Origin of the sequence: Shewanella decolorationis S12, from assembly GCF_000485795.1 — a bacterium.
Taxonomy (GTDB): domain Bacteria; phylum Pseudomonadota; class Gammaproteobacteria; order Enterobacterales; family Shewanellaceae; genus Shewanella; species Shewanella decolorationis.
This window is the reverse complement of sequence record NZ_AXZL01000071.1, coordinates 57,672-115,342: the sequence shown is the minus strand read 5'-3', so window position 1 is coordinate 115,342 and position 57,671 is coordinate 57,672. Positions and strand designations below refer to the sequence as shown.

Sequence of the window (57,671 nt, the reverse complement as noted above, 5' to 3'; positions counted from 1 at the left end):
TGATTTATATTATGCCGCCCTATGTGATAAGTTCGGCTCAGCTGACCAAACTCACCCAAGCGATGAAGCAAGTGGCGGCCACCATCACACCGCCCAAGCATAACCTAGATGAGTTATCCGCAAGTCAAGACATCACCATCAGCCACGGCTAGCGAATCTCGGCATCGTAGTGGTGAAAGCCACAGCGATGCCTTGATTGTGAACATCAATAGACTCTTTCCCGCCTATCACCGCCTCACATCATTTAATTAAATTCTTAATTAAGATCTTTTTATTTAAGACATTTTTTAATATGTTAACTGGAAATTTTGTCAAAGATGGCAATGCTTATATCGCTTAAACAAACAAAATATTCCCATTAGCATAGATAAATACCTGAACTGAGGAACAGCCTAGGGTGCGCGATAAAATAAGGAGATTATATGTTCAAACTCGCTGATATCTCTGTGAGTCGAAAACTGATTCTGCAAGTCATTACAGCTCTCATCGGGGCGTTAATTCTACTAACGCTTTCAGTCACTACCTTAAAGCATAATTTAGTCACAGAACGCGAAGCCCGGCTAAACGCAGTGCTGAGTCTCGCCCTCAGTCGAATTCAATCTTTAGAGCAAACCTTACCCACTGAACAAGCCCAACAAGCTGCGAAAGACATGCTCAACAATATGCGCTTCGATGGCGACAATTACCTGTTTGTGATTGATGAATCTCGCCATGTTGTAGTGCATCCCATCAAACAAGAACTCGTTGGCCAACAAATGGGTAATAACGGCAGCGAGCAATACTGGTTTGATATGGTCAAACTCGGTCGTGATGGTCAGCAGGGAATGCTCCAATATCCATGGGTAACCAACTCAGGTAAGAAAGCGCAAAAAATGTCCTTAGTCGTGGGATTTAAACCTTGGGGCTGGATTATCGGCTCTGGTATGTTGCTACAAGACATCGAAAATACGATTTGGCATGAATATTTGCTGATGGGAAGCACCACATTGGGATTGATTTTAATCATGGCCTTACTGGGATATGTTATCAGTCATTCCATCACTCGGCCCTTAGATCAAGTCAATAAGGCAATGAAGACTATTTCCAAAGGGGATCTCACGACTCGTTTAAGTGTGGAGGGTAAAGACGAGCTTGGGAGTTTGGCCCACAATATTAACCAAAGTATGGCAGCTATCCGCGCAGCGCTAACAGAGGCCAGTGCGGGAGCAGATAATGTCGCCCAAGCGGCTTCACGCATCGCATCAACCGCCGAAGAAACCAATCAAGCGGTAAACAATCAGCGGGACCAACTCGCCCAATTAGCGACGGCAATGAATGAGATGAGTGCCACCATTGCCGATGTGGCCAATAATGCCGAAAGTACCGCTAAAGATACCAAAGAAGCCACATGGGAGGCCGGACTTGGCGATAAGGACGTGCACGCCAGTGTCGATGGTATTCATGCGCTTGCCAAAGAAGTGGAACAAGCCACGCAGCAAGTGAACAAATTAAAAGAAGAAGTGATGCAGATCAGTGAAGTGACGGCGGTGATCAGTGCCATTTCGGATCAAACCAATTTATTGGCATTAAATGCCGCGATTGAAGCAGCTCGCGCTGGTGAGCAAGGTCGAGGGTTTGCTGTAGTGGCCGACGAGGTGCGGCAATTAGCCAGCAGAACGAGGCAATCCACGGAAGAAATCCAAAATACGATTTCGCTACTCCAACAACGCGCAGTCAGTGCCGCTAATGCGATGGATACCAGCCGTAATCTTGCCGAAAAAAGCGTTGGCCAGTCTGCAAAAGCGGGAAATGACTTATCGCTTATCGTGGCCCATATTAAACATGTAAGCGATATGGCAACCCAAATCGCAACCGCGGCCGAAGAGCAAAGTGCCGTGGCAGAAGAAATGAACCGTAACGTCTGCGGGATTAATAGTTCAGCGCTTGAAGTATCTGAATCAGCCACTTATCTTGCTCAAGAAAGCGAAAGCCTCGCTGAGTTATCGCTTAATCTCAATACCAAACTGGCGGCGTTTAAGCTCTAAGTTCGATGCAATTCATTAACAGGCCAACATCCTTATGCTGGCCTATTATTTAACGACTCGCCTTGACTAGGCTCGAAATCAATGCCCGCAGCGCCGCGGGTTTAATCATTTTCGCCATATAGTGATAACCACGGCGCTGCACATCTTCCACCAGCTCTTTGCGAGTATTCGCCGTGATTAAAATGCCCGGTAACTCTTTTCCATAGAGCGCACGGATCCCATCCATCGCATCGACACCATTTTGGCCATCGTCCAAGTGGAAATCCGCTAAAACAATATCCGGCGCCACCCCTTTTAGGCCTAACTTTATGCGTGCATCGGCTAAATCCTTTGCACAAATCACCTCACACTGCCAGCGGCTGAGTAGACTCTCAAGCCCCGCCAGAATGGCCTCTTCATTGTCGATACATAGCACTTTAATGCCAGACAAAGGTTGTAATAGCGATGGTAAGGCCTTCACCTGTGGCTGACGCACGGTTTCCCCTAAAGGCACACTAATAGAGAACACCGAACCACGCCCAAGTTGTGAGGACACTTCAATACTGTGATTGAGTACCCGGCTGATCCTATCGGCAATCGCCAGACCTAAGCCAAGACCACTCACACTTTTACTACGCGGATTATTTAAGCGTTTAAACTCTTTGAAGATTTCACGGGTTTCGTGTTCATCAATACCACAACCCGTATCGACCACTTGGATCTCTAACTCACTACCGCGATGGCGACAACCAAACAGCACCCGCCCGCCTCGGGCATAACGGTAAGCATTGGTTAAGAAGTTTTGCAGTACGCGCCGGAGTAACGAAGGGTCAGAGTTAACCGTCGCGCTACAGGGGATCATCTTAAAACGAATTTGATTATCCGCCGCCATCGCCTCAAATTCGACCGATAACCCATTGAGCAGCTCGGATATCGCAAAGTCGCGGCGATTGACCTCCACCATGCCGGAATCGAGCTTCGAAATATCCAATAAGTCGGTGAGTAACTCGCCCGCGGTTTTGAGCGAGCTATTCACATGGGATAAGGTCGTACGCGCCTCGCGGTCCAAATTAGGGTATTGGGACAAAGAAGCAGTAAACAATCTCGCCGCATTTAAGGGTTGCATTAAATCGTGCCCTACCGCCGCTAAGAATCGACTCTTAGAAGCGTTCGCCATTTCTTCCTGCGCTTTGGCCTCAAGTAACTCACTGTTTAGCATGGCTAATTCGTAGGTACGCTCTTTAACACGTGTCTCAAGGGTTTCATTCGCTTCGAGTAGAGCGCGTTCCTGCTCGCGGTATTGGGTAATGTCGGTAAAGGTCATCACAAAGCCGCCATCAGGCATTGGATTGCCTTGAATTTTTATCACTTTGCCGTCTTTGCGTTGCCGCTCTGAAGTATGCGGCGTGCCATTACGCATATGCTGCACGCGTTTTTCAACCTGCGACTCAATATCGCCCTCGCCGCAATATCCCCGCGCCGCATTAAAGCGGATGACTTCACTGATGGGCATTCCTTGCTGCAAAAAGCCTTCAGGATATTGATATAACTCGACATATTTGTAGTTCCATGCCACCAAGTTGAGATCACTGTCGATAACACTCATCCCTTCGTAGGCATGTTCGATAGCACCACGCAGCATATCTTGGCTGAGCATAATTTTGGACGAAGCTTCATCCACTAGACTAAAGACTTCATCCAAGGCCAAGTCGCGCCCCTGTAAAACCGAGTCCATTACCAAGGAGGCACTCGAAGCGCCAAGTACCCCAGCGAGTAAACGCTCGGTATGGGCAATAAGTTCTGGCGTCGCGGCCTTATGCCAACTGTCACTTTTAACGGCTTCAGTAGAGAATCGACTAAAGCTTTCATAGGCGCGGGTTGGACTAACAAAGCGACTGGCTAAGATCAATAAATCCTGCTGGGAGATAGGGCCATTTTTTTTATTAGCATTATTTTTAAGCTTACCGGGGCTAACAAAGGCGCTGGCTTGAATACGCTCGGCTACCCCCGCCCTAAACCAAATCGAGCCCAACATATAACAGGCAATATTGGCAAACAAGGCCGTAAGCGCATCGCGCACATTAGGCGTAATCGCATCTAACAGGTCGATATTGCCCGACACTAAACTTGTCGCGCTTTGGCTATTTGTCATGCCACTGAGCATGATGTAAAACCACAAGCTAAAACCGACAGTTAAGCCTAAAAATACCCCAGCACGATTACCGTGTTTCCAGTAAAGTCCGCCAACAAGCGCTGGCGCTAATTGGGCAAAGGCGCCAAAGGATAACATCCCAAGGTGTGATAGCGAATCGCTGTCAGCCAGTGCCAGATAACTACCGTAACCCAACCCAAGGATGATGACGATGGCTAGGCGGCGCGCATTTAACAGCATCTGCGAAAATTGACTGAAGTTTTTCTCACGGATATTACCCGTGCGTAGCATAACAGGCACCAACCACTCGTTACTCACCATCACGCTTATAGTCACTACCGCCACAATCACCATCCCCGTCGCGGCAGATAACGTACCTAACAGCGCAATCACGGCGAGCAGAGGGTGATCCAACGCAAGCGGTAAATTGATCACATAAGTATCAGCAGCAACGCTATCGCCGAGGATCAATTTACCCGCTAAGGCCAATGGCCCAACGAATAAGCCAAACAAAGCTAAATACAGCGGGAATAACCAGCGTCCCTTGGACAACACAGATTCATCGGCACACTCCACCACCATCACATGGAATTGCCGTGGCATACATAAAAACGCCGCCATGCCGACGAGTAGCTCAGGCATTAAGGCTTCGATTCGAGGATTTGGGTAATTAATTAAGGCTTTTTCGCTCGCCTGCTGCCAGATATCACCAAAACCGTCGAACACCCCAAAGCTAATCACAATCCCAACCAGCAAAAACGCCGCGAGTTTGACTAAAGACTCGAAAGCAATCGCTAACATCATGCCGGGATTATGCTCGGTGGCGTCGAGCTTACGCGTTCCAAATAGAATGGCAAAAATCGCCAGCAATGCAGTGATAAGCAAAGGGATAGTAATGCCGTTTAAAGGATCGTCTGCGGGCTGAAACAGGTTAAGGCTAAACACCATCGCCTTAAGTTGCAGGGCAATGTAGGGCATGATGCCAAATAACGCGATGAGGGTAACAATGGCCGCTAAGGTTTGTGACTTACCGTAACGGGCGGCGATAAAGTCGGCGACCGAGGTAATATTTTGCGCCTTGGACACGAGGACCATCTTGCGCAGCATACCAAAACCTAAGGTGAAAATAATGATAGGACCGATAAAAATCGGGATGAAGGACCAAAAATCCTTAGCCGACTGTCCAACCGTACCTAAAAAACTCCAGGAAGAGCAATAAACCGCCAGACTTAAGCCATAAATGCCGACCTGCAGCTTCTTGGTCACGCCGCTAAACCAACGCTCCGCGCCCCAGGCTAAAAGGAATAAAAGTGAGACATAACAAATAGCAATAACGGCGACGACTAAGGTTAGATTCATATTTTTGCTCTTTTTTCCATTATTGTGCGATAAATAATGGCTGAAATCTAGCCAGATTTTCGAATGCAACAGACTAAATATAAAGGAGATTTTAAAACTAGACCAAGGTCTAATGGAGTTGCCAGCCCCTTGCATACCATACTCAGACTACGCAATTTTTAGAAAGGGAAGCCCTATGAGCTCGCAGTCTCTCTACAAAGTCTCCGGCAATATCGCTGCCAATGCACTTGTAAATAACGATCAATATAAAAAAATGTACCAAGAGTCGATTGTCAATCCAGAGGGTTTCTGGAGAGAGCACGGCAAACGGATCGATTGGATAAAGCCATACACTAAAATCAAAAAAACCACTTTTGACGATCATAATTTATCGATTAACTGGTTCTACGACGGCACCCTTAACGCCTCAGCCAACTGCTTAGATCGCCATCTAGCAGAATACAGCGACCGTGTTGCCATCATTTGGGAAGGCGATAACGCCAGCGAACAACGTAAAATCACCTACGGTGAGCTGCACACACAAGTGTGTAAGTTTGCCAACGCCCTTCGCAGCCAAGGCGTGCGTCGTGGGGATATTGTGACCATTTATATGCCAATGGTGCCAGAAGCAGCAGTCGCTATGCTCGCTTGTGCCCGCATCGGTGCCGTGCATTCGGTGGTCTTTGGTGGCTTTTCACCCGACTCCATCGCTTCACGGGTCATAGACGGTAAATCTAAGGTCGTCATCACCGCCGATGAAGGTATGCGTGGTGGCCGCGCGATCCCACTCAAACGCAACATCGACGATGCGCTGAAACATCCCGATGTCACCAGCGTTGAGAAAGTGATTGTACTTAAACGTATAGGCGGCAAGGTTGACTGGGTCGAAGGCCGCGATGTGTGGTGGCATTCTTTGGTTGAAACCGCATCCGAGCACTGCGCCATTGAAGAAATGGGCGCTGAAGATCCGCTCTTCTTACTTTATACCTCAGGTTCTACTGGCAATCCCAAGGGCGTATTGCACACCACCGGTGGTTATATGGTGTATGCCTCTATGACCCACGAGTATGTGTTCGATTACAAACCCGGTGAAATTTACTGGTGTACTGCCGACGTGGGTTGGATCACGGGCCATTCCTACATGGTGTACGGCCCACTCGCTAACGGTGCAACCGTGCTTATCCACGAAGGGATCCCTAATTACCCAAGCCCAGCACGTTTAGGTGAGATGATTGACCGTCACAAGGTGAATATTCTCTATACGGCACCGACACTTATCCGTGCACTGATGGCCGAAGGTAAACAGCATTTCGACCAGTATGATGGCAGCTCGCTGCGCATCATGGGCTCTGTGGGTGAACCTATCAACCCTGAAGCTTGGCGCTGGTACCACGAAGTTATCGGCCATGAACATTGCCCGATTGTCGATACTTGGTGGCAAACCGAAACCGGCGGCATTTTGATTACGCCATTACCAGGCGCAACCGATACCAAACCTGGCTCAGCGACTCGCCCCTTCTTTGGTGTACAACCGGCGCTCGTGGACAACATGGGTAACATTTTAGAAGGTGCAACCGAAGGTAACTTAGTGCTGCTCGACTCATGGCCAGGCCAAATGCGTACCGTATATGGCGACCATGAACGATTCGTGCTGACCTACTTCAAAACCTTCCGTGGCATGTACTTTACCGGTGACGGCGCGCGCCGCGATGAAGACGGTTACTACTGGATCACTGGCCGTGTAGACGATGTGATTAACGTCTCTGGTCACAGATTAGGTACCGCAGAGGTAGAAAGTGCACTAGTGTCACATGAACTGGTCGCTGAAGCCGCCGTTGTGGGTTATCCCCATGATATTAAAGGCCAAGGTATTTATGCCTATGTCACCTTAACCCGCGGCACGGAAGAGAGTGAAGAACTTCGCCAAGAGCTGCGCCAATGGGTTCGCAAAGAAATTGGTGCCCTAGCCACACCGGATCTTATCCAGTGGGCAACAGGATTACCTAAAACCCGTTCAGGCAAAATCATGCGCCGTTTCCTGCGTAAGATTGCCGCGAACGAAGTGACTAACTTAGGTGATGCATCAACACTGGCCGATCCAGCCGTGATTGAGACCTTGATTGAAACTCGCTTGAATCGTAACGAGTAATCGTTATCCCGCGCTTAATCGTGACTTATCATGGTTAAGCGCAGCTTTAGCTCCTGTACGTTTGAACCTTGCTCCGTCGAGTACAGGTTCCTTTAAATGAAGCAAACCCTGTTGAGAAAGTGCCTGATTGCCCCTTTCTCTTAGTTGCCCCTCCAACCAAGGGGCATTTTTTTGGTTCTGTGTTAAGCTTGGCGCCAAACTCAATCGACCAAGAATATCTAACAGCGTGTCAGTTAATTCCAGCCCAAGCGTTACCCTCAGGGATTACCAGCAACAAGCCGTCGATGCCGCCATCGCGCATTTTAAAAAAAGCACCGATTCCGCCGTGTTAGTCCTGCCAACAGGAGCCGGGAAAAGTATCGTTATTGCCGAGCTTGCCCGTATCGCCAGAGGACGAGTGCTGGTTTTAACCCATGTGAAGGAACTGGTTGCCCAAAACGCGCAAAAGGTGGGGTTACTGACGACCGACGCCAGCATTTACTCCGCAGGGTTAAATCAAAAATCGACTGATGGCAAAACCGTCGTGGCCAGTATCCAATCCGCCGCGCGCTCATTAAATCAATTCGATGACCCCTTCTCGCTAGTGATTATCGATGAGTGCCACAGAGTCAGCCTCGAAAAAACCAGCCAATATCAGCAGATCTTAAGCCATTTACAGCAGCGTAATCCCAAGCTGAGGTTATTAGGCCTCACGGCCACTCCCTATCGGCTCGGGACGGGTTGGATTTACAAACGCCACTACCACGGTAAAGTTGGCTCGCCTGAACTTGGGATCTTCGAGCAGTGTATTTTCGAGCTCCCTATCCGTCCGCTGATTAAACAAGGTTATTTAACCGCGCCCACCTTGTTCGATGGTTTAAGTGCCCAATATGACTTCAGCCAAATCAAGCCCAATGACAATGGCGAATATCCCGAGGCCCAAGTCAATGCGCTGCTGAATCACGCCGGACGCGCGACAACGGCGATTGTGAAGCAACTGATTGAACTGAGTCACCACCGCCAGGGGATCATTATTTTTGCGGCGACGGTGCGCCATGCTGAAGAAATTGTCAGCCAGCTGAACAAGAAACACAGCGAGCAAACGGCAATCGTCACGGCGCAAACGCCAGATAATGAACGTGATGAGCTTATCGAGCGCTTTAAAGCGAGGGAGCTTAAGTTCCTCGTCAACGTGGCGGTATTGACCACGGGATTCGATGCGCCCCATGTGGATTTGATTGCCATTTTACGCCCCACCGCATCGGTGAGTTTATTTCAGCAAATGATTGGCCGTGGTCTTAGGATCTGTGAAGGTAAAAAAGATTGTTTAGTCATTGATTACGCAGCCAATGGCTATGATTTGTATTTTCCAGAAGTCGGCCAAGCTAAGCCCAATAGCAAATCGGTTCCAGTACAAGTGCACTGCCCTGTCTGCCAGTTTGCCAATATCTTTTGGGGATTAACCGACAATGATGGCGATATTATCGAACACTTTGGCCGTCGCTGTCAGGGCATAGTCGAGCATCATGGACAAAAGCAGCAATGTGACTTTCGATTTAGATCTAAATCCTGTCCCGATTGCGGACAAGAGAACGACATTGCGGCGCGTATTTGTCAGCATTGCCAGTCGACCTTAATCGACCCAGACAAACGCCTTAAGCAAGTATTGAACAAGCAGCACCATCATCTGTTCCGCTGTCAGCATATGACGTTAATGGATGATGCGGGCGATCTTAAGGTGCAATATCTGGACATTGAAGGAAACGAGTTTAATCGACGCTTTAAGCTGCAAACGCCCGCCCAATGGCGTGCCTTGTATGCGTTGTTTATTTTCCCCCATAGCCGCACGCCGGGTCTTAAACCTAAGCAATACAAAAACGTGTCTGAGCTGATTGCCGATAGCGCCGCCTTTCGAATGCCGGATCTGTTACTGCTGAAAAAGCACAAAAAAGGCTGGGATCTGCTCGAAAGCTATTTCGACTACCAAGGGCGCTATCAAACTGAAAATAAACACATCTGACATTATCAATTCGCTTAGCGCTATGGTATAAAACGCTTAAAGTAATCCTAAGGAGCTATTATGTACGTTGTTATTTTTGGCCGTCCTGGCTGTCCTTATTGCGTGCGAGCAGTACAATTGTCAGAGCAACTCGTTGAAAAACGTGATGACTTTAAATTTAGATACGTGGATATCCACGCCGAAGGGATTTCTAAAGCGGATCTCGAGAAGACTGTCGGCAAGCCAGTCGAAACTGTGCCACAGATTTTCGTTGATGAAAAACACGTAGGTGGTTGCACCGATTTCGAACAATATGTTCGCGATAACAATCTGTTAGGTTAATCCTAATATGATGTAAAAGGAGACCTGAGGTCTCCTTTTTTATCTATATTATATGTTAGAGTACGTATTTAGCCGAGAAGATGATCCGGCTTAAATCACCATCATCACCATTCTCTTTGCTGTTCTGGGCGTACATATATTCCACACCAAAGGTCAATGGTTTACTAGGGGAATATAACAGGTTGATATAGCCAGAATAGGCATCCTTATTCACCCCTGTGCCCGTTAAAGCCACATCATTATCCGCCTGCATGCCAGAAAGTGTCACACTGGTGCGCCACTGTTCGTTCCACCAATGACGGTAAGACACAAAGCCGCCGAAGGTACGAATGGATTCAATATCGCCGTTAGCATCTAACACACCCGCATTAATGTAGTTAAGCGCCATATAACGCCCTAAACCGTCACCATAGGTTGCGGTAAAGCGCAGATCATCTTTCCCAATAGGGATAATCCCCGCCACACTGGCACCGTAGCCAAAGCTTGAACTATCGATTTGGGTCGCACCGATTTTGGTTTCTAAATTGAGTTGACGAGCAATACCTGCAAACGAGAATGAGGCGCCGCCGTCCGTCTTGAGATTGTATCGCGCCACCACATCAGGCACGACACCATTACCACTGGTGATGCGTGCGCCACCTTGATTCGGAGTTACCGTTGTTTCAGGGTTTTCTATCGCAAATTGGAAGTTGCCATGGGTATAACGCAGTAACGATTGACGAGCAAAGGGCGTACCATCTGCAGCACCCACAAAGTCGAGGTTTTCGGGCAAGGCCGCAGGGTTTTGGAAAGTGGTCCAGGTTTGACCTACGGTCCAATTATCATAGGATACATAGGCATGGCGGATACGTGGTGAATAGCTGTTAGACACCCGTTCATTGCCATCGGTGTGGGTCATAAAATCCAATTCAATAAAGCCCGACAAGCTATGGCCATCAAGGTCCGTTGCCGCCTTAAAATTGAATCGCGTTTCACGGGCTTGGAAATCCACCACTTGGTTACCGTTGCCTTCTTTACCGTAAATGGTACCCGGTACATAAAACTGACGGGATAAATCCCCCGAATCGGGTGCCCCATTGCCATAATCGCTTAACATTACGTCCGCCTTAATATAGCCACCAAATTCAACGTCAGTATTTTTTAAAGAAGCCGCATTGGCAGAGCCCATAAATGCCAATAAGGTTGCAGAGTAAAGCAAGCTAAGTTTTGCTTGTTTCATTTTATGTTTCCCCAGTTGTTATTATTTGTCCGCAGCCAATATGGACAATTTAACAAGCGAGCAACATTGGCAATAAGTCTATGAGACAAAAGTAGAAAATGCTGAAAAAGCAAAAATGATTTGTGATTGAAACTGAAGAGGAGTTTACTAGGGGATTTTAGAGTGGTGGGTCGTGAAGGATTCGAACCTTCGACCAATTGGTTAAAAGCCAACTGCTCTACCGACTGAGCTAACGACCCATCTAAGGACTCTGAATTTTACACTCTCAGAAAAGTGGGGAATCGTGAAGGATTTAAACCATTCGACTGATTGGTTAAAAGCCAACTGCCCTAGCTTTATAAATTAAGCGACTGAGCTAAGGACCCATCTATTGGACTCTGAATTTTACACTCTCAGAAAAGTGGTGGGTCGTGAAGGATTCGAACCTTCGACCAATTGGTTAAAAGCCAACTGCTCTACCGACTGAGCTAACGACCCATCTATTGGACTCTGAATTTTACACTTCCAGAAAAGTGGTGGGTCGTGAAGGATTCGAACCTTCGACCAATTGGTTAAAAGCCAACTGCTCTACCGACTGAGCTAACGACCCATCTTATTTATAACACTTCAAATACCGCTAACTTATTCTATTTCCTAGAGTAAGTGGTGGGTCGTGAAGGATTCGAACCTTCGACCAATTGGTTAAAAGCCAACTGCTCTACCGACTGAGCTAACGACCCATTTACTGGTATTTTGCGCCCCGAACGACCTCGCCGTTCCGAGGGCGCCTATAATACCTTTTTCATTTTCCCATGCAAGCGTAAATTCCCAATTTTTTGTCGTTTGCATGAAAAACAGACTAAGAGTATGTTTTTTAGTTAATTATGCTTTAATTGCAGCCAATTGTTGTTGGGCAATGCGTGCTGCAGCACTGTTGGCGTAGTCTTTTACCACTTGTTGGTAGTATTGAGTCGCGCCGGCCTTATCACCGGTTTTCTCTGCGATCATGCCAAGCTTCACTAAACTGTCACCACGTTTGTTGGAGTCACTAAAACGGGTCACGACGGTATTGAAGGCTTGTTTAGCTTCAGCAAATTCACTCTTGTTAAACAGTAACTGTCCTAACCAATAGTTGGCATTGGCAGCATAGACTGAATCTGGATACTGTTTAATGAAGGCGCGAAACGCTGGGATAGCATCATCATACTTGCGCTCTTTCAGCACTAAGTTCACCGCACTTTCATAGCTGGCCGTTTCACTTAAGCTACTGGCGGCGGCATTGGCACTTGCTGCCACAGCAGCGGGCGTTGCAGGAGTAGAAGCAGCTGGCGCGGCAGCGGCTTTGGAGGATAAATTGGCAATTTCATCGTAAAGCTGACGCTGACGTTGTTGCATCTGCTCTATTTGATAATTCTGTTGTTCAGTCAAACCACGTAAGTCGAGAACTTCTTGCTGCAAAGTATCCAGACGGCGCTGCATATCAATTTCGCTTTGTTGTCTCGATTTTACAATGCGCTCTAAACGAGCAAGTCTGTCATCACCTGAACCACCAGCAATATCTTCAACAGGAGCAGGAGCTGCAACTGCAGCTCCTGCGCCGAAGAACATTGCCGTAATTAAGACGGCACGTTTCATCTCGTTACTCTCCGTAATTCAATCTTAGTAAACTAAAACTGCACGACGGTTTTTAGCAAAACCTTCATCGGTACGAGTGAAGTCAAGTGGCTTCTCTTCGCCATAGCTTACGATGCTCATTTGGCTAGGTTGTACACCCATGCCTTGTAAGTATTTAGCAACAGCTTTAGCACGACGCTCACCTAGTGCGATGTTGTATTCTGGCGTGCCACGCTCATCGGCATGACCTTCAATCAATACGCGTACGCTTGGGTGTTCAACTAAATAGGTACCGTGGGCTTCGAGTACGGCGGCATATTCAGTTTGAACTTCACTGCGGTCGAAGTCGAAGTAAATGATGTGTTCTTTTCTCAACTGCTCAAGTTGCTGACGTTGTTGCTCTTCAGGTGTTAACATTCCACCAATACCGCCAGTTTGAACGCCGCCACCATTCAGTTCGCTACCCGAACCGTTTGTAGAGCCCATTGCATCAGTTTCTGATTCAGAAGTTGAGCTACACGCACTAATAGCCATAATTGGAAGTGCTACCAACATAGCTTTTAACAACTTGTTCAGATCCATTATCTGTTCCTTATAAAATTAAATGTGAATAAATCGAGCTAATACATTAGAGAAACGGAGACCAAGAAGGTGATTTCACCTCGCCCTGACCTACCGGTAATCTCGCTTTAAAGCGTCCGTCCGTAGAAACAGCTGCTAAAACTTGCTTGCCTTGATACGTAGTGCCATAAATCACCATAGTACCATTAGGGGCCACACTTGGAGATTCATCCAAACGTGTCGATGTCAGCACCTGCATAAAGCGCGTACTTAAATCCATACGTGCAATATTAAATTTACCGTTTGTGCGATTCACAAAAATCATGCTGCGACCATCAGGGGTAATTGAACCACCTAAATTCCATTCACCTTCAAAGGTTTCACGGGTCACTTTGCCTGAATTTAAATCTACACGATATAACTGTGGTCTACCACCGCGCTCGGAGGTAAACAACAATGACTTACCATCGGGATACCAAGAAGGCTCAGTATCGATGGAATAGTGGTTGGTAATACGTTTAATCGCTTTTGTGGCGATATCGATAACATAAATCTCGGGTTGACCATCCTTAGAGAGGGTCACTGCCAATGATTTACCATCGGGAGAAAAAGAAGGGGCACCGTTAATGCCAGGGAAGCTACTTACCTTAGTACGAACTTGAGTGTAAAGATCCTGAACAAAAATCTCAGCCTTTTTGTTTTCAAAGCTTACATAGGCTAAACGACGACCATCAGGTGACCAAGCGGGCGACATTAAAGGCTCTGGAGAGCGCAGTAACATTTGCTCGTTATAACCGTCATAGTCGGCGATCATCAGCGAATAAGCCGCTTTCTGGCTGTGATTCACCACCACGTAGGAAATACGGGTCAAGAAGGCACCACGAATGCCCGTGAGCTTCTCATAGACGATATCGCTAATCCTGTGGCCATATTGACGGAACTGCGCCGCAGAAATCACCGTTTGGCGGCTGTCCATCAAAAATTCCGTTGCACTGGTTGGCCCTTTTAGCGCTTGGTTTTGCGCTTTAACCAAATCGATAAGGTCAAAACTCACCAAAAACTGATCTGTGCCATAGGGTTTTACCGACCCAACAACAACGGCTTCGGCACCTACATTGGCCCAAGCACTTGCATCAAACTGAGCTAAAGCACCGATACCACGTTGTGGTAACCCTAATTCATCTAATGGTTTAAAGGTACCGCTACGAATCAAGTCAGACATCACCACATCGGCGATCGCCTGAGGTGGTGCACCCGCACCTTGCCATTGGAATGGCATCACTGCGATTGGACGCGCCGCATCCACACCCTCAGTGATCACAATATCCAGCGCCGCTTTTGCCGGCATAGTGCAAAGCAGAACCGCCAATGCTAACCATTTTGCCAAAATTTTCATGGGACTCCTTTAATTAAACGTTGGTTCAACGATTAAGTTAATTTCTTTCATCAAGTTATAAACCGCAGGATCCGGAGACACTGGTAACTTGCCCGCTTTTAAGATCGCCGCTTTTGCTGCACGGCACACATTAGGATCACCACCCTGCGCCTGGCTGCTGATCACAAAACCATCATTGGCTAAACGCACGGCAACAGTACAGGTTTTACCACGCATCGATTCGTCAACCACTAGGTTACGTTGAATTGTCGATTTAATCATCGCGGTGTACTTGCCCACTTCCGTTTGCATTTGCTTATTCATGGTCTGCGATAATGCAGCCTGCTCGGCGGCTAACGCATCGGCCATTTCCTGCTCTTGCTGGGCACGTGCTTTGGCTTCTGCATCCGCTTTTGCCTTAGCTTCGGCTTTTGCTTTCGCTTCTGCATCGGCCTTGGCTTTTGCCTCCGCTTTGGCTTTAGCTTCTGCCTCAGCTTTGGCCTTGGCTTCAGCTTCCTTCTGCTTACGGTCGGCCTCGGCTTTTGCGGCTGCGGCCTCTTCTACTTTGCGCTTTTCCGCCGCTTTTTGGGCTGCATCTTCAGCAAGTTTACGTTCCTGCTCCTTCTGCTTGCGTTCGGCTTCAGCTTTCTGCGCTTTTTCCTTTTCCTGTTGCTGTTTTAACTGGGCGGCTTTCGCAGCATCATTGGCCTTTTGGGTCTCAATCTCCTGCTGCTTACGTTCTTCCGCCAGTTTCTTCAGCTGTGCTTGTTCACGCTCACGGGCTTGCTTTGCTTCCTGTGCTTTGCGTTCAAGTTCGGCTTGGCGCTCACGTTCGCGGCGCTCAGCATCGCGCTTTTCCTGCTTAAGCTTTTCAACTTGATTAGCCACTTTTTGCTGATCAACCATAACAGCTTTTACTGCAGGGGCGCTAACTTGTTGCACAGGTTCAGGTTTATGGGTGAAATCTATGCCAATGGCCAGAATAATTATCACGCCAATATGAATACCTGCTGAAATCGACAGAGGTAATGCAACATTTGAATTATCCGCCACCTATTTCTCCTTGGGTGAATCCGTCATCAAACCGACTGAGGGAACACCTGCCTGCTGCAGGGTCACCATCAATTGGATCACGTTATCGTAAGGAATATTTCTATCGGCTTTCACCACCACTGGGCGCTCAGGCTCAGTCACCATGATCGCCGCGACAGCGGTGGCTAGTTCATCCAATTCCATCTCTTCGTTATTGGAACCGCCCTGATTGAGGAAATAAGCACCGTCGGCATCGATAGACGCTACCACTGGTGGCTTACTGTCTGCTGGCAGAACTTCCGCCGCACCTTGAGGCAGCTCCACTTTCACCCCTTGGGTCACAATCGGCGCTGTTACCATGAAAATAATCAGCAGCACGAGCATGACGTCGATATAAGGCACCACGTTGATTTCGGCAACGGGGCGACGACGTTTACGCTGATAACCGACTTGCATTATACGCCTTCCTTCTCACTGTACGCTTGGCGATGCAGGATGCTAGAAAACTCTTCCATAAAGTTAGCGTAACCGATTTCCAGCTTTTCAACTTGGGTGGCAAAACGGTTATAAGCGATAACAGCAGGGATTGCCGCAAACAGACCCATTGCGGTTGCGATCAGTGCTTCTGCAATACCTGGCGCCACCATGGCAAGCGTCGCGTTTTCCATTGAGCCGATAGCGATAAATGAATTCATAATACCCCATACCGTACCAAACAAACCGATATAAGGGCTAGTCGAACCAATGGTTGCCAATAAAGGTAAGTTGGCCTCTAACTTTTCTAATTCACGGGATAAGGTGACGCGCATGGCACGTGAAGTACCATCCATCACTGCATCGGGCACTTTGCTATTTAATTTATTTAGACGTGAATATTCTTTAAAACCCGTCACAAATAATGACTCTAAGCCAGTATTATCTGGACGAGCCGATAATTCTTTATACAGACGATTTAAATCAACGCCTGACCAAAATTTATCTTCAAATTTTGCCGATTTACTTTTTGCAGATGTCAATAAGCTACGGCGTTGTAAAATCACCGTCCAAGACATTACAGACAAGCAAAGTAAAGTGAACATCACAAATTTCACTAATAAACTGGCTTGTAAAAATAACCCGACAATCGACATATCAGCTTGCACTGTCAAACTCCTGCACAATATTTAAGGGGATAGCTCGGGGCCGCATTCGTGATAAGGCAACACAGGCTACTAGCACTGTGCCTTCACAATAACAGTCTCCCTGATGATCAACCAAACGTTGATGAAATACCAACGAGGCCTTTTTCAACTCTATGACCTTAGTTTCTACAATAAGGTTCTGTTCAAAACGCGCGGCTTTTTTAAAATCCAATTCCGCCCGCTTTACCACAAACGCCGTATCATCGGCTAACAGTGCAGTCTGGCTTACGCCTAAGGCTCTTAACCACTCGGTTCGCGCCCGCTCAAAAAAATTGAGATAGTTCGAATGATAGACAACGCCGCCTGCGTCGGTGTCTTCGTAATAGACTGAAATGGGCCAATTAAACGTCATTTGAAATCAGCAAATTTTGGTTGAAAAATTGACGCTTACTATACCTAGGGAAACAAGACTTGTGAATGACCCGACGAAGATATAGATAGGGATAGCGCGGGTTTCAGCGCAATTGAGGAATTTGTAAATAACAATGGGGTCAAACGACCCCATTTCATTAACATAGTTCGCTATTTTGCGAGAGTTTGCGGCAATGTCAGCCCGAAGCTTTGCCACAGGAAGCTGTAAATGTCGGCAAACTCGTCGATCTTCATCGCCGTCGGTTTGCCCGCACCGTGCCCTGCATTGGACTCAATGCGCATAATGACGGGTTTATCGCCCTGCTGCTTCTCTTGCATCATGGCAGCAAACTTAAAGCTGTGTAGCGGAACTACGCGATCGTCATGGTCAGCCGTCATCACCATAGTCGCAGGATAGGCCTGCGCTTTAACGTTATGGTAAGGCGAGTAAGCCAATAACGCAGGGAATTGCTCAGCGTTGTCGGCACTACCGTATTCACTGGTCCAAGCCCAACCAATGGTGAACTTGTGAAAGCGCAGCATATCCAGCACACCCACGGCCGGTAACACGGCGGCAAACAGTTCTGGACGTTGGGTGACAGCAGCGCCCATCAACAAACCACCGTTACTGCGACCATAAGCACCTAACTTAGTGCTGTTGGTGTATTTTTCGTTGATTAGGTATTCGGCCGCCGCAAAATAGTCATCAAACACATTTTGCTTTTTATCGAACATCCCAGCTTGGTGCCAGCTTTCACCGTAATCGGCGCCGCCACGTAAGCTTGGTACGGCGTAAATGCCACCCATATCTAACCAAGCGATGTTGGCAGGACTAAAACGCGGTGTCATTGAAATCGCAAAACCACCATAGGCATAGAGTAGCGTTGGGTTTTGACCATTCTTCACTAGCCCCTTCTTGTAGGACACCATCATAGGGACGCGAGTACCGTCCTTACTGGTGTAGAACACTTGTTCAGACACATAGTCATCGGGATTGAATGAAACCTGCGGCTTAGCGACCACTGTCGACTCTGCCGTTTTAAAATCGAACTTATAGGTAGTTTCGGGTTGAATATAGCTGTTAAAGACATAGTAGAAATAGTCTTTACTCGCCTTGCCGAAAGGTCCGGCGACATTACCTTTACCAGGTAAAGTAACATCCTGACGCTTTTGTCCGCCCATGCTGAAAATCGATAACTGCCCTAATACATCGTGCAAATAACTCACGACTAAGTGGTCATTAATAATGGCCACTTTATTAATAGGATCTTTCGATTCTGGAATAATGGTTTGCCACTGGGATTTATCACTATTACGGGTATCGATGGCAATCACTTTACCGTTTGGCGCATCTAAATCGGTCTTGAAATAAAATACGGCGCCATCATTACCTAAAAACTCATATTCCGCTTCGAGGTTAAGGATTAATTCCACCACCTGCGCTTTAGGTTCAAACAGTGATTTATAGAAGAAACGATTACGTTTGTCTGTGCCTTGGGAAATTGACAACAGTAAATATTCGCCCTGCTCAGACACATCGATACCGAAGCCCCAATCTTTATTTTGTGGGCGTTCGTAAATCAATAAATCTTGTCGCTGATCTGTGCCTAACTTGTGGTAATACACTTTTTGATTAAAATTCACATCGGCCAGTAAATCACCGCCTGCGGGCGCATCGTAACGGGCATAGAAAACACCTTGGTTTTCCTTATCCCACACTGCGCTGGAGAATTTAATCCAGTTGAGCTCATCTTTAAGCTTTTTACCCGTGGCAATATCGATAAACTGCCACTGCTGCCAGTCAGAGCCCGACTTAGACACACCATAGGCTAAAATCTTGCCGTCATTACTAACAGAAACACCGGAAAGCGCTACAGTTCCATCGGCTGAAAAACTATTTGGATCCAGTACAGGTTTCTCAACGCCGTCTTTGCCTTTTACATAGAGCACCGATTGCGCTTGTAAACCATCGTTACGGTAATAAAACTGGTTATCGCCATTCTCGAAAGGAGCTGAGATTTTCTCGTAGTTCCACAGCTCTGTGATACGGTCAACCACGGCTTGTTTATTGGGGATCTTCGCCAAGTATGCTTGACCAAAGGCCTGTTGTTCTTTTACCCAACTTTCGGTTTCTGGCGTGTTTTCTTCAAGGTGACGGTAAGGATCCGCCACTGCCACACAGTGAATTGTCTCGACTAAGCTGTCTTTTCGAGTTTCTGGGTAAACCAATTTGTTGGCGCTGACCTGCTGTGCAGCCTCTTCTGGCGTATTGCCACTCTGGCAGGCGGCCAACGCCATGCCCAATGTGGCCACTAATAAACCTTGCTGGGCAAGGCGAAATCTTAATGCCATCTTTTATCGTCCTTTTGGTGATGTCCGGCTTAACGCTCTTTTGCAGCAAGTACTATACAAGCAAAATTTTTCATGGCAATGCCGCAGCAAAAGATGAGCTTTTGTAGCGAAGAGGCAAGATTTAACAAAGTGGTAGCAATGATGAGTTTATTGAAGTGTATTTTTATGCATTAATTCTGACTGACAAGTTGTTAATCAAGCTAAATAGTGACTTAAGTGAGCCAGATCACTTAATTAATCATTAGTTTTGCTAATGCGTCTGGGCAATTTTTCTCGTTTGCTTGAGCCCTTGGGACGCACTAGAATGTGCTTGTTTTCAGGAGATATCCGCTAGCGGATATGGAAAACAAAGAACTTTTAAGCTGGTGTCTTTTTAAGATGTCAGTTCATCCCTGGTTCTTATGCTTGACTTCCTTCCTTCAATTTGTTGATTGCAAATGCATTTTTTGCGGCCCGCTTAGATTAAGCGGGCTTTTTTTTTATTTCGATTCAAACATACCGTGAAAATCTAGCGATTTTCAGTCGTCTTTTGTTACATAAAAATCTAATCCTCTTCCCTAAAAACGCAGCAATGACCTCATGCCTTAGCGTCACTCTTAGCATTGCAGCACTTAAATGACTTAGATTGGAATAGCATTCATGCGTTTACGAGATGCACACTTCAGAAATGACAATGCCAAGTCCGAAGACTTGGCATTGCTGTTTGTAACGTATTAGAACTAGGTGTAACACTATCTTATAAGCGATAAGTTACGGCCATTAACTTTTAAAGACGATAACTCACATCAGTGGCTTACTGATCCGGATAACGACGCGGCGGTTGAGTGCTCGCTCCTCAATATCATCATTCGACGCCACATGACGGCGCTCACCATGGCCGACGGTCACAATTCTATCCTGAGGAATACCGCTGGCGACAAAGAAATCTTTTACCGATTCTGCGCGCTTATCCGAGACTTTTTGGTTAACGGAGCGGCCACCGTAACTGTCGGTATAGGCATCGACTAACACCAGTTCTACATCAGGATCGTAGGATAGATATTCCTGAATGCGCGAAAGCTGCTGCTGTGAGAAACGGGTTAAATTGGTCCCACCTTCTTCGTAATTCAGTACGGTAAAGGCAATATCTTCGAAGCTGTAGGGCAATAAGTGCGATAGGCATGACTTAAACTCAGCATATTTACGGCCAAAGTTCGCCGCCGACAGCCCTACGGCAATTTTATTCGATTCGTTATACCAATCGGCATAATAAAAAGTGGGTTCCATACCACGGCTCAACTCAGTCAACATTGACCAAGCGGCGCGCTTAGGCACTTCACCATTAAAATACTTTTGGTAACGTAGTGAAGTGATTTCTTTCGATACCACACCAGGACGCCACTGGGGGGCGCGACTCATCAAGGTCGCCTGTGTAACTTGGTCCGGTTTCACCCACATGTCCAAGGTAAAGTTAAGGTTTAACTGTTTACCCGCTTCGCTGGTGAAAATCGCCTTACCATAAGATGGAATATCATGCTCAAGACGGCATACGATGGGGCTGTTTTGACTGACTCGCCATTGGGATTCCCCCAAAGAGGCCACATAGTGGCGCAACTCTGCCATTGCAGTTGCTGGAACGCATAAAATTGATACTAATATCAGTTTTCGCCACATAGCCCTTACTCGTGTTTATTCGGTTACGAAGTTTTATCGGCAAACTTTTTAGTTCCTTTAGCTCATAATATCACCAATCAAACATGACACATCCTAGTACATTTAGCATAATAGCGCCCTGTGATTTTTCTTGGGTACTTTAATGAGTGATATTAGCGACGCAAACAAATTGAAACACCGATTTCGAGGCTACTTTCCTGTAGTGATAGATGTCGAAACCGCGGGCTTCAACTCTCAAACCGATGCGTTGCTGGAAATAGCCGTCACGCTGTTAAAAATGGATGATGAAGGCTTGCTCGGGATTGATAAAACCCTGCATTTCAATATTGAGCCTTTTGAAGGCGCCAACTTAGAACCCGAGGCACTGGCCTTTAATGGTATTGATCCCACCAATCCATTACGCGGCGCAGTAAGCGAAAAAGAAGCCTTCTTGGAGATTTTTAAAGCCGTTAAAAAGGCGCAGAAGGCCTCGGATTGTCACCGCAGTATTATCGTGGCGCACAATGCTGCCTTCGATCATGGCTTTGTGAGTAAAGCGATTGAGCGCTGTGACTTAAAACGCTCACCCTTCCACCCTTTTGCTACCTTTGATACTGCGACACTCGCGGGCTTAGCGATTGGCCATACCGTGCTGGCCAAAGCCTGTATCATGGCGGGGATCCCCTTCGATAATAAGGAAGCTCATTCAGCTCTCTACGATACCGAGCGCACCGCTGAACTCTTTTGTTATATCGTCAACCGCTGGAAATCTTTAGGTGGCTGGCCACTCTTAGCCACCAACGAACCTGATGATTCGGTTAGCGAAGCATAGCTTTACCAACAATTGCCTAAAACAAGAAAGCTGCCATTTGGCAGCTTTCTTTTTACCTAACTAAAGGTTTGCAAATTACAGAGAGCTTGCGTTTTCTGCTAAGTAAGCCGCAACACCTTCAGTGCTTGCGTTCATACCTTTGTCGCCTTTTTCCCAACCCGCAGGGCATACATCACCGTGCTCTTCGTGGAATTGCAGAGCGTCGATCATACGCAGCATTTCGTCAACGTTACGGCCTAATGGCAGATCGTTAACCACTTGGTGACGTACCATACCTTCTTTGTCGATCAGGAATGAACCACGGAAAGCCACGCCAGCTTCTGGGTGCTCAACATCGTATGCTTTACAGATGTCGTGTTTAACGTCAGCCACTAAAGTGTATTTCACTTGGCCAATACCACCTTTTTCAACTGGGGTGTTGCGCCATGCGTTGTGAGTGAATTGAGAATCGATAGACACACCGATCACTTCAACACCACGCTTAGTGAACTCTTCCATGCGGTGATCGAAAGCGATCAACTCTGATGGACAAACGAAAGTGAAGTCAAGTGGATAGAAAAATACAACCGCTGGCTTACCTTTGATGGCCGCAGTTAAGTTAAAGCTATCTACGATTTCGCCAGAACCTAATACAGCTGCAGCAGTAAAATCAGGAGCCGGACGGCCTACTAATACGCTCATTTTATATCTCCATCTATGAGTTGAACTAACTATTAAAGTAAAACATCCCCTAAACACGCTTGCACCGATTTGCGCAAGTGTCTTTGAGGGAGCTTACCAATCAAATCTTTAGGCATTATAAGTCGTGCGTTTTGCCTTACAACCTATTTAAGACCAATATCACATTTTTCAAGGGCATTTTGACACTACTGCTTAAGGATAGAGCAATCTAGACGAGTGGTAGGCGTTCGAGAACACATTCGTCTAACAGTAAAAACCCACCCAATTCACATTTTCAGATATTTTTCAGATTAAGCCGCCGTAAACTGGACAGACACGGCCTTTGCAGTCAAAAATAGTTCCTTTGGTTTACAGAATTAAGATATTGTCTATGAATGCAGTCGTTATTGCAGTGTGTTTAATGTTAGCCCTCAGTTTAGCGAGGGTGAATGTGGTGATTGCACTCACTATCAGTGCCCTCGTTGCTGGTTTAGTGGGGGGAATGGATCTGCATCAAACGATTGATGCCTTCAATACGGGATTAGGTGGCGGCGCACAAATCGCCCTCAGCTATGCCTTACTCGGGGCGTTTGCCGTAGCACTATCCCATTCGGGCTTAACGACCTTGATCTCCAACTCCATCATTAAAAGCCTTGGCAAAGATCCAAATGCCACCAACACCAACTGGGTCCGCTGGTTATTGTTGTTATCTTTGCTCGTGATGTCGATGGCATCGCAAAATATCCTGCCGATCCATATTGCCTTTATTCCGATATTGGTACCGCCGCTACTGCATGTGATGACCAAGCTGAATATCGACCGCCGTCTGGTAGCCTGCGTGCTGACCTTCGGTCTTGTCACTACTTATATGATTTTACCCGTGGGCTTTGGCGGGATTTTCTTGAATGATATTTTACTCTCTAACCTTACGGGCAATGGATTGGTTGCTGTACGCGATCAAATTCCCCCCGCTATGCTGATCCCCGCCGCAGGTATGGTGGTCGGCCTACTGATCGCGGTATTTTTCAGTTACCGCAAACCTAGGGTTTACGATGAAACTAAGGTACTCACAGCTGAGCCAGAAGAGGGCCTCAATAAACGCAATATCGCTATCGCTGCGTTTGCGATTCTGGCGACCCTGTTTGTACAACTTGAAACCGATTCGATGATCTTCGGCGCCTTAGTCGGCTTTATGATCTTCAGTTTTTCAGGCGCGCTTAAGCACGTTGCCGACCAAGATATTTTCACCCAAGGCGTGCGTATGATGGCCAATATCGGCTTTATCATGATCTCCGCCGCAGGTTTTGCTGCGGTAGTCAAAGCAACCGGCGAAGTCGGCACGCTTGTCTCGTCATTAAGTTCATTAATTGGCGACAATAAAGCCCTTGCTGCCTTTTTGATGTTAGTTGTTGGGCTATTAATAACTATGGGGATTGGGTCATCCTTCTCGACCATTCCGATTATCGCGACCATTTATGTGCCACTAGCCTTAAGCTTTGGTTTTTCTGTGCCCGCAACTATCGCGTTAGTCGGCACCGCTGCGGCATTGGGTGATGCGGGCTCACCAGCGTCTGACTCTACACTGGGTCCAACCTCGGGTTTAAATGCCGATGGTCAGCACGACCATATTCGCGACAGCGTTATTCCAACCTTTATCCATTACAATATCCCCTTACTGGTCTTTGGTTGGATTGCCGCCATGGTACTCTAGGGCAGATAGCAATAGAAAAGCGTGGCAATGCCACGCTTTGTTTAATGTAAGGTGTCTAGTTGCATTTTCCAGCTTTAACGCTGAGTATCCTCACAACCTTCACTTTTGTGCTTTTTATCCGCATAAAGCGCCTTATCAGCAGCCTGCAGTGTCGCATCAAAGGATGGATAATCCATCGAATCTGCCACGCCACATGATACTGTTAGCATGTTTAAAAAATGTCGCTGTGCCACATTTTCTCTTAGTTTTTTGGCAAGTTCTAAAGCTTTCTCATAGGGACAACTCGCTAAAATCACCACAAACTCATCACCACCAGTGCGGATAATAATGTCGTTTTCCCGAAAAACGGCTCGCATCGCTTCGACAATTTGCATTATCGCCAAATCACCTAATTGATGCCCATGGGTGTCGTTAATCGTTTTTATTTTATCGCCATCAATACAAATCACAGCATATTGAGACGCAGTTGCAGCCTTAAAAATAAGTGTTTCATAGATTTTTTTATTGTAGGTCTTCGTAAATGGATCCAACAGCATAGCTTCAGAAAATTGCTGACGCTCAGTACGTAACTGCTTGAGACGCATAAATTTAAGTTGGAAAATAATTGTTAAGCCCGACAGCAATAACCAAAGAGGCAAATATTGCATAAAAAACCTTAACGTACTGGTTTTATATGTTAAAACACTCTGATTATCTAAGTGATGACTCATAGCATAAAACAGAAAGTTGGGCGTGATCCGTGTCCAAAAACTATCTCCGCTAATAACAATCTCTGTACCATAAGCAGTGTACTGAGTTTCAAACACTTTTCTTTGCATAAAATCCGTTGCCATAAATGATGTATCAGCAATCACATCCCCCCAAAGATGCTCAGGCGCATGTGAGGATGAAATGGGCGCCGCCATAGAAAGAATAATCTTTCCCGTTACTTCATCACGATAAGGGACAGACAGCACAATATCATCAACTAAGGAGTCAGCAGAGGCATCCTTACTGCAATAATGCAGCCGTTGGCAAAACTCATTGGTGAAAGAATTTTCGTGTATTAAGCGACTTTTCACCTCATCAGGAATCGTGGAGGCAAAATATAGCGCATTACTTTTGTATAGACCGATATATATAAACTCACTTCTGACAGGATTTTTATTATTTGAATATAAATAGTCAAAATAGCGCAGGATCAACTCTTCTTCTGGTGATAAGGCTCCGCCTGAAGGCAATAATAAGCGGGAGGAATCAAGCTTAAATGGTGTCAGTAGCGCACTATTAAAATCAATAATATCGTGTAAAGACAAGCTCTTACCAAGCAACTCTAAATAACTTGGCGCCACGTGTTTCGCCCGTACAAATTTGGTAAATGCCCTGTGTTCTTTCTCTATTCGCAGGGGTAAAAGGATCAGCAGTAACACAACAAATATCAAGGTAGCTAATAAACAAGATTGGCGAACAAGTGACCAACTTAGTTTTGAAACCATCATAATCTCCGATCATGAACTGAGTTAAATTGATTTATTGCAAACCTACTGCGCCGCGCAAAACGCATTATGTCAAAATTAATCTTATCGTTAACTGTAGAACGAGTCGGCAAAAATGGAATCATAAAAAACAAAAAGGGAGCCTAAGCCCCCTTGTCAAATCGAGATAGCATTTAAGCCATCAGAACATTATTTAGTCCCAAAAATCTTATCGCCCGCATCACCTAAACCAGGCAGGATATAGCCCTTCTCGTTTAAGCATCTGTCGATTGCGGCAGTATACAGCTCAACATCCGGGTGAGCCGCTTCAAGGGCTTTGAGCCCTTCGGGCGCGGCAACTAACACTAAGGCTTTAATTGAGGTACAACCGCGTTTTTTCAGCAGGTCGATAGTCGCAATCATTGAGCCACCAGTTGCCAGCATAGGGTCAACAATCAGTGCAATACGCTCGTTCATGTCGCTGGCCAGCTTTTCAAAATATGGCACAGGCTCTAAGGTTTCTTCGTCGCGGTAAATACCTACAACCGAAATACGCGCACTTGGAATATGCTCAAGCACGCCGTCCATCATGCCTAAACCCGCACGCAGGATCGGCACAACAGTCACTTTTTTGCCCTTGATCTGATCCACATCAACTGGACCATTCCAGCCTTCAATCGTAACAGTTTCGGTTTCGAAATCTGCGGTAGCTTCATAGGTTAACAAGCTGCCCACTTCGGCGGCTAGCTCACGGAAACGTTTAGTGCTAATGTCACCTTCACGCATCAGGCCGATTTTGTGACGCACTAACGGGTGTTTAACCTCGACAACTTTCATTTTTCTCTCCTACTATTGTTCGCGAATTATCTTAGGCAAATTTTTCAGATTCTAGATGATTTGTTTATTGGGTAAAACATAAAGTTTTGCCATTCGAGCTAATCGTGAGCAATATCCCAAGAATTATTGCCAATCGCTTAAGATACGCCCATTCGTATACTATTTTATGACCAATCGCAGAATAGAAAATGTGAAATATCCCCCTGTGAAGCTAAAAATACTCCCCACAAGCTGATAAATCCAAATCATGACTTTCGACCCCTAGCACAAGCTGATAGAATACCGCCGCATAAAAATCCAATAACGATGTACCCGAGAGGATCCTCCGTGAGCACTCCTACCCCACTGAGCTATAAAGACGCTGGCGTTGATATTGATGCTGGTAATGCACTGGTAAATAACATTAAAGCGGCTGTTAAACGTACCCGTCGTCCAGAGGTAATGGGCAACTTAGGTGGTTTTGGCGCACTGTGTGAATTACCCACTAAATACAAGCAACCTGTTTTAGTGTCAGGCACCGATGGTGTTGGTACTAAATTGCGTTTAGCTATCGATTACAAAAAACACGACACAGTCGGTATCGACTTAGTGGCCATGTGTGTGAACGACTTGATCGTTCAAGGCGCTGAGCCATTGTTTTTCCTCGATTACTACGCAACAGGCAAGCTCGATGTAGAAACAGCAACCTCGGTTGTTAACGGCATCGGCGAAGGTTGTTTCCAATCTGGTTGTGCGTTAATCGGCGGCGAAACCGCTGAAATGCCAGGCATGTATGAAGGCGAAGATTACGACCTCGCAGGTTTCTGTGTGGGCGTGGTTGAAAAGGCCGACATCATTGACGGGAGTAAAGTGGCTGCGGGTGATGCACTGATCGCTTTAGCCTCAAGCGGTCCACATTCAAATGGCTATTCATTAATCCGTAAAGTATTAGAAGTCAGCCAAGCGGATCCTCAACAGGATCTCAATGGCAAGCCATTGATCCAACATCTGTTAGAACCAACCAAAATTTACGTTAAATCATTGCTTAAGCTGATCGAAGCATCGGACGTGCACGCAATGGCGCACATCACTGGCGGCGGTTTCTGGGAAAACATCCCCCGCGTACTGCCTGAAAACTGCAAAGCCGTTATCCAAGGTGATTCATGGCAATGGCCTGCTGTTTTCAATTGGTTAATGGAAAACGGTAACATTGCAGAATATGAAATGTACCGCACCTTTAACTGTGGTGTCGGCATGATCGTTGCGCTGCCAGCCGATAAAGTCGATGCCGCACTGGCACTGCTCGCCGCCGAAGGCGAACAAGCTTGGCTAATCGGTGCTATCGCTGCTCGCGAAGGCAATGAAGAGCAAGTGGAGATCCTGTAATGCCCCAAAGCTGTCGTGTAGTTGTATTAATTTCCGGAAATGGCAGTAACCTGCAAGCCGTTATCGACGGTTGTGACGATAATCTGCAGGCCGAAGTTGTCGGAGTGATCAGTAATAAACCCGATGCCTACGGTTTAATTCGCGCCCATCATAGTGAAATTGATACCAGCTGCGTGATTGCTCATTCAGGTGAATCTCGCTCTGATTACGATGCACGGTTAATGGCAACGATTGAAAAGTACCAACCCGATTTGATCGTGTTGGCTGGATTTATGCGTATTCTGACCAACGATTTTGTGAATCGTTACTTAGGACGCATGATCAATATTCACCCTTCATTGCTGCCTAAATATACCGGATTAAACACCCACCAGCGCGCCATCGATGCCAAAGACACTGAACATGGCGCCAGTGTGCATTTTGTCACGCCAGAGCTGGATGCAGGCCCGGTGATTTTACAGGCAAAAGTCCCTGTTTATGAGGATGATACTGCTGAGATGCTCGCCGCTCGTGTCCATGAGCAAGAGCATGCGATTTATCCTTTAGTGGTGAAATGGTTCAGCCATCAGCGCCTCAAAATGCAGGACGGCCAAGCCTATCTCGATGGCACCTTAATCGGACCTAACGGCTACGCCCCCGATTAAACACTGCCTCGCGAAAAAAGAGACCCTAAGGGTCTCTTTTTTTTCGTCTTGTCATACAAAATCATTGTTTTCTCGCCTAATGTGGCATTAGATAAGCTAACGAAAAGTGATTTTGTTCGGCATACAAGAGACTATTAGATGAAAAATATTATCTGCGATATCGATGGTGTACTCCTGCACGACAATAAGCTGATCCCCGGCAGTGATAAATTTATCCACCGCGTTCTCGACCAAGGCAATCCCCTCGTTATTCTGACCAATTACCCAGTACAAACGGGTAAGGATCTGCAAAACCGCCTCAGCGCCGCCGGGATAGACGTACCAGAAGAATGTTTTTACACCTCTGCCATGGCCACCGCCGACTTTTTAAAGCATCAAGAAGGCAGTAAAGCCTTTGTGATTGGCGAAGGCGCCCTCACCCATGAGCTCTACAAGGCTGGTTTTACCATTACCGACATTAACCCTGACTTCGTGATTGTCGGTGAAACCCGCTCCTATAACTGGGATATGATCCATAAGGCCGCCGGATTCGTCGCCCGTGGTGCCCGTTTTATCGCCACCAACCCCGACACTCACGGCCCCGCTTACAGTCCAGCCTGCGGCGCCCTGTGTTCACCGATAGAGCGGATTACAGGCAAAAAACCCTTCTACGTAGGCAAACCGAGTTCGTGGATTATCCGCTCCGCGCTCAACCATATCGACGGCCATTCCGAAAATACCGTGATCATTGGCGACAATATGCGCACCGATATTCTGGCGGGTTTTCAAGCAGGGCTTGAGACTATTCTGGTCACCAGCGGCGTGAGTAAGCTTGAAGATATCGATAAAGAACCTTTCCGCCCCAATCATGTATTCGCCTGTGCCGGCGATATTGATGTGGTTTAATCCTTAAATCGCCCGATTCTCAGCACCTTAGCGTGCTGAGAACAACAACAGACTCGATACGGTAAAGCAACATTAAGTAACATTTTTCCCCTTGGCTCTCCCTTGTCCGCCAATAGCGCTTGCTTCATGATAAGGCGCGACATACCCCTTTGATATATGCGTGAAATACGCCCTAAAAACAACAGTAGGATTAACCTATGCGACGTTTGTATCCTGTCTGCGCGCTAGCCATGCTCAGCGCCTGCAGCCCTAATTCGGCCCAGCCCGATGCCAACAGCAGTGCAGCACTGAAACCCGTGCAAATGAATGAAGCACGCTTTAGAAACGACATTAAAAACCTTTCCTCCGATGAGTTTGAAGGCCGCGCCCCCACCACCCACGGTGAAAAGCTCACCTTAGATTATCTGTCTAAGGCCTTTGCCGAGATGGGACTCAAAGGCGCCTATCAAGGCAGTTTTTTACAACCTGTACCTATGGTGAGTTATACCGCCTACGATGCGCAGCAAATCAGCTTGGCGGGACTTCCATTAACCTATCGCAAAGATATCGTCTTAAATAGTCGCCACGATAATGGCGGCGTCAATATCGAAAACGCGCCCTTAGTGTTTGTTGGCTACGGTGTAAATGCGCCGGAATATGGCTGGAACGATTACCAAGATGTGGATATGAAAGGCAAAATTGCGGTGATCCTTGTGAACGATCCCGGGTTTGCCCGTCCCGACTCTGGCAAGTTTAACGGTAAAGCCATGACCTACTATGGTCGCTGGAGTTACAAATTTGAAGAAGCCAGCCGTCAAGGCGCACTCGGCGCATTGATCATTCACGATACAGAGCCTGCTTCTTATCCTTGGTCCGTGGTTGAAAACAGCTGGACTGGCGCGCAGCAAGATTTAGTCCTCAGCAAAACCGAGCAAGACAGTCGCGTGCAAGTCGAAGGCTGGTTAACCTTAGATGCTGCAACACAATTATTTGAAAAAGCGGGTTTATCCCTACCAACGCTGATGGCGCGCGCCGCCGATAGTCCGATTAACTTGCCTCTTGAGCAAACGGCTAACATCGCCTTTAAAAACAAAGCCGAATACGCCAACAGCTATAACGTTGTCGCCACCCTTCCCGGCACTCAGCAAGCCGATGAGCAAATCCTGTTCACGGGCCACTGGGACCACATTGGTAAAGATGACAGCAAAGAAGGCGATAAGATTTATAACGGTGCCATGGATAACGCATCGGGCATTGCGGGCATTTTAGAAATCGCCAGACAACTGGCCGATAACGCTAAACAGGGCCACGGCTTAGCGCGCTCGGTGACCTTTATCGCTACCACGGGTGAAGAACAAGGGTTGCTTGGCTCACGTTATTATGCAGCTAATCCTATCTACCCCATTGATAAAACCGTGGCAGTGCTCAACTTAGATAGCACCAATATCTATGGAAAAACGAAGGACTTCACTATCGTCGGTAAAGGTAAGTCCGAGCTTGAGAACTACTTAGTCGATGCTGCCAAACAGCAAAACCGTATTGCTTTGGGTGAAAAGAATCCTGCATCGGGCGGTTTCTTCCGCTCTGATCACTTCAGCTTTGCCAAACTTGGCGTGCCTGCGGTCTTTGCCGGTGGCGGCAGCGAGCCCATAGATGCCGCAACGGCAAGCTATAAAACTCAAATGCAGGCGACCATGAAGGGCTGCTACCACAATGTCTGCGATGAATACCATGAAGACTGGGATCTGAGCGGTGCGATTCAAGATCTCGAAGTTTACTATCAGGTGACTCGCACCTTAGGTAACAGCCAAGATTGGCCAGGCTATTATCAAGGCACAGAGTTTAACAGCCTGCGTCCAGCCAAAACGGAATTTGCCACGACCGCAAAGTAAGCACTTTAAAACGATTCATCGCTGAAACATCCCTATAAGGCACCTTGAGAGGTGCCTTATTATTTTATGAGCCGCCCTACTTTATACCAATCACATTAAATATCTAATCAGTTCAGAGCCTCACAGTTTGACCTTGGCTGTAACAGCACGTGCAATGACCGCCGATAAGCTGCTTATAAAATCAGCAATATTTGCACTTGGATCACTATCTTGCTCACATTTATGATGATTTTTCCAAAAACGGATTTTCTTGAGTCAACATTACGTATTTACCAATATCCCGCTTTGCAACCAAAAAGCAAAAACACTTTATTCATAAAAATACGAAATTAATTAAATAAACATCAATTAAAAGCATTTTTAAAATAAATTAAACACAGCTAAAACACCATAAATAGAACAAATCATCAAAAATAGTATTTGGCAAAATTCCGAATCGCTGGCACATTGATACTCAATTGAGACATCCTCAAATGAAATACAGCGGTTTAGGAGTTGCATTATGTGTTCGATTTTTTCAATTTTAGATATTCAATCCGATGCGAAAGAGCTACGCCAAGTGGCACTGGAAATGTCCAAACTGATGCGCCATCGCGGCCCAGATTGGTCAGGCATTTACGCCAGCGACAAAGCGATTTTGGCCCATGAGCGCTTGGCGATTGTCGATATTGAACACGGTGCGCAGCCACTACTAACCGAAGACGGCAGCCTTATCCTCGCGGTCAACGGTGAGATCTACAACCATAAAGAACTCAAAGCCCAGCTCGGCGATAAATATAGCTATCAAACCAACTCTGACTGCGAAGTCATCTTGGCGCTATACCAAGAATATGGCACTGAATTCCTTGATAAATTAAACGGTATTTTCGCCTTCGTTCTCTACGATAAAGCCAAAGACGCCTACCTTATTGGCCGCGACCATATGGGCATTATCCCGCTCTACACTGGGCGTGATGCGGCGGGTAACTTCTACGTGGCCTCCGAAATGAAAGCACTGATGCCCGTCTGTAAGACCGTGGCCGAATTTCAGCCTGGGCAATATCTGTACTCAAGCATCGGTGAGCCAGTGCAATACTACACTCGCGATTGGCAGAGCTTTGATGCGGTGAAAGATAACGGTGCCAGCCAAGAAGAATTACGTGATGCCCTCGAAGCCGCAGTTAAGCGCCAATTGATGTCCGACGTGCCCTACGGCGTGTTGTTGTCTGGCGGTTTAGATTCCTCGGTGATCTCGGCGATTACCCAAACCTTTGCCAAACGCCGTATCGAAGATGACGATCAAAGTGGCGCTTGGTGGCCACAGCTACACTCCTTTGCCGTAGGGTTAAAAGGTGCGCCGGATTTAGCCGCCGCTAAGAAGGTCGCCGATGCGATTGGTACCATTCACCACGAGATCAACTTTACCTTCCAAGAGGGTTTAGATGCGATTAAAGAAGTCATCTACCACTTAGAAACCTATGATGTGACCACCATTCGTGCCGCGACACCCATGTACCTGATGGCGCGTAAAATCAAGGCGATGGGCATTAAAATGGTGTTATCGGGTGAAGGTGCCGATGAACTCTTTGGCGGTTACTTGTACTTCCACAAGGCACCAAACGCGCAGGCCTTCCACGAGGAACTCGTGCGTAAACTGGATAAACTGCATCTGTTCGACTGTCTACGCGCCAACAAGGCCATGGCGGCGTGGGGACTCGAAGCCCGTGTGCCTTTCCTCGATAAGGAATTTATGGATGTGGCGATGCGTATCAACCCTGAGGCGAAAATGTCTAAGGATGGCCGCATTGAGAAACACATTCTGCGCCAAGCTTTTGAGCATAAATTGCCAAAAGAAGTCGCTTGGCGCCAAAAGGAACAATTTAGCGATGGCGTAGGCTACTCTTGGATTGATGGCTTAAAAGCCCATGCCGCAGAGCAAGTAGACGATTTGCAACTGGCTAACGCGAAGTTCCGCTTCCCGTACAACACGCCAGAAACCAAGGAAGCCTATTTCTACCGTTGTTTCTTTGAAGAGCATTATCCATTACCAAGTGCCGCCGAAACGGTTCCAGGGGGCAAATCGGTCGCCTGCTCTACGCCTGAAGCGCTGGCATGGGATGAAAGCCTACGTGGCATTATCGACCCCTCTGGTCGCGCCGTACGCTCAGTGCATGCCGCCAGCTATTAATCGCTGAGGCATGCCATCAAGATCACAAAGCCACCCTAGGGCTGTCTCTCATACACAAATCCCTGAACAATGCTCAGGGATTTTTTTTGAACTCATTCCCCGCATTGTGAGCAGATCGTCTAGGGCTAAATATTCGAGGCGATTATGATGAAGATGATGGATCCAGAGCAGTGGGCGCAATGTCAATTTGGGCACGCAAACCTCAACGACCCAAGACGTACACAAAGACTTGTTTCACTGGCTACCTCTATTACCCAACAACCCGGAGTTGCCGTGTCCAGACTTCCCTTATCCCCCGCTGAGATGGAAGGGGCCTACCGATTTATCCGCAATGAGAATATTCAAGCCAGTGATATTGCTGAAGCGGGTTTTCAAGCCACCGCGCAGCAAGCTCGAGAGCATGACATCTTGTTAGCACTAGAGGATACCACCTCGCTGACTTACAAGCATGACAGTGTCAGGGAGGAGTTAGGTCATACCAATCAAGGGGATAAAAACCGTGCCATTCTGGCGCATTCAATCTTGCTGTTTTCACCGCAAAGCCAGCAAGTCGTTGGGCTGATTGAGCAACAGCGTTGGACGCGGGATATCACTAAGCGCGGGCAACGCCGCCAACATGCTACTCGCCCTTACGAGGAAAAAGAGAGCTACAAATGGGAACAAGCCTCCGCCAATATGTCTGCCCGTTTAGGCGAGCATATCAACAAGGTGATTTCCGTCTGTGACCGTGAGGCTGATTTGTTTGAATATCTGACCTATAAAACCCAGCACCAACAGTGCTTTGTCGTCCGCTCGATGCAGAGCCGATGCATTCAAGAGCATGCACACAAACTCTATGACTACTCGAATACATTAACGAAATCTCTCCTCATTCCTCAGAAAGGCGGAAGGAAAGCCCGAGCGGTGACGCTGGAAATGAGATATGCCCGAGTGACCCTCAAAGCTCCAGCCAACAAACGCACTCAGGCAGACATCACTCTGTATTACGTCAGTGTCGTAGAGCAAAGTCATCGTGAAGAAAAACTGGCATGGCACTTACTCACCTCCGAACCTATCACATGCTCGAAGGAGGCACTGGAGGTTGTCGGCTATTACGAGCGCCGTTGGTTGATTGAAGATTACCACAAGGTATGGAAAAGCAGTGGCACCGCGGTGGAAGAGCTGAGAATGCAGTGCCGTGAGAACCTGGAGCGTATGAGTGTGATACTGGCTTTTATCGCCACACGCTTACTCCAGCTTCGCTTTATGAAGGTATCCAAAGCGGAAGTGGCAGCACAATGTTGTGAAACGCTATTGGCTCAGAAAGCGTGGAAATTACTTTGGCTGAAAATGGAGGGACGTCCGTTACCTCAACAGGCACCCGATATGCAGTGGGCGTACGAGCGTCTGGCCAGATTAGGGGGTTGGAAAGATACCAAGCGGACAGGTCGAGCTTGTGTAGAGGTATTGTGGGAAGGATGGTTTAGGTTACAAACCATCCTTGAGGGTTACGAATTGGCCATGTCTCTCAATCACGAAGACTTGTGATCAAGAGACAGGCCCTAGGGTGGCTTTGTGCTGTTTAACTATCTGACTCTTTAAGACTTGGATTTAACTTGGCCACACGGCGCCAAGCATAAATACGGCTTTGGAAAATCACCTTGAATGATTCAAGTAAGATCGAACTAATAACCTAGGCCGATATCGCCAGCGGTGCAACGGGCGTCACATCGTTAGCCTTAGAAGTTTGCCAAGAAGACTTAGCAAGAAACGCCTTACCCGCCTTTATCCCTTGCTGGTAATCAATGCGTAAATCCGCATCTGTGCTGCCTAACAACTTGCTCTGTAATGGCGCCTTCGCAAAAATCTGCACAATTTCAACATCATCAGGAGGATTGGCAATAAAGTCTAGCTCGGCCTGATAGGCCTCTTCATGCTGCACTAAGTAATCAATGGTCTTAGGACAAAAACCAGAAACACAGATCCACGATTTAAGCTTATGTACCCAAGCCGATTGGGCTTGAAAGTCCTCATTGACTGTTCTCACTACCACAATTTTGCGGGCCCCCCGTTTATACGCCTCACGCACGGGCAGCGGCGCCGCTAAGCCACCATCGAGGTAATAGTCTTGCTCGGGTTCGAGTGTCGCATCGCTATGATTAGCAGATCCAATCCCTAACCAAGGCGTTAACTTGACCCCCTGTTTATATAAAAAAGGCAAGGCGCTAGAGGCTTTGAGTAGTTCACGCCAGTGCTCATGACTGGTTGGACTCAAGAAATATCCTTGGCGATCAGAGACTCGTGTGGTGGTTATAAGGAGTTCTCGCCCATTAAGGGATTGACTCGCCGCCGCTAAATCCAGCTTAAAACTGCCACGCTGAGTCTGCTCGAAATACCAGTCGAGATCGATAACATTGGCGCCGATCAGACCGCGGCCTAGTTGATAGAAGCGTTTATGGCGTGTTAGCCCTCGGATGAGTTTTTTGGCGTCCCCCTTTTGTCTGGCTAAAAAACTGGTCAAGTTTTGCGAGCCTGCTGAGGTACCAATCAATAAATCGAAGGGGTCGAACTCCGCCTCGAGCCAAGCATCGAGTACGCCTGCGGTAAAAATGCCGCGCTGGCCACCGCCTTCTGCAATTAACGCTACTTTCGGCGCAGTAACAGATTGAGAGGCAGAAGATAAATGGCTAATCGGCGGCATAACTGACCTTATCGCAACAAAGACGCAATGGAGAATAGATAAGCTCAGTCTAAACAAAGATAGTCACAGTAAAAAACGGATAGAATCTATCGTTGTAATCGATAAATAAAATATGAGAAGCGTTTTACGCGGATCATGGCATGGTTAGCAGCAATGCTAAAACACTCATGCACATTAAAAGGTATAGTTAAATTTATCTTTAGATACAATATCTTGATAAGAAATCTATGCCCACGAATCATCACGCGGGCATAGATGAGACTTGGAAGCTTTACCCTAGAACTTATGGGTCAATTCGAGGGTGACATTACGTGGCTCACCGGGGAAATGGCCATTGCGTTCACTAAACCCGCTGACAGCATATTCCTTATCGAAGATATTCTTCAGATTTACGCGCACTTGGGTTTGGTCCCACTGGGTCGTCCAGCTCATATCAAACACTGTATGGGGTTTCACCGTTTGACCATTAAGGCTAAATTGCTCGCCCACATAATCCATCCCAAAAGCAATCGCCGAATCAATCGCTTGAATATCGTAACGCGTCCATAAACCTGCTTGATGACGCGGCGCATTGGCAAAGTGTTTGCCGTCGCCAAAGGTGTTGGTTAGGCTGTCGTTGGTCACGCCTTTAATCACTTCGGTATCGTTATAGGCATAGTTGGCCGTTACGGTAAGGTTATCCGTAAGATCCCCCACCAGCGTCCATTCCACCCCTTGGCTACGTACTTCGCCAAAATTAACTAAATTCGGAATACCATCGTCATCGCCGGAATCTAGAGGGTTTGCCTGGGCAACATTTTGTTTTTCAATGCGGTAGAGTGCAAGCGTGGTCATAAACTGGCCATCGAGCCACTCGTTTTTCATCCCAAGTTCTATTTGATTACCAGTTTCGGGATCGAGTGCGCCGTCACTTTTAATACTCTCTTGATCCGACAATGCTGCCGGATTGAAACTCTCTGAGTAGTTCAAATAGAAAGACATAGATTCGATTGGACGATAATTCAGCCCAGCCCTTGGGGTAATGGCATTATCGCTAAAGGAGAATCCGGTCTTTTTGTCGTAATCATCAAACTGGCTAAAGCGTAGACCCGCAATTAAAGACCACTGCTCGTTGAAATGCAGATGTTCTTGCAGATACAGGCCAAAACGGTTGGAGCGAGTACCGTCGGTATCCATGTCTTTTAATTGGTAAGTACTCGGATTAGTTTCTCCGTAATTCAGCTCAAAGATATTGAGATTACCCACGCCTTCCTTGCTGGTCGCCAACTTGTAATGGTATTCGGTTTCAACATAGTGATAATCACCACCAAACAGAAACTCATGCTCAAAACCTAAGGCATTAAAGCGATAGACAAAATCGTTGGTTAAACTGATTTCGTCATTGGCACGGGATTGGACACGATATTCACGTTTGATGGTGCCATCTGCGCTGTTTGCTTTACCATCACCGTTCACATCGACCCAACCACGGGATTCGTGATATTGCTGATCGGATTCATTATTCAGGTAACGAATTTGAGTTTTTACCGAAAAATCATCACTAAATTGATGATCGAGAATCGCTTGCAGCACCAAGGCATCCATTTTCTGGAAGTCGCTCTTCTCGTTGGCATTGTAGGAAGGGTCAACGAGGAAATTCCCCGCATCATCCACGGGTACACCACGTAACCGATTACCGCCCAAATCCTGTCTTATCAGATCGAATGTGGTGGTGAGCTTAGTATCGTCACTGATTTCATACAATAAGCCACCTGCTACTTCGGCATTTAAACTATCTGCATTGTTACGGAAGCTATCTTCCTGTTGATAATAGCCTCCCAATCGATAGGCTAAATCCTCGGTTAAGCCGCCGGTGAAATCCAGCGAACCGCCCATCATGTCGTAACTGCCCGTGCTTAAGGTGAGCTCTTTACGCTCGACAAAGGTTGGTTTTTTCGTCACATAGTTAATCATGCCGCCGGGTTCACCGCCGCCATAGAGTGCCGATGCAGGGCCTTTTAATACCTCAACCCGCTGTACGTTGAACAGTTGTGGCACCGAGAATCCCGAATACGGGTCGCCACGCACACCATCGTAAAACACGTTGGCATCGTCGCGAAAGCCACGAAAGGTCACGCCGGAATAGCTAAATTCACTTACACCGGCAATGGAGCGGTATAAGTCAGTAATATTGCGGGCGGCTTGATCGTCAATCAGTTGCTCAGTCAGCACTTGTACTGACTGCGGCAGCTCCATCACATTAATTGCCGTTTTAGTGCCGATTTCTGTCTCTTTATCGACATACATCTGCATGGCGCGACCACGCACAACAATGCGCTCTGGCGCCTTAGTCTCGGCTTGTACTTCGGCCTGTGTATTGGTTTGTATATCGGCTTGTGCCGTTGAAGCACTTTCTTGCTCGGGTTGACGCTCTTGAGCGTTAGGCGCAGCCGCAAAGACCAAATGCGGCATCAGGGCAAGCGTTAGTATTGAATAGGCAAAACGTGATTTCACAAAGTACCCCAACCTTGAGCAAACTGGTGGTTTACCCATGTCATCTAAAATGTGCCGTCATTATAAAGTTTGATTATTAGATGACAATAATTCTCATTTAAATTTACATCGGTCAGGATTTGTAACAATTGTAAAGAGAGTCCATTCGTTAGGTGTGGATATAGCGGCATGGCTCTTAGTGCATAGTTCTTAGTATCTGGGTCTTAGTGCATAGCTCTTACTGAATAACGCAGAATGAAAGCCATCTTAATAAAAAAGCCAGCATCACGCTGCTGGCTTTGACGGGTTGTAACACTTTGAAGGTAAAACTTAAAAAATCGCCTCATCGAGTGTAGTTAGCATCTCACTCGCCTGCTCCAATTGTTTACGCAGGCTGCGGCTCTGCACGGCCCAATACGCCATATAAAAGTCCGCCGTTTTCAGTTTAGCCTGGTAAAAGTCAGCCTCTTGTGTGCCGTTTTCGAACGCAGTCAGGGCAATCTTAGCCGTACGCGCCCACATCCATGCAAGGGCAGTAATGCCAAATAACTCGAGATACGCCATTGATGCCGCGCCGATAATGTCGGGATTACTCGCCGCATGGGTCGCTATATAACCGCTCGCCTTTTGTAAATCGGTGGCGCAATCCATTAGCCCACTGATATAGGGCTGCATTTGCGGATCTCTGCCCTGTGATTGAATAAACTCAGTCACTAGTGCAGACCATTGTTGCATGGCAGCGCCGCGATCACTCAGCAATTTACGCCCAACTAAATCGAGCGCCTGAATACCGTTAGTGCCTTCATAAATCAAGGCGATACGGCTATCACGCACAAATTGCTCCATTCCCCACTCATGGATATAGCCATGGCCACCAAACACTTGTTGGGCATCCACACAGGCGTTAAAACCACGATTTGTGATAAAGCCTTTCACCACTGGCGTAAATAACGCCGCTAACTGGGCAGCCACCTTCGCCTTGGCAGGATCGCTATGGCGCTCTGCTTCATCGAGCCAAAGCGCCTGCTGGCCAACGAGTGCCCGAGCACCTTCATTAAAGGCTTTTTGCGATAACAACATCCGGCGTACATCACCGTGAACCAAAATCGGATCGGCAGCTTTTTCAGGCGCTTTAGCGCCACTAATGGCGCGGCTCTGCAATCTGTCCTTGGCATAGGCCAAGGCATTTTGATAGGCGATTTCGGACACGCCTAATCCCTGCATCCCGACACCCAGGCGTGCTTGGTTCATCATGGTAAACATGGCGCGCAGCCCTTGGTGGGGTTCTCCCACTAACTCACCGAGTGCACCCTCAAATACCATCACACAGGTTGAGTTACCGTGGATGCCCATTTTGTGTTCAAGCCCACTGGCATAGAGGCTGTTCGCCTCACCTAAACTGCCATCACTGTTCACTAACACTTTAGGCACGGCAAACAGCGAAATGCCCTTAACCCCTTCGGGCGCATCGGGCAAGCGTGCTAACACTAAGTGCACTATGTTATCGGTAAATTGATGGTCACCCGAGGAGATAAAAATCTTCTCACCAGTGATCGCAAAGTAGCCGTCCGCCGCAGGCACGGCCTTAGTACGCAATAGTGCTAAGTCGGTTCCGGCATGGGATTCGGTTAGGTTCATGGTGCCAGTCCATTCACCACTCACTAATTTCGCTAGATACTTCTGTTTAAGTGCCTCACTGCCGTGGGCATGAATGGCCGCATAGGCGCCGTGGGTAAGGCCGGGATACATGGCAAAGGCCATGTTGGTCGAGGTTTGCATCTCGGTGGCGAAAATACCGACCACTTCGGGCAGTCCTTGACCACCATAGGCGGGATCGCAGGTCAGTGTTGGCCAGCCATTGTCGACAAACTGCTGATAGGCGTCGGCAAAACCTTCGGGGGTAACCACTTTGCCATCCACGAGTTTGCAGCCCTGCACGTCCCCTACACTATTTAACGGCAACATGACCTCAGTACTGAAATCCGCCATACCCTGTAGGATGGCATCGACCAAATCGGGGTCGATTTCATCGAAGCCTTTTAGGGCATCTTGCTGATAAATATGCAACATTTCATCGAGGATAAATTGATAGTCACGTAGTGGTGCTTGATAGACTGGCATAATCGCTTCCCTTTCATTTTTATGACAATTGACAAAGTGCTCTGACCACTTTAGCTAAATCTGTTGAAAAAGGAAGCATCTGGACCTTGGTACAATGACTTTTGTTTGCACAATCGAACAGCAAAACCGTAAATTGATCGCAACAAAGGCTTATGCTCAAGTGCAAAAGTTTGTAAGCTAAGTGCCTGTATTGCTGATACGTCATCAGGTTGAGGATATTGTTACTATGGGTTCTGTTACCACCAAAAAACACGCAAACGGGCTCGATTATGTCGAAGTGAACACTGCGTTATGCCAAGCAAGGATTTTTTTACAGGGCGCGCAAATCGACCATTTTCAACCCGTAGGTAAGCCCCCCTTGTTATGGGTGTCTTCGGCGGATGACTATCAACCCGGTAATGGGATCCGTGGTGGCGTGCCCGTCTGCTGGCCTTGGTTTGGCATGAGCAATCAGGCAAATTTTCCGCAACATGGTTTTGCCCGTACCCGTATTTGGACACTTGAGTCGGTTGAAATGCGTAATCAACTGGTAGATTTGCGTTTCAGCTTAACGATCAGTGAAGAAGATAAGGTCTTTTGGCCGCACCATACCCAAGTCAACGTCCTCTTTACCTTAGGTGAAACCCTAAGTATCAGCTTAGTTAACACTAACCTCGGCAATGTGCCCGTTACGCTCACTCAAGCACTACACAGCTATTTTCCAATTGAAGATATTCACCAGCTTAAAGCCACTGGCTTTAGTGGCGCTCAATATATTGAGTTTGCCGAAGGGCCTTACCCGCAAACGACAGATGATGTGCTATTCGACCGCGAAACCGACCGCGTTTACACCAACCTAGGCCCGGTACAACACTTACATACGCCCCAAGGTGTGATTGAAGTGAGCCGCGAAAATAGCCACTCGGCCGTACTGTGGAATCCTTGGATTGAAAAATCAACTCGCCTTGCCCGCTTTAATGACGAAGACTATCTAACCATGGTGTGTTTAGAAGCTGCCAATGTGCTTGAAGATAAATTAACGCTGGCTCCCGGCGAGAGTCACAGTTTAGTCACCCATATTCGCTGGGCAGACTAATCCGTCTTTATCCCCCATCAATGCAAAAGCCCAGTGCATGACTGGGCTTTTTATGCCATCAAATTCACGATGGTCATCTGTTTGGCAATCACCGCCTACTTAGTGTTTTTCTCAAAACGCGCTAATAAGCTTGAGGTGTCCCAACGATTACCGCCCATGGCTTGAACTTCAGAATAAAACTGATCCACTAACGCAGTTAACGGTAAGTGCGAACCATTACGGCGAGCCTCTTCTAGGGCAATACCTAAATCCTTACGCATCCAATCGACGGCAAAACCAAAATCATAGTTTTGTGCCCACATGGTTTTGTAGCGATTTTCCATCTGCCAGCTTTGCGCCGCGCCTTTACTGATCACTTCAACCACTTTTTCACCGTCAAGGCCTGCTTTGCGGGCAAATTGCAGCGCTTCGGCAAGGCCTTGAACGACACCAGCGATACAAATTTGGTTGACCATCTTAGTGAGTTGGCCTGCACCCACCTCACCTAAACGCTCGGCGCAGCGCGCAAAGGCGTCAATTACGGGCTTAACACGCTCGAACACGGCTTGATCGCCCCCGACCATCACGGTCAGCACGCCATTTTCAGCGCCAGCTTGGCCACCCGATACCGGCGCATCGAGAAAATCGATGCCTTTTTCGGCCAGCACTTTATGTAATTCACGGGCTACATCAGCAGAAGCCGTCGTATGGTCCACCAATACTGTGCCAGGCGCCATACCATGGATCACGCCATCATTGCCTAATACCACTTCACGCAAGTCGTTATCGTTGCCTACGCAGGTAAACACAATATCTTGGCCGATAGCCGCCTCTTTGGGCGTTGGGCAGCAGCGACCGCCGTAGTTCTCGACCCAAGCTTGTCCCTTAGCAAAAGTGCGGTTATACACAGTAACCTCATGGCCCTTTTTGAGTAAGTGTCTTGCCATGGGGTAACCCATTACGCCTAAACCAATAAATGCGACTTTTGCCATGAGGAATTCCTTTAATTGATAAACAAGATGAAACGTTTTACACCGCACATTTGCCCTGCGTTCATTAACACTACTCAATTGACAACACTGAATTGACAAAATGGACTAACGACACGCAGAACGCGCGCTTATGTTACTCCGAGAAAGACCCGACCTAAACTTAAAAAATGCGAGCAAGTGTTTCAACTTAAAGGATCAATCCGTAATAAAAAACGCTGGCGGCAGTGTAGCACTCGCTTAGGCGAGCGTCAGAGCAATAATGCCCTTAGCAGCAAACGCTGTGTTCGACAGAAACAACAAAGGCGCACATCGGCGCCTTTGTTTTGTATCACAAGCCAAAATCACTTTTGCACGTGGGCTTCCATTTCGGCGCCAATTTTCTTGCGCATCTCCATTAAACGCAGCGCAGAATCACGCAGATGAATATCATGCTCAGTCTGCGGCACCCATTCAGGCACAGGTGTCGGTTGCCCGTTTTCATCCACGGCCACCATGATAACGATACAGTGAGTCGTGAGATGGCGCTCAGAAACCTTAGGATCCCCTGCCCGCACATCAATACCGATATGCATCGAGGTCTTGCCGGTATAAATCACCTTAGCGCTAACTTCGACAATATTGCCAACGAGGATCGGCTGTACAAATCGAATTCCCCCCGCATAGGCAGTTATGCAATATTTACCACTCCAACCCGCAGCGCAGGCATAGGCCGCAAGGTCAATCCATTTCATCACAGCGCCGCCGTGAACCTTACCACCAAAATTCACATCTGCGGGTTCTGACAAAAATCTCAGGGTAATTTGTCTATCGATACCAGCCATATAACCTCAACTTATTCAGCCTCTGTGGCTCAATGATTTTGCAATAAGTTGAGTTTACGATAGAAATGCGCAATAGCGTAAAGATAATTGCGATTGTCCCAGTGAAGAGAACCGATTTAGCCAAAGTAACTTATCAGCCCACAGGAGAGTAATAATCCCGGCAACGCTAGACGATATAACCACAACTGCAATTGGCTGCTAACAAAGCGAGTGCCCTTGCCATAAGTGTAAATACCCAACCCCGCCAAAAACAGCCCAATCACTTCAAATCCCGATGACATATGGTTGCTGCCACCGACACTGATGGCGGTCACCAACAACGCAAACCACACCAGCACATATGCGGCAATGGCAAAAGTGAAGGTCTTCATGCCGATATCCATATTGGGATGCCAAACTTTGGATTCACCACGGATAAGTTCGGTCAAATTTGCGGTTACGGCGCCAACGATTGGCACAAGCGGGATCACCAGAGGGTTTAACATGACAAGCATCCTTTTAAGCGATATATGCCTGTCATTATCGGCGGCAAGCTGGATTAAACAAGCTTGATGAACAAAGGTTAACTATTTGGATATCAGCACGTTAGAAAGTGATATTCGGCACAATTCGGGCATAAAAAATGCGCCAATAGGCGCATTTTTTATCGAGCTAACCGCAGTTTAGACTTTCTTAAACAGCAATGAGCCGTTAGTGCCACCAAATCCGAAGGAGTTACATAGAGCGTACTCTAATTTCACATCGCGAGCAGTGTGCGCAACGAAGTCTAAATCACAGCCTTCGTCTGGATTATCGAGGTTGATGGTCGGTGGTACGGCTTGGTCGCGCAGCGCAAGCAGGGTGAAAATCGCTTCTACTGCACCCGCAGCGCCCAGCAAGTGACCCGTCATAGACTTAGTCGAACTGACCAGCAGGTTGTAGGCATGATCGCCAAACACAGATTTCACTGCTGCCGCTTCGGCTTTATCGCCCGCAGGCGTTGAAGTGCCGTGGGCATTGATATAACCAATTTTTTCAAATGGCAGCTTGGCATCATTCACCGCATTGACCATAGCCGCAGCAGCGCCCGCACCATCGCTTGGTGGCGATGTCATATGGAACGCATCACCGCTCATACCAAAGCCGACGAGTTCGCCATAAATGGTCGCGCCGCGCGCCTTAGCGTGCTCGTATTCTTCCATCACCATCACACCCGCGCCATCGCCGATGACAAAACCATCACGGTCTTTATCCCATGGACGGCTGGCTGCCGTTGGGTCATCGTTACGGGTCGACAGCGCTTTAGCTGCGCCAAAACCACCCACGCCTAATGGACAAGTGACGTCTTCGGCGCCACCAGCAACCATCACGTCGGCATCGCCATAGGCGATAGTACGTGCCGCAAAACCTATGTTGTGCACACCGGTAGTACAAGCGGTCGTGACGGCAAAGTTAGGGCCTGTCATGCCGTACATAATCGATAAATGGCCAGCAATCATATTGATGATGGTGCTTGGCACGAAGAAAGGCGAAATCTTACGGGGGCCACCGCTTAAGAGTGCGCTGTGGTTTTGTTCGATTAACCACATGCCGCCCATGCCCGCACCAATTGCGGTACCGACGCGGCCAGGATTTACTTTGCTCATATCCAGACCCGAGTCTTGGATAGCTTGGATGCCCGCAGCCATACCATATTGAATAAAGAGGTCCATTTTACGGGCGTCTTTCTTGGTTAAGTACTGCTCAACATCAAAATCTTTTACAGAACCACTGAAACGAGTGGTGAATTCGCTGGCATCAAATTTGGTTATAGGTGCAATACCACTCTTACCCGAAAGCAGCGCCTTCCAAGTAGTATCGACAGTATTACCCACGGGAGTTACTAACCCTAAACCGGTTACCACTACACGACGTTTAGACACGGCAGTCACCTTTTAATGCTAAATAGATAAGGTTATGACAGATAACGGTGTTTCTATCATAAAGAGTCTTCGCCAATCTGCGGCGAGCATCTCATGGACAAATGCAACACAGCTTCCAGAGACGATTGAATGGCACTATTGCAGAATTGGGCGGAGCTAAAACAAAAACAGGCGGCATATTTGCCGCCTGTTCTCTAGAATTCAGAATTACTGATTCTTAGAAACGTAATCGATCGCTGCTTGAACAGTAGTGATCTTTTCAGCTTCTTCATCAGGGATCTCGGTATCAAACTCTTCTTCCAGAGCCATAACCAACTCAACAGTGTCCAGAGAATCTGCACCCAGATCGTCAACGAAAGATGCCGCTGGTTTAACGTCTTCTTCTTTAACGCCCAGTTGCTCTACAATGATTTTCTTTACACGTTCTTCGATGTTGCTCATTAGTTTTCTTTCCTATTCAAATTACGCACTTGCGTAAGATTGCGAGTAGTTTATTAGATTTGGCTGACAATGCAAGCTTAGTTTTCGTGGTCTAACCACGAAATTTAGCGACCAATTGATACAGATCACTACTCAGTTGCGACAGTATCCCTGCCATCCGCCCTTAAACCATGTACATTCCGCCATTCACATGCAAGGTCTCGCCTGTGATATAAGCGGCAGAATCCGACGCTAAGAAGAGTACGGCATTAGCAATTTCTTGCGCTTGCCCTAATCGTTCCATCGGAACCTGAGACATGATAGCTTTTTGCTGATCTTCGGTCAGCTCATCAGTCATATCGGTCTGGATAAATCCAGGAGCGATAGCATTAACTGTAATTTGACGAGATGCAACCTCTCTTGCAAGAGATTTTGTAAATCCGATCAAACCAGCTTTTGCTGCCGAGTAGTTAACTTGACCTGCATTGCCCATAGTGCCTACCACTGAACCGATATTGATGATCCGGCCGAAGCGCTTTTTCATCATGGTACGCATCACAGGTTTTGATAGTCTGAATAATGATGTCAGGTTGGTATCGATGATATCGTTCCATTCATCATCTTTCATTCGCATCAGCAAGTTATCACGGGTGATACCCGCGTTGTTGACTAGAATATCAACATCACCCGCTTTTTCTTTGATCGAATCGAATAAATCGGTGACGGATTGACTATCGGTAACATTAAGCACTAAACCAAAACCTTTGTCACCCAGATATTCTTGAATTGCTGCGGCGCCCTTCTCACTTGTGGCAGTTCCAACCACAATCGCACCGGCTTCGACTAAGGTTTCGGCAATCGCGCGGCCAATACCACGACTCGCGCCTGTCACTAAGGCAACTTTGCCCGCTAAACTCAGATTGATACTCATACAAACTCCTTATTCAGTTAACGCGGCAAGGGATGCAACGTCATTAACTGCTTGGGCAGAAAGAGATTTATTAATGCGTTTCGCAAGGCCTGTCAATACTTTACCTGGGCCACACTCAACTAACTGGGTAATGCCTTTTTCGGCCATTAATTCAACGGTTTCGCTCCAGCGCACTGGGCAATACAGTTGACGAACCAGCGCATCTTTTATGTCGGCAACCGCAGTAGGCGATGCCACATCTACGTTATTGATAACAGTGATGCTTGGCGCATTAAACTGCACATCGTTTAACGCAAGGGCTAATTTATCAGCGGCAGGTTTCATTAATGCGCAGTGTGATGGCACGCTGACAGGCAACGCTACCGCCATTTTGGCGCCCGCCGCTTTACAGGCCGCAGCGGCACGTTCAACCGCGTCTTTTTGACCGGCGATAACCACTTGGCCTGGGCTATTGAAGTTAACTGGACTCACTACTTCGCCATGGGCGGCTTCAATACACGCATTAGCAATACCGTCATTATCCAGACCGATAATCGCGTACATGGCGCCAGTACCGGCTGGCACGGCTTGCTGCATCAGTTGACCACGTAGTTCAACCAGTTTGATCGCATCTTTAAAGTCGATGACACCAGCACAAACTAATGCAGAATATTCACCTAGGCTGTGACCCGCTAACATCGCTGGCATGGCCTTACCAGAAGCAACATAGGCACGCCAAATCGCCACACTTGCGGCTAATAAGGCAGGCTGGGTTTTATCGGTTTCATTTAGGGTTTCAACGGGGCCATCTTGCACTAATGCCCACAGATCATACCCTAACACCTCACTCGCTTCGGCAAAGGTTTGTCCCACAATTGGCTGCGCACCAGCCAGCTCGGCTAACATGCCTAGAGCCTGTGAACCTTGGCCTGGGAATACAAAAGCTACATTTTCCATATCAAATTACCTATGGCGAACTTAATTTATTGAACACTAAATCGTTATCTTGGACAGCAAACCAAGATAACGATAGTTAGGAATTTAGTCGTATCCAGATACGGTTAAAAACGGACGAGCGCACTGCCCCACGCAAAACCGGCACCGAAGGCTTCGAGCAGCAATAGCTGACCACGTTGGATCCGGCCATCACGCACGGCTTCGTCTAAGGCAATCGGTACCGACGCCGCCGAGGTATTACCGTGTTTGGCAAGGGTTAACACCACTTTATCTAAGCTCATGTCTAGCTTTTTCGCCGTGGCATTAATAATGCGGAAGTTAGCCTGATGGGGAACCAACCAGTCGATTTCCGACTTGTCGATATTATTCAGGCGTAATGTTTCAGTGACTACATGGGATAACTGAGTCACCGCCACTTTAAAGACGTCATTGCCTTTCATAGTCATAAAGCCAACCGCCTCAGAGGTTTCCCCCTGACGAGGTGGGAAGGCGCACTTAAGCAAGTCACCTTGACGACCATCGGCATAAATATGGGTTGAAATAATCCCGGGCTCATCGGAAGCGCCGATAACCGCCGCCCCTGCACCATCACCAAATAGGATAATAGTAGTGCGATCTTCTGGCTCACACAGACGCGATAATACGTCAGCGCCAATCACGAGGACTTTTTTCGCGGTACCATTTTTAACGAATTGGTCCGCCACGGATAAGGCATACACAAAACCTGAACAAGCCGCCGCAATATCAAAGGCTGGAATGGTATGTACGCCGAGCATGGCTTGAATTTCGCAGGCCGCCGCAGGGAACGCATTTGCCGCACTTGTGGTGCCACAAATGATCATATCTAACTCTGATGCTTCTATGCCGGCCATCTCGAGCGCCCTTAATGCCGCCTGATAGCCCATAGTTGAGACAGTTTCGTCTTGCGCCGCGATGCGACGCTCTGAAATACCTGTACGTTCAACAATCCATTGGTCACTGGTTTCCACCATTTTTTCCAAATCTTGATTGCTACGCACCTGCACTGGCAGATAACTACCAGTTCCGAGAATTTTTGTATGCATAAGGAGGAATCAGTTATTTATATCTAAAAGAATCGACTCCAAACGATCTTTTATCATTTCGGGGAGTCGACGTTGCGCTTCAGTCACTGCCAAACTAATTGCTTGTAAATAGGCAGTTTCATCCGCATTTCCATGGCTCTTTACAACTATGCCGCGCAATCCTATCAGACTTGCACCATTATAGTGGTCGGGGTTCATCTGGCTGAGGACCGCCTGAATGCGTGGGGCGATGAGTTTTGCCAAAAAACGCACGAAGAAACCTTGGGTTAGGCCACGTTTTAACTGATGAACCAATAACTTGGCAATGCCTTCAGAGGTTTTGAGCGTGATGTTACCCACAAAACCGTCACAAACGATCACATCCACATTGCCCGAATAGATTTCATCACCTTCGATAAAGCCGGTGTAATTAATCTGATCGGTGTTTTGTAGTATTTGCGCCGCTTGTTGAACCTGATCGTTGCCTTTGATTTCTTCTGTGCCCACATTAAGGAGTGCAACTTTAGGGCGGGATTTTTTATCCACTGCCTCGCACAACACAGAGCCCATCACGGCAAATTGGAAAAGCGTTTCTGAATCGCAGGAGATATTGGCACCTAAGTCCAATAAATAAACTGGCTTTTGCGTGACCGAGGGTAAACAACTGACCAACGCGGGTCTGTCTACACCGGGCAAGGTCTTCAATAACACCTTGGCCATGGCCATCAAGGCACCAGTATTGCCAGCACTCACACACGCAGCAGCTCGTCCGTCACGCACCAATTCAATCGATAAGCGCATCGAACTATTTTTGCGGGTACGTAAAGCGTGCACGGGTCTATCGGACATGCTCACCACTTCATCGGTGTGAATGACTTCAATACGTGAGAGTAACGGTTGTTCTGCTTGACGCAGATAGACATCAATTTCAGTCTTATCGCCGACTAAAATGATTTTAAGGGAAGAGTGAGATTTTAGTGCCCGCAAGGCTGCAGGCACCGTGACGTGGGGGCCATGATCGCCACCCATCGCATCTAACGCGAGCGTCAGACTCGTCATTAGGAAACCAACAAATTACTTGTTGATTACCTTTTTACCGCGATAGAAACCATCAGCAGTCACGTTGTGACGCATATGGACTTCACCGCTGGTAGCGTCAACAGACAGCTGAGCAGTGCTCAGTGCGTCATGTGAACGGCGCATACCGCGCTTAGAACGAGATTTTTTATTCTGTTGTACAGCCATTGGCCCTGTCTCCTAGATTACTTGCTCTTCAGTTTTTCTAACACTGCAAACGGATTTGGACGCTCCTCTTGAGCGGGTTCGATCTCGCCTACAACTATGTCCATTGACCCGATGTTGCAATCAGTTTCTTCATGCATCGGGATGATAGGCATAGCGACTATCAATTCATCTTCGATCAATTGATGCAGACGTACTTCGCCAATCTCATTGCACTCAATTGGGTCATACGCATCCGGGAGCTCATCGATTTCTGCCTTAGTCCGGCATGGACCGAAGCAAAACTCGACCGTAACCTCAGTGGTAAATAGCGTCATGCAACGTTGACAAACCAGAGTGAGCTCCGTCACAGCCTTCCCTTTCAGGTAGACTATCCCCTGCAAATCTACGCCACATTCAATCGACACTGCCACATCGGAACAGTCGCCGGCACATAACTCATTTAATCTTCTCAATTGCTGCCCAGGCACTATCCCCTCATAGGTAGAACGGCTCGAGGCGGCGCGAAAAGGATCAATTGAAACCGGTATCTTTACTGTTTGCATAAGGCGCGCATATTATAGTTTGAAAACGCTAGAGTCAAAGAAAAATTTCTAACTTAAGTCCCAGTTTGCGACTTAAGTGATTCTCTAGCCCCAACATTGAAATTAACGGAAGCGAAATTTTACCCAAGCACGGGGCGGCGCACAAGCGTAAGCCGGCTAAAATAGCCGCACTCATCGTAAGAATCCCCGATTACCGTCCCAAAGTCATGCAATCTGCCACCACTCGCTTGCATTCAAGCGGCCAGGTTAGCGACAATAAGTCAGGTTTTCTTATGGATTTTTACCAATGACGCCCCAGTTAATCCTCGCTTCCACCTCTGTTTACCGACAAGCACTATTACAAAAGTTAGGCTTAGCCTTTGAGACTTGCAATCCAGATATCGATGAAAGCCCCATGGCAAATGAGTCCGCCCAAGACTTAGTCTTAAGGCTTGCCAAAGCCAAGGCCGAGGCAGGAGCGAGCCATTTTCCACAGGGATTAATTATAGGCTCAGATCAAGTCGCCGTGATTGACGGCAAAATTATTGGTAAACCATTAAATCGAGACAATGCGATCAAGCAGCTCAGCCAGGCCTCGGGCAAAGCAATCACCTTTTATACCGGTCTTGCGCTCTATAATGCCAAGACTGAAGAAGTGACAGCTCAGGTCGAACCTTTCACCGTGCATTTTCGTCACCTGACTGCCGCGCAAATCGCCGCTTATGTCGATAAAGAGCAACCTTTTTATTGTGCGGGTAGCTTTAAGAGCGAAGGCTTCGGAATTGCCTTGTTTAATCGCTTAGAAGGCCGAGACCCTAACACCCTTATTGGGCTGCCCTTAATACTGTTAACTGAAATGCTGCTCACTCAAGGAATCGATGTCTTAGCCGACTAGCGTGAAGCGGTTATTAAGGTGGCATGACGCTAGTGCAGCCCGAGATGGGCAAGCGAGATGACACTTGCCCATATCGCTTGCTCAAATGATTCAAAAAGCATTTGGATTACTCACGGTACAAGTTTTTAGTGCTCATTAATCTGCACTAATGAGTTAATCACTATAAATGCAGCAAGAGTTTTTCTGGGGAATCAATTAAGGCGATAGGATTGGCTTGCAGGAGCATTGCTTCATTATGGGCGCCGTAAGTGACACCCACAGCGTCAATCCCTGCATTCGCCGCCATAGTCAAATCCAACAAAGAGTCTCCGACCATCAAGGCTCGTTCTGGCTGAACGCCTAACTCCTGCAGCAGACTTAAGATCATTTCAGGATGGGGTTTACTCTGCGCCTCATCGGCGCAGCGAGAAGCAATAAAATAGTGACCTAAGCCGGATTGCTCCCACACGCGCACTAAGCCAGCTCTCGCCTTCCCCGTCGCGACGGCAAGTTGATACCTAGCCGTTGATAATGATTCGAGTAATTGGGGGGCTTGGTTAAAAATCGGCGTTGGCGTGGTATCAAGGTGCAAATACTGCATCTTGAACTCGGCGCGCATCTTCATATAGCAATCATCTGTGCCCACAAGCGCTTGAGTTGCGCCCGCTTGTGCTGCGCTGCTTGCAGATCCGATACGCGGCGGCACTGAAGTCAAACCTGCGGGAAATAACACCTGTAACGCCTGCGTCATCGACAAGCCAATCACATTGCGGATATCCGCTTCTGAAGGCACAGGCAACGCCAGCGCCCTTGCCATATTCTCAATGCAAACAATAATCTTGCCGATGGAATCCATTAACGTGCCATCCCAATCAAAAATCACTAAATCATATTTTCGTTGGGTTGAATGGCTCACTGACACTTTTATGCTCTCAGGTTATCCGTAGGTAATTGGTGCAGAAAAAACGCTAAGCGCGCTTTAACTTGCTTAGCAGTTGCTGCAAATTATCATCAAGCGGCGCAGAAACTCGCATCACTTCATCGTTTTCAGGATGAATAAACATTAACTCTGCCGCATGTAAAAACAGTCGAGTCAGCCCCTGTGCGCGCATACTGTCATCAAACGCCTGCTCGCTGTATTTTTCATCACAGGCGATGGGATGTCCCATATATTGGCAATGCACCCGAATTTGGTGGGTACGGCCTGTTACAGGGCTCGCCTGCACAAGCGTACAACCTTGATAACGCTGTACAATTTTAAAACGCGTTTCAGAAGGTTTACCTTCGGCATTGACTCGAACGATACGTTCGCCCGACTTAAGCGTCAGTTTTAACAATGGTTGTTTAACCACTTTATCTTGCGCCGACCACTCACCTTTAACTAAGGCTAAGTAATCCTTCTGCATCTTTTTATAACGCAATTGGTCATGCATATGCTTAAGCGCGCTGCGTTTTTTCGCCACCAGTAACACGCCCGAGGTGTCTTTATCGAGACGGTGAACCAGTTCTAAAAACTTTTGTTGCGGACGTAAGGAACGCAATGCTTCAATCACACCATAATCGACGCCACTGCCACCATGCACCGCAATACCCGCAGGTTTATTCAATACAATCAGATGATTATCTTCATGCAAAATACGGTCTTCAAGCTGTGACACTCTGCTCAAGTTAGCAGAAGGCGCGGTACGATTGTCCTGCTCAGCCATTCTGACCGGCGGCACGCGAACCACATCACCGATTTGCAATTTGTACTCGGGTTTAATGCGTTTTTTATTCACCCGAACCTCGCCCTTACGAACGATACGGTAAATCATGCTCTTAGGAACGCCCTTGAGCACTGTGATTAAAAAATTGTCGATTCGTTGGTCGAGGTGGTCTTCGTCAATCGTGATCAACTGCACCTGTAGCTGTGGAGATTCTGTATTCATGATGTGCCATCTGCTTAAAACGGCGGCCATTGTACAACACTTAAGAAGAATTGTGCCTTTCCATTGCTGAATTTTTTGATTATTGCTATATTTCACCAGCGATTAGGGATAAGCCGTGAATAAAGTGTTCACAAGGTCCCAGTCCCAAGTGAAAAGCTTTATAGATTAAAAAAGATTTTCTTGATAGCAACTCATTGATTTGCAAATCGTATACTGAGTAAAAATACCACAAATGCGTTTTTTACGATTAAATCGAGAATCTAACCTGACTTTGACTAGGTTTATCTAAAGTTTTTCTCACCGATTTCGAAATATATTTTAACTTGTCGTCAGACAAACCGATTCGACTTGGGCATTACCGGAACGAAATGAAAGAATTTATGGGGTTGGTTGATGTTTTACAACGAATTCCTTGTTTTTGTAATCATTAAAAAATAAGCCATAAATAGGATGCGACACGCAGCGACTGCGTCTAACAGTAATGCGCACCTTGCCTAGCCACCAGCCGTGAGGCTTCGTTGACCTACTGCTAGGCCCGTAATGCAGCGAAACGCGATTGTTTGATGACCTCCATTTAAAGAAGAATGACGTCATCATGAAACGTATGTTAATCAATGCAACTCAATCAGAAGAGTTGCGTGTTGCCCTGGTTGACGGGCAACAACTGTACGATCTGGATATTGAAAGTCCTGGTCACGAGCAAAAAAAATCCAACATTTACAAGGGTAAAATTACCCGCGTAGAACCCTCTTTAGAAGCCGCTTTCGTTGACTATGGTGCCGAGCGTCACGGCTTTTTACCGCTAAAAGAAATCGCCAGAGAATATTTCCCTAAAGGTTATTCTTTCCAAGGTCGCCCAAACATCAAAGAAGTGGTCAGTGAAGGACAAGAAGTTATTGTTCAGATTGACAAAGAAGAGCGTGGCAACAAAGGGGCAGCACTGACGACCTTTATCAGCCTAGCGGGTTCTTACTTAGTCTTGATGCCAAACAACCCTCGTGCTGGCGGTATTTCTCGCCGTATCGAAGGTGACGAGCGCACCGAATTAAAAGAAGCCATGGCCGATTTAGAAGTCCCTGCGGGTATGGGGCTTATCGTACGTACCGCAGGTGTTGGTAAAGAATCGACTGAACTGAAGTGGGACTTAAAAGTTTTACAGCACCACTGGGCTGCGATTACTGAAGCCGCGCAAAGCAAACCCGCGCCGTTCTTAATTCACCAAGAAAGTAACGTAATTGTACGTGCAATTCGTGATTATCTGCGCCGCGATGTGGGCGAGATCCTAATCGACCACCCACGTATTTTTGAAGAAGCCAAGCAGCATATTGCACTGGTACGCCCTGATTTTGTTGAGCGTGTAAAACTCTACGAAGCCGAAGTGCCATTGTTCACTCACTTCCAAATCGAGTCGCAAATCGAATCGGCATTCCAACGTGAAGTGCGTCTGCCATCGGGCGGTTCGATTGTTATCGACCCGACTGAGGCTTTAACCTCAATCGATATCAACTCTGCCCGCGCAACTAAGGGCGGCGATATCGAAGAAACCGCATTAAATACCAACCTTGAAGCCGCCGATGAGATTGCCCGTCAATTACGTCTGCGTGACTTAGGTGGTCTGGTCGTGATCGACTTTATCGATATGACGCCAGTGCGTCATCAACGTGAAGTCGAAAACCGCCTGCGCGATGCCGTGCACCACGACCGTGCCCGCGTGCAATTAGGCCGCATCTCTCGCTTCGGTCTGATGGAAATGTCGCGTCAACGTCTGCGTCCATCTTTAGAAGAATCGGCTGCGCATATCTGCCCTCGCTGTCATGGCCAAGGCACGATTCGTAGTACCGAATCTTTAGCGCTGTCGATTCTACGTCTGATGGAAGAAGAAGCGATTAAGGAAAACACCTCACAAATCGAAGCCATCGTGCCTGTCGATGTGGCGGCCTTCCTGCTGAATGAAAAACGCAAAGCGATTCGTATCACAGAGCAACGCCATGATGTGGAAGTCTATGTGATCCCAGATCCGCATATGATGACCCCTGATTATCGCGTCATTCGTCACCGCACCGACGATGAAATCGATGAATCTAGCTACAAGCGCATCGAACAGCCAGAAGCCAAGTTATACGAGCCCCGTAAACTGGAACGCACTGCTGCGCCAGCACCTGCCCTAAAAGGCTTTACAGCACCACAGAAAGTCGAACAAGCCGCCGCACCAACTGCCAATAAAGTGGAAGCAACAGAGCCAGGTTTCTTCAGCAAACTGTTCAGTGCCATTGGCGCCTTCTTCAGCTCAAGCGATAAGCCTGCGGCTGAAAAGACCACAGAAACCAAAAAGTCTGACAGTCAAACGGCCAATGCGAACCGTCGTAATCGTCGTAATGACACTCGCCGTACTCGCAATAACCAAGATGCTGACAAAGCGAAAGAAGTCACCCGCGAGCCACGCACCCGCAATGCCAAGAAGTCGGCTGATGCACCTCAGGCTCAGGAGCGTCCAGCTCGTGAAAAAGACGAGAATGCAAAACGCACTAAGCCAGAGCCTAAGAGCCGTAACCAAGCACCAAAAGAAGTGGTAGCAGAGTCTCAAGACGACACGCCAAAGCAAGAAGTGGCCCGTGAGCGTCGTCAGCGCCGTAACATGCGTCGTAAAGTACGCATCGATAACGCCAATGAAACCACTGAAGCGCCAATTCAAGAAGAAGTAGTATTAGCCGAAGTGGCCGCTGTTAATGCTGCCAATACGGAGGTTGCAGCTGAATCACAAGCTGAAACCAAAGCACCGCGCTCACGTCGCCAACCACGCAAAGAAGCTGCGGTTGCCAACGAGACAGCAGAAGCGACTGATACAGTAAGCCAAGCTGAAGCAAGTGCTGAAGTGGCTGTAGAAGCGCCTGTAGTAGAAAACCGTGCTGATGCGCCTGCTGACGTAACAGAAAGCATTAAGACTGAAGCCGAGACCGATGCGGATAACGCAGACGTCAGTGCCGATACAGATGATAAAGCAAAACGTGAATCTCGCGATGGACAACGTCGTAGTCGCCGCAGCCCACGTCATTTAAGAGCAGCTGGTCAACGTCGTCGCCGCGATGAAGATGAGCAAGGCGCCTCTGCACCTGCGCAATTCGTACCAAACGACGCCCTGGGTGAAGATCAGGACTACCCAGCTCCAAGCGCTCAAACGGCAGAGGTAGCTGAGACCACTGAAGCAAAAGCAATTGAAGCCATCGCTGAACCGACTGTGACTTCTCCAGCAGCTGTAGTCGAAGCGGCAGATGTCAGTGTGGTTGCTGAAACCACCGCCAATAAAGCTGTTGAGACTGAAGTTATTGAGGCAGCTGCTACCGAGCAAGTGGCTGAGATTAAAACCGAGGTTGCTGCAACAGAAGCTCCAGCTGACACTGCGGTAAACAACAAGGCTGAGACAAGCGTTAAAACTGAAGAAGTTGCAGTTGAGCCAGTGAAAACTGTAGAAGCGATAACGGAAGCAGTTGTGGCCCCAGCCGAAACTCCAGCTCAAGCGAAAGCTGAAGCAAATGCCGTTGCAGTTGAAGCCGTAACGCCTGAAGCAGACAAAGCCGAAGCAAAAGAAGCCGTGAAATCTGTGGCCTCTGCGCCAATGGCAAAACCTGCTCCTATCGTTAAACCACAGGCAAAAACCGTTGTGACTCAAGCCGCAGCAGCGCCTACAGCAGAAGCTGTGGTGAGCAAACCCAAAGCGGCGAGTCGTTTTGGTTCTATGGTGTCATCAGAAATGACCAAGCCAACGGTAGAAGTTAGAGCTCAGGTAGAAGTGCCAAAAGGTCGCGAGTATGACAATGTCGCCTCCTCCGAAGCTGCTGCGCCTAAACTAAAACACAGCAACAGCGCTGAATCGGATATGGCTCGTCCATAATCCTCAACCTGTTGTGAAAAAGCCATGCACTTGCATTAATGCAGATCGTTTTAAATAGTTGAACGATCTTTCAAGGGCTTCATAATCAGCCGCAACCTAAGTTGCGGCTGATTTTTTTATGTCTGAATTTTCTAAAGAGCTACTTGTTACTGCTGAATT

At 47.5% G+C, this 57,671-nt stretch carries 47 protein-coding genes and 5 tRNA genes (2 of these 52 cut by a window edge); 17 read left to right on the top strand and 35 right to left on the bottom strand.

Annotation, left to right across the window (positions count from 1 at the left end):
* Together bioA and SHD_RS14915 are read left to right on the top strand one after the other, a co-directional pair.
* Positions 1 to 152, top strand: the 3' end of a protein-coding gene (bioA, locus tag SHD_RS14920; protein WP_023267876.1) for an adenosylmethionine--8-amino-7-oxononanoate transaminase. It extends 1,207 nt beyond the left edge of the window; 152 of the gene's 1,359 nt are visible here — the last part of the coding sequence; its start codon lies beyond the left edge, outside the window; its stop codon occupies positions 150 to 152.
* A gap of 270 nt (positions 153 to 422) precedes the next feature.
* On the top strand, positions 423 to 2,024 hold the full coding sequence (locus SHD_RS14915) for a methyl-accepting chemotaxis protein (protein WP_023267875.1): 1,602 nt from the start codon (positions 423 to 425) through the stop codon (positions 2,022 to 2,024).
* Between the two features lie 49 nt (positions 2,025 to 2,073).
* Here SHD_RS14915 and SHD_RS14910 read toward each other — a convergent pair whose 3' ends face one another.
* On the bottom strand, positions 2,074 to 5,514 hold the full coding sequence (locus SHD_RS14910; RefSeq protein ID WP_039978497.1) for a hybrid sensor histidine kinase/response regulator: 3,441 nt from the start codon (positions 5,512 to 5,514) through the stop codon (positions 2,074 to 2,076).
* A 175-nt stretch (positions 5,515 to 5,689) separates the two neighbouring features.
* Here SHD_RS14910 and acs point away from each other — a divergent pair, with 175 nt between their 5' ends.
* The 3 genes from acs to SHD_RS14895 all read left to right on the top strand — a co-directional run bounded on the left by acs (position 5,690) and on the right by SHD_RS14895 (position 9,962).
* Positions 5,690 to 7,642 (top strand): acetate--CoA ligase, encoded by a 1,953-nt coding sequence (acs, locus tag SHD_RS14905; RefSeq protein ID WP_023267873.1) that lies wholly within the window; start codon positions 5,690 to 5,692, stop codon positions 7,640 to 7,642.
* Between the two features lie 226 nt (positions 7,643 to 7,868).
* Positions 7,869 to 9,641, top strand: a complete 1,773-nt coding sequence (locus SHD_RS14900; RefSeq protein WP_023267872.1) for a DEAD/DEAH box helicase — start codon at positions 7,869 to 7,871, stop codon at positions 9,639 to 9,641.
* Positions 9,642 to 9,701: 60 nt separating this feature from the next.
* On the top strand, positions 9,702 to 9,962 hold the full coding sequence (locus SHD_RS14895) for a GrxA family glutaredoxin (protein WP_011072684.1): 261 nt from the start codon (positions 9,702 to 9,704) through the stop codon (positions 9,960 to 9,962).
* Positions 9,963 to 10,017: 55 nt separating this feature from the next.
* Here the strand turns inward: SHD_RS14895 and SHD_RS14890 are convergent, their stop codons facing one another.
* The 15 genes from SHD_RS14890 to motY all read right to left on the bottom strand — a co-directional run bounded on the left by SHD_RS14890 (position 10,018) and on the right by motY (position 21,279).
* The gene (locus tag SHD_RS14890) at positions 10,018 to 11,181 is read right to left on the bottom strand and encodes a DcaP family trimeric outer membrane transporter (protein WP_023267871.1); all 1,164 of its coding nucleotides are present in this window, start codon (positions 11,179 to 11,181) and stop codon (positions 10,018 to 10,020) included.
* Positions 11,182 to 11,344: 163 nt separating this feature from the next.
* A tRNA-Lys gene (locus tag SHD_RS14885) sits at positions 11,345 to 11,420 on the bottom strand.
* Between the two features lie 35 nt (positions 11,421 to 11,455).
* Positions 11,456 to 11,546 (bottom strand) — tRNA-Lys (locus SHD_RS14880).
* 36 nt (positions 11,547 to 11,582) lie between these two features.
* Positions 11,583 to 11,658 (bottom strand) — tRNA-Lys (locus SHD_RS14875).
* A gap of 36 nt (positions 11,659 to 11,694) precedes the next feature.
* Positions 11,695 to 11,770, bottom strand: a tRNA-Lys gene (locus SHD_RS14870).
* A 54-nt stretch (positions 11,771 to 11,824) separates the two neighbouring features.
* Positions 11,825 to 11,900 (bottom strand) — tRNA-Lys (locus SHD_RS14865).
* Between the two features lie 142 nt (positions 11,901 to 12,042).
* A complete protein-coding gene (gene ybgF, locus SHD_RS14860; RefSeq protein WP_023267870.1) occupies positions 12,043 to 12,795 on the bottom strand; it encodes a tol-pal system protein YbgF in 753 nt (250 codons plus the stop codon).
* A 24-nt stretch (positions 12,796 to 12,819) separates the two neighbouring features.
* Positions 12,820 to 13,356 (bottom strand): peptidoglycan-associated lipoprotein Pal, encoded by a 537-nt coding sequence (gene pal / locus SHD_RS14855; protein WP_023267869.1) that lies wholly within the window; start codon positions 13,354 to 13,356, stop codon positions 12,820 to 12,822.
* A 46-nt stretch (positions 13,357 to 13,402) separates the two neighbouring features.
* Positions 13,403 to 14,731 (bottom strand): Tol-Pal system beta propeller repeat protein TolB, encoded by a 1,329-nt coding sequence (gene tolB / locus SHD_RS14850; protein ID WP_023267868.1) that lies wholly within the window; start codon positions 14,729 to 14,731, stop codon positions 13,403 to 13,405.
* 9 nt (positions 14,732 to 14,740) lie between these two features.
* Complete coding sequence (gene tolA, locus SHD_RS14845; RefSeq protein ID WP_023267867.1) at positions 14,741 to 15,763, bottom strand: cell envelope integrity protein TolA; 1,023 nt, start codon at positions 15,761 to 15,763, stop codon at positions 14,741 to 14,743.
* Positions 15,764 to 16,198, bottom strand: a complete 435-nt coding sequence (gene tolR / locus SHD_RS14840) for a protein TolR (RefSeq protein ID WP_011623130.1) — start codon at positions 16,196 to 16,198, stop codon at positions 15,764 to 15,766.
* Positions 16,198 to 16,884, bottom strand: a complete 687-nt coding sequence (gene tolQ, locus SHD_RS14835; RefSeq protein ID WP_011626518.1) for a protein TolQ — start codon at positions 16,882 to 16,884, stop codon at positions 16,198 to 16,200. Before tolQ ends, tolR begins: the two co-directional genes overlap by 1 nt.
* Complete coding sequence (gene ybgC, locus SHD_RS14830; protein WP_011626519.1) at positions 16,874 to 17,275, bottom strand: tol-pal system-associated acyl-CoA thioesterase; 402 nt, start codon at positions 17,273 to 17,275, stop codon at positions 16,874 to 16,876. Before ybgC ends, tolQ begins: the two co-directional genes overlap by 11 nt.
* Before the next feature lie 170 nt (positions 17,276 to 17,445).
* Positions 17,446 to 19,626, bottom strand: a complete 2,181-nt coding sequence (locus tag SHD_RS14825) for a prolyl oligopeptidase family serine peptidase (RefSeq protein WP_023267866.1) — start codon at positions 19,624 to 19,626, stop codon at positions 17,446 to 17,448.
* A gap of 780 nt (positions 19,627 to 20,406) precedes the next feature.
* The gene (motY, locus tag SHD_RS14820; protein WP_039978495.1) at positions 20,407 to 21,279 is read right to left on the bottom strand and encodes a flagellar protein MotY; all 873 of its coding nucleotides are present in this window, start codon (positions 21,277 to 21,279) and stop codon (positions 20,407 to 20,409) included.
* Positions 21,280 to 21,421: 142 nt separating this feature from the next.
* Here motY and rnt point away from each other — a divergent pair, with 142 nt between their 5' ends.
* Complete coding sequence (rnt, locus tag SHD_RS14815) at positions 21,422 to 22,090, top strand: ribonuclease T (RefSeq protein ID WP_023267864.1); 669 nt, start codon at positions 21,422 to 21,424, stop codon at positions 22,088 to 22,090.
* 75 nt (positions 22,091 to 22,165) lie between these two features.
* Here rnt and SHD_RS14810 read toward each other — a convergent pair whose 3' ends face one another.
* Positions 22,166 to 22,771 (bottom strand): peroxiredoxin, encoded by a 606-nt coding sequence (locus tag SHD_RS14810; protein ID WP_011623136.1) that lies wholly within the window; start codon positions 22,769 to 22,771, stop codon positions 22,166 to 22,168.
* Between the two features lie 370 nt (positions 22,772 to 23,141).
* Here SHD_RS14810 and SHD_RS14805 point away from each other — a divergent pair, with 370 nt between their 5' ends.
* The gene (locus tag SHD_RS14805) at positions 23,142 to 24,461 is read left to right on the top strand and encodes a Na+/H+ antiporter family protein (RefSeq protein ID WP_023267863.1); all 1,320 of its coding nucleotides are present in this window, start codon (positions 23,142 to 23,144) and stop codon (positions 24,459 to 24,461) included.
* Between the two features lie 74 nt (positions 24,462 to 24,535).
* Here the strand turns inward: SHD_RS14805 and SHD_RS14800 are convergent, their stop codons facing one another.
* Both SHD_RS14800 and upp read right to left on the bottom strand, forming a co-directional pair.
* Complete coding sequence (locus SHD_RS14800; protein ID WP_084294892.1) at positions 24,536 to 25,936, bottom strand: GGDEF domain-containing protein; 1,401 nt, start codon at positions 25,934 to 25,936, stop codon at positions 24,536 to 24,538.
* Positions 25,937 to 26,125: 189 nt separating this feature from the next.
* Complete coding sequence (gene upp, locus SHD_RS14795) at positions 26,126 to 26,752, bottom strand: uracil phosphoribosyltransferase (RefSeq protein WP_023267861.1); 627 nt, start codon at positions 26,750 to 26,752, stop codon at positions 26,126 to 26,128.
* A gap of 327 nt (positions 26,753 to 27,079) precedes the next feature.
* Between upp and purM the strand changes: the two genes are divergently transcribed.
* From purM to SHD_RS14765, 6 genes are all read left to right on the top strand, one after another.
* Positions 27,080 to 28,117, top strand: coding sequence for a phosphoribosylformylglycinamidine cyclo-ligase (gene purM, locus SHD_RS14790; protein ID WP_023267860.1), 1,038 nt, complete (start codon positions 27,080 to 27,082; stop codon positions 28,115 to 28,117).
* Complete coding sequence (gene purN, locus SHD_RS14785) at positions 28,117 to 28,761, top strand: phosphoribosylglycinamide formyltransferase (RefSeq protein ID WP_011623140.1); 645 nt, start codon at positions 28,117 to 28,119, stop codon at positions 28,759 to 28,761. The genes purM and purN overlap by 1 nt, the downstream gene beginning before the upstream one ends.
* Before the next feature lie 138 nt (positions 28,762 to 28,899).
* A complete protein-coding gene (locus tag SHD_RS14780; RefSeq protein WP_011626525.1) occupies positions 28,900 to 29,646 on the top strand; it encodes an HAD-IIA family hydrolase in 747 nt (248 codons plus the stop codon).
* 197 nt (positions 29,647 to 29,843) lie between these two features.
* Complete coding sequence (locus tag SHD_RS14775) at positions 29,844 to 31,517, top strand: M28 family metallopeptidase (RefSeq protein ID WP_023267859.1); 1,674 nt, start codon at positions 29,844 to 29,846, stop codon at positions 31,515 to 31,517.
* A gap of 502 nt (positions 31,518 to 32,019) precedes the next feature.
* Positions 32,020 to 33,684: an asparagine synthase B gene (asnB, locus tag SHD_RS14770; protein ID WP_011717455.1), complete on the top strand. Its 1,665-nt coding sequence runs from the start codon at positions 32,020 to 32,022 to the stop codon at positions 33,682 to 33,684.
* A gap of 156 nt (positions 33,685 to 33,840) precedes the next feature.
* A complete protein-coding gene (locus SHD_RS14765; protein WP_084294894.1) occupies positions 33,841 to 35,211 on the top strand; it encodes an IS4-like element ISUnCu8 family transposase in 1,371 nt (456 codons plus the stop codon).
* Positions 35,212 to 35,356: 145 nt separating this feature from the next.
* Here SHD_RS14765 and SHD_RS14760 read toward each other — a convergent pair whose 3' ends face one another.
* The 3 genes from SHD_RS14760 to SHD_RS14750 form a co-directional block, all read right to left on the bottom strand.
* Positions 35,357 to 36,364: a patatin-like phospholipase family protein gene (locus SHD_RS14760; RefSeq protein WP_023267857.1), complete on the bottom strand. Its 1,008-nt coding sequence runs from the start codon at positions 36,362 to 36,364 to the stop codon at positions 35,357 to 35,359.
* A 276-nt stretch (positions 36,365 to 36,640) separates the two neighbouring features.
* Positions 36,641 to 38,857 carry a TonB-dependent siderophore receptor gene (locus SHD_RS14755; RefSeq protein WP_023267856.1) on the bottom strand — a complete coding sequence of 739 codons (2,217 nt, stop codon included), beginning with the start codon at positions 38,855 to 38,857 and terminating at the stop codon, positions 36,641 to 36,643.
* A 309-nt stretch (positions 38,858 to 39,166) separates the two neighbouring features.
* Positions 39,167 to 40,957 carry an acyl-CoA dehydrogenase C-terminal domain-containing protein gene (locus SHD_RS14750; protein WP_023267855.1) on the bottom strand — a complete coding sequence of 597 codons (1,791 nt, stop codon included), beginning with the start codon at positions 40,955 to 40,957 and terminating at the stop codon, positions 39,167 to 39,169.
* 226 nt (positions 40,958 to 41,183) lie between these two features.
* Between SHD_RS14750 and SHD_RS14745 the strand changes: the two genes are divergently transcribed.
* Positions 41,184 to 42,032 carry a D-hexose-6-phosphate mutarotase gene (locus tag SHD_RS14745; RefSeq protein WP_039978492.1) on the top strand — a complete coding sequence of 283 codons (849 nt, stop codon included), beginning with the start codon at positions 41,184 to 41,186 and terminating at the stop codon, positions 42,030 to 42,032.
* Between the two features lie 95 nt (positions 42,033 to 42,127).
* On the opposite strand, the gene SHD_RS14740 is transcribed toward SHD_RS14745, so the two are convergent.
* From SHD_RS14740 to yceD, 11 genes are all read right to left on the bottom strand, one after another.
* Positions 42,128 to 43,003, bottom strand: a complete 876-nt coding sequence (locus tag SHD_RS14740) for an NAD(P)-dependent oxidoreductase (protein WP_023267853.1) — start codon at positions 43,001 to 43,003, stop codon at positions 42,128 to 42,130.
* A 341-nt stretch (positions 43,004 to 43,344) separates the two neighbouring features.
* Positions 43,345 to 43,824 carry an acyl-CoA thioesterase gene (locus SHD_RS14735; RefSeq protein ID WP_011623149.1) on the bottom strand — a complete coding sequence of 160 codons (480 nt, stop codon included), beginning with the start codon at positions 43,822 to 43,824 and terminating at the stop codon, positions 43,345 to 43,347.
* Between the two features lie 116 nt (positions 43,825 to 43,940).
* Complete coding sequence (locus SHD_RS14730; RefSeq protein WP_039978490.1) at positions 43,941 to 44,309, bottom strand: hypothetical protein; 369 nt, start codon at positions 44,307 to 44,309, stop codon at positions 43,941 to 43,943.
* Positions 44,310 to 44,486: 177 nt separating this feature from the next.
* Positions 44,487 to 45,725 (bottom strand): beta-ketoacyl-ACP synthase II, encoded by a 1,239-nt coding sequence (fabF, locus tag SHD_RS14725; RefSeq protein ID WP_039978489.1) that lies wholly within the window; start codon positions 45,723 to 45,725, stop codon positions 44,487 to 44,489.
* A gap of 207 nt (positions 45,726 to 45,932) precedes the next feature.
* Positions 45,933 to 46,166, bottom strand: a complete 234-nt coding sequence (gene acpP / locus SHD_RS14720) for an acyl carrier protein (RefSeq protein ID WP_006081231.1) — start codon at positions 46,164 to 46,166, stop codon at positions 45,933 to 45,935.
* 163 nt (positions 46,167 to 46,329) lie between these two features.
* Entirely contained in the window at positions 46,330 to 47,076 is a 747-nt protein-coding gene (gene fabG / locus SHD_RS14715) for a 3-oxoacyl-ACP reductase FabG (protein ID WP_011623152.1), read from the bottom strand.
* A gap of 9 nt (positions 47,077 to 47,085) precedes the next feature.
* The gene (fabD, locus tag SHD_RS14710; RefSeq protein WP_023267850.1) at positions 47,086 to 48,012 is read right to left on the bottom strand and encodes an ACP S-malonyltransferase; all 927 of its coding nucleotides are present in this window, start codon (positions 48,010 to 48,012) and stop codon (positions 47,086 to 47,088) included.
* Between the two features lie 104 nt (positions 48,013 to 48,116).
* On the bottom strand, positions 48,117 to 49,076 hold the full coding sequence (locus SHD_RS14705; RefSeq protein ID WP_023267849.1) for a beta-ketoacyl-ACP synthase III: 960 nt from the start codon (positions 49,074 to 49,076) through the stop codon (positions 48,117 to 48,119).
* A gap of 9 nt (positions 49,077 to 49,085) precedes the next feature.
* Positions 49,086 to 50,114, bottom strand: coding sequence for a phosphate acyltransferase PlsX (gene plsX, locus SHD_RS14700; RefSeq protein ID WP_023267848.1), 1,029 nt, complete (start codon positions 50,112 to 50,114; stop codon positions 49,086 to 49,088).
* 15 nt (positions 50,115 to 50,129) lie between these two features.
* On the bottom strand, positions 50,130 to 50,300 hold the full coding sequence (gene rpmF, locus SHD_RS14695) for a 50S ribosomal protein L32 (protein WP_011072715.1): 171 nt from the start codon (positions 50,298 to 50,300) through the stop codon (positions 50,130 to 50,132).
* A 17-nt stretch (positions 50,301 to 50,317) separates the two neighbouring features.
* Complete coding sequence (yceD, locus tag SHD_RS14690; protein WP_023267847.1) at positions 50,318 to 50,842, bottom strand: 23S rRNA accumulation protein YceD; 525 nt, start codon at positions 50,840 to 50,842, stop codon at positions 50,318 to 50,320.
* A gap of 286 nt (positions 50,843 to 51,128) precedes the next feature.
* Between yceD and SHD_RS14685 the strand changes: the two genes are divergently transcribed.
* Complete coding sequence (locus SHD_RS14685) at positions 51,129 to 51,716, top strand: Maf family protein (protein WP_023267846.1); 588 nt, start codon at positions 51,129 to 51,131, stop codon at positions 51,714 to 51,716.
* Positions 51,717 to 51,876: 160 nt separating this feature from the next.
* Here SHD_RS14685 and SHD_RS14680 read toward each other — a convergent pair whose 3' ends face one another.
* Positions 51,877 to 52,551, bottom strand: coding sequence for an HAD-IA family hydrolase (locus SHD_RS14680; protein WP_052031044.1), 675 nt, complete (start codon positions 52,549 to 52,551; stop codon positions 51,877 to 51,879).
* 112 nt (positions 52,552 to 52,663) lie between these two features.
* Entirely contained in the window at positions 52,664 to 53,623 is a 960-nt protein-coding gene (gene rluC / locus SHD_RS14675; protein ID WP_039978508.1) for a 23S rRNA pseudouridine(955/2504/2580) synthase RluC, read from the bottom strand.
* Positions 53,624 to 54,218: 595 nt separating this feature from the next.
* Here rluC and rne point away from each other — a divergent pair.
* Positions 54,219 to 57,512 carry a ribonuclease E gene (gene rne, locus SHD_RS14670; protein WP_052031035.1) on the top strand — a complete coding sequence of 1,098 codons (3,294 nt, stop codon included), beginning with the start codon at positions 54,219 to 54,221 and terminating at the stop codon, positions 57,510 to 57,512.
* A 118-nt stretch (positions 57,513 to 57,630) separates the two neighbouring features.
* Positions 57,631 to 57,671, top strand: partial view of a transposase domain-containing protein gene (locus SHD_RS22115; protein ID WP_023267842.1) — the 5' portion only. It continues 484 nt past the right edge of the window; the window shows 41 of its 525 coding nt (coding positions 1-41); its start codon is at positions 57,631 to 57,633; its stop codon lies beyond the right edge, outside the window.

Bases quoted from the DNA above. Each gene is read 5' to 3' on its own strand.
- SHD_RS14915 (WP_023267875.1), top strand. From the start codon at position 423: ATGTTCAAACTCGCTGATATCTCTGTGAGTCGAAAACTGATTCTGCAA.
- SHD_RS14910 (WP_039978497.1), bottom strand. From the start codon at position 5,514: ATGAATCTAACCTTAGTCGTCGCCGTTATTGCTATTTGTTATGTCTCA.
- acs (WP_023267873.1), top strand. From the start codon at position 5,690: ATGAGCTCGCAGTCTCTCTACAAAGTCTCCGGCAATATCGCTGCCAAT.
- SHD_RS14895 (WP_011072684.1), top strand. From the start codon at position 9,702: ATGTACGTTGTTATTTTTGGCCGTCCTGGCTGTCCTTATTGCGTGCGA.
- SHD_RS14890 (WP_023267871.1), bottom strand. From the start codon at position 11,181: ATGAAACAAGCAAAACTTAGCTTGCTTTACTCTGCAACCTTATTGGCA.
- ybgF (WP_023267870.1), bottom strand. From the start codon at position 12,795: ATGAAACGTGCCGTCTTAATTACGGCAATGTTCTTCGGCGCAGGAGCT.
- pal (WP_023267869.1), bottom strand. From the start codon at position 13,356: ATGGATCTGAACAAGTTGTTAAAAGCTATGTTGGTAGCACTTCCAATT.
- tolB (WP_023267868.1), bottom strand. From the start codon at position 14,731: ATGAAAATTTTGGCAAAATGGTTAGCATTGGCGGTTCTGCTTTGCACT.
- tolR (WP_011623130.1), bottom strand. From the start codon at position 16,198: ATGCAAGTCGGTTATCAGCGTAAACGTCGTCGCCCCGTTGCCGAAATC.
- ybgC (WP_011626519.1), bottom strand. From the start codon at position 17,275: ATGACGTTTAATTGGCCCATTTCAGTCTATTACGAAGACACCGACGCA.
- SHD_RS14825 (WP_023267866.1), bottom strand. From the start codon at position 19,626: ATGGCATTAAGATTTCGCCTTGCCCAGCAAGGTTTATTAGTGGCCACA.
- motY (WP_039978495.1), bottom strand. From the start codon at position 21,279: ATGTGGCGAAAACTGATATTAGTATCAATTTTATGCGTTCCAGCAACT.
- rnt (WP_023267864.1), top strand. From the start codon at position 21,422: ATGAGTGATATTAGCGACGCAAACAAATTGAAACACCGATTTCGAGGC.
- SHD_RS14810 (WP_011623136.1), bottom strand. From the start codon at position 22,771: ATGAGCGTATTAGTAGGCCGTCCGGCTCCTGATTTTACTGCTGCAGCT.
- SHD_RS14805 (WP_023267863.1), top strand. From the start codon at position 23,142: ATGAATGCAGTCGTTATTGCAGTGTGTTTAATGTTAGCCCTCAGTTTA.
- SHD_RS14800 (WP_084294892.1), bottom strand. From the start codon at position 25,936: ATGGTTTCAAAACTAAGTTGGTCACTTGTTCGCCAATCTTGTTTATTA.
- upp (WP_023267861.1), bottom strand. From the start codon at position 26,752: ATGAAAGTTGTCGAGGTTAAACACCCGTTAGTGCGTCACAAAATCGGC.
- purN (WP_011623140.1), top strand. From the start codon at position 28,117: ATGCCCCAAAGCTGTCGTGTAGTTGTATTAATTTCCGGAAATGGCAGT.
- SHD_RS14780 (WP_011626525.1), top strand. From the start codon at position 28,900: ATGAAAAATATTATCTGCGATATCGATGGTGTACTCCTGCACGACAAT.
- SHD_RS14775 (WP_023267859.1), top strand. From the start codon at position 29,844: ATGCGACGTTTGTATCCTGTCTGCGCGCTAGCCATGCTCAGCGCCTGC.
- asnB (WP_011717455.1), top strand. From the start codon at position 32,020: ATGTGTTCGATTTTTTCAATTTTAGATATTCAATCCGATGCGAAAGAG.
- SHD_RS14765 (WP_084294894.1), top strand. From the start codon at position 33,841: ATGGATCCAGAGCAGTGGGCGCAATGTCAATTTGGGCACGCAAACCTC.
- SHD_RS14760 (WP_023267857.1), bottom strand. From the start codon at position 36,364: ATGCCGCCGATTAGCCATTTATCTTCTGCCTCTCAATCTGTTACTGCG.
- SHD_RS14750 (WP_023267855.1), bottom strand. From the start codon at position 40,957: ATGCCAGTCTATCAAGCACCACTACGTGACTATCAATTTATCCTCGAT.
- SHD_RS14745 (WP_039978492.1), top strand. From the start codon at position 41,184: ATGGGTTCTGTTACCACCAAAAAACACGCAAACGGGCTCGATTATGTC.
- SHD_RS14740 (WP_023267853.1), bottom strand. From the start codon at position 43,003: ATGGCAAAAGTCGCATTTATTGGTTTAGGCGTAATGGGTTACCCCATG.
- SHD_RS14735 (WP_011623149.1), bottom strand. From the start codon at position 43,824: ATGGCTGGTATCGATAGACAAATTACCCTGAGATTTTTGTCAGAACCC.
- SHD_RS14730 (WP_039978490.1), bottom strand. From the start codon at position 44,309: ATGTTAAACCCTCTGGTGATCCCGCTTGTGCCAATCGTTGGCGCCGTA.
- acpP (WP_006081231.1), bottom strand. From the start codon at position 46,166: ATGAGCAACATCGAAGAACGTGTAAAGAAAATCATTGTAGAGCAACTG.
- fabG (WP_011623152.1), bottom strand. From the start codon at position 47,076: ATGAGTATCAATCTGAGTTTAGCGGGCAAAGTTGCCTTAGTGACAGGC.
- fabD (WP_023267850.1), bottom strand. From the start codon at position 48,012: ATGGAAAATGTAGCTTTTGTATTCCCAGGCCAAGGTTCACAGGCTCTA.
- SHD_RS14705 (WP_023267849.1), bottom strand. From the start codon at position 49,076: ATGCATACAAAAATTCTCGGAACTGGTAGTTATCTGCCAGTGCAGGTG.
- plsX (WP_023267848.1), bottom strand. From the start codon at position 50,114: ATGACGAGTCTGACGCTCGCGTTAGATGCGATGGGTGGCGATCATGGC.
- rpmF (WP_011072715.1), bottom strand. From the start codon at position 50,300: ATGGCTGTACAACAGAATAAAAAATCTCGTTCTAAGCGCGGTATGCGC.
- yceD (WP_023267847.1), bottom strand. From the start codon at position 50,842: ATGCAAACAGTAAAGATACCGGTTTCAATTGATCCTTTTCGCGCCGCC.
- SHD_RS14685 (WP_023267846.1), top strand. From the start codon at position 51,129: ATGACGCCCCAGTTAATCCTCGCTTCCACCTCTGTTTACCGACAAGCA.
- SHD_RS14680 (WP_052031044.1), bottom strand. From the start codon at position 52,551: ATGGATTCCATCGGCAAGATTATTGTTTGCATTGAGAATATGGCAAGG.
- rluC (WP_039978508.1), bottom strand. From the start codon at position 53,623: ATGAATACAGAATCTCCACAGCTACAGGTGCAGTTGATCACGATTGAC.
- rne (WP_052031035.1), top strand. From the start codon at position 54,219: ATGAAACGTATGTTAATCAATGCAACTCAATCAGAAGAGTTGCGTGTT.